55 protein-coding genes (2 of these 55 only partly in view) are annotated in these 56,423 nt (G+C 67.1%); 14 read left to right on the plus strand and 41 right to left on the minus strand.

The genetic code is table 11. The features are described from left to right. From AC6JAM_RS01290 to AC6JAM_RS01310, 5 genes are all read right to left on the minus strand, one after another. A protein-coding gene (locus AC6JAM_RS01290; RefSeq protein ID WP_497933826.1) for a molybdenum cofactor biosynthesis protein MoaE crosses the window boundary here: on the minus strand, positions 1-246 show its start. The gene continues 246 nt to the left of window position 1, outside the view; 246 of the gene's 492 nt are visible here — the first part of the coding sequence; the start codon lies at positions 244-246; its stop codon lies beyond the left edge, outside the window. Beyond that, positions 236-766 (minus strand): MogA/MoaB family molybdenum cofactor biosynthesis protein, encoded by a 531-nt coding sequence (locus AC6JAM_RS01295; RefSeq protein ID WP_018771608.1) that lies wholly within the window; start codon positions 764-766, stop codon positions 236-238. The genes AC6JAM_RS01290 and AC6JAM_RS01295 overlap by 11 nt, the downstream gene beginning before the upstream one ends. Next, positions 763-1,254, minus strand: a complete 492-nt coding sequence (gene moaC, locus AC6JAM_RS01300; RefSeq protein WP_026266123.1) for a cyclic pyranopterin monophosphate synthase MoaC — start codon at positions 1,252-1,254, stop codon at positions 763-765. Before moaC ends, AC6JAM_RS01295 begins: the two co-directional genes overlap by 4 nt. Continuing rightward, the gene (locus AC6JAM_RS01305; protein WP_018771610.1) at positions 1,242-2,549 is read right to left on the minus strand and encodes a molybdopterin molybdotransferase MoeA; all 1,308 of its coding nucleotides are present in this window, start codon (positions 2,547-2,549) and stop codon (positions 1,242-1,244) included. The genes moaC and AC6JAM_RS01305 overlap by 13 nt, the downstream gene beginning before the upstream one ends. Before the next feature lie 83 nt (positions 2,550-2,632). Further along, positions 2,633-4,231 carry a molybdopterin-dependent oxidoreductase gene (locus AC6JAM_RS01310; protein WP_497935859.1) on the minus strand — a complete coding sequence of 533 codons (1,599 nt, stop codon included), beginning with the start codon at positions 4,229-4,231 and terminating at the stop codon, positions 2,633-2,635. A gap of 265 nt (positions 4,232-4,496) precedes the next feature. Here AC6JAM_RS01310 and moaA point away from each other — a divergent pair, with 265 nt between their 5' ends. From moaA to AC6JAM_RS01325, 3 genes are all read left to right on the plus strand, one after another. Then, positions 4,497-5,624 (plus strand): GTP 3',8-cyclase MoaA, encoded by a 1,128-nt coding sequence (gene moaA / locus AC6JAM_RS01315; RefSeq protein ID WP_026266125.1) that lies wholly within the window; start codon positions 4,497-4,499, stop codon positions 5,622-5,624. A 5-nt stretch (positions 5,625-5,629) separates the two neighbouring features. Next, positions 5,630-5,896, plus strand: coding sequence for a MoaD/ThiS family protein (locus tag AC6JAM_RS01320; protein ID WP_497933827.1), 267 nt, complete (start codon positions 5,630-5,632; stop codon positions 5,894-5,896). A gap of 97 nt (positions 5,897-5,993) precedes the next feature. After that, entirely contained in the window at positions 5,994-7,736 is a 1,743-nt protein-coding gene (locus AC6JAM_RS01325; protein ID WP_497935861.1) for an HNH endonuclease signature motif containing protein, read from the plus strand. Between the two features lie 56 nt (positions 7,737-7,792). Here the strand turns inward: AC6JAM_RS01325 and AC6JAM_RS01330 are convergent, their stop codons facing one another. After that, the gene (locus AC6JAM_RS01330) at positions 7,793-8,710 is read right to left on the minus strand and encodes a helix-turn-helix transcriptional regulator (RefSeq protein WP_497933828.1); all 918 of its coding nucleotides are present in this window, start codon (positions 8,708-8,710) and stop codon (positions 7,793-7,795) included. 345 nt (positions 8,711-9,055) lie between these two features. On the opposite strand from AC6JAM_RS01330, the gene AC6JAM_RS01335 reads away from it, so the two are divergent. Next, the gene (locus AC6JAM_RS01335) at positions 9,056-9,337 is read left to right on the plus strand and encodes a hypothetical protein (protein ID WP_018772255.1); all 282 of its coding nucleotides are present in this window, start codon (positions 9,056-9,058) and stop codon (positions 9,335-9,337) included. Positions 9,338-9,345: 8 nt separating this feature from the next. On the opposite strand, the gene AC6JAM_RS01340 is transcribed toward AC6JAM_RS01335, so the two are convergent. From AC6JAM_RS01340 to truB, 10 genes are all read right to left on the minus strand, one after another. Further along, positions 9,346-9,888, minus strand: a complete 543-nt coding sequence (locus AC6JAM_RS01340; RefSeq protein ID WP_497933829.1) for a DUF1579 family protein — start codon at positions 9,886-9,888, stop codon at positions 9,346-9,348. Between the two features lie 63 nt (positions 9,889-9,951). Further along, a complete protein-coding gene (locus tag AC6JAM_RS01345; RefSeq protein ID WP_018772253.1) occupies positions 9,952-11,295 on the minus strand; it encodes a M16 family metallopeptidase in 1,344 nt (447 codons plus the stop codon). Between the two features lie 112 nt (positions 11,296-11,407). Beyond that, on the minus strand, positions 11,408-13,666 hold the full coding sequence (locus AC6JAM_RS01350; protein ID WP_018771972.1) for a polyribonucleotide nucleotidyltransferase: 2,259 nt from the start codon (positions 13,664-13,666) through the stop codon (positions 11,408-11,410). Positions 13,667-13,906: 240 nt separating this feature from the next. Beyond that, a complete protein-coding gene (rpsO, locus tag AC6JAM_RS01355) occupies positions 13,907-14,176 on the minus strand; it encodes a 30S ribosomal protein S15 (protein ID WP_013600532.1) in 270 nt (89 codons plus the stop codon). A gap of 184 nt (positions 14,177-14,360) precedes the next feature. Beyond that, complete coding sequence (locus tag AC6JAM_RS01360; protein ID WP_478222063.1) at positions 14,361-15,620, minus strand: kynureninase; 1,260 nt, start codon at positions 15,618-15,620, stop codon at positions 14,361-14,363. Next, positions 15,617-16,471 (minus strand): tryptophan 2,3-dioxygenase, encoded by an 855-nt coding sequence (gene kynA, locus AC6JAM_RS01365; RefSeq protein WP_018771970.1) that lies wholly within the window; start codon positions 16,469-16,471, stop codon positions 15,617-15,619. The genes AC6JAM_RS01360 and kynA overlap by 4 nt, the downstream gene beginning before the upstream one ends. Positions 16,472-16,536: 65 nt before the next feature. Beyond that, positions 16,537-17,520 (minus strand): bifunctional riboflavin kinase/FAD synthetase, encoded by a 984-nt coding sequence (locus AC6JAM_RS01370; RefSeq protein WP_018771969.1) that lies wholly within the window; start codon positions 17,518-17,520, stop codon positions 16,537-16,539. A gap of 96 nt (positions 17,521-17,616) precedes the next feature. Beyond that, complete coding sequence (locus AC6JAM_RS01375) at positions 17,617-18,084, minus strand: hypothetical protein (RefSeq protein WP_056389955.1); 468 nt, start codon at positions 18,082-18,084, stop codon at positions 17,617-17,619. A 19-nt stretch (positions 18,085-18,103) separates the two neighbouring features. After that, on the minus strand, positions 18,104-18,457 hold the full coding sequence (locus tag AC6JAM_RS01380) for a hypothetical protein (protein WP_018771967.1): 354 nt from the start codon (positions 18,455-18,457) through the stop codon (positions 18,104-18,106). Positions 18,458-18,460: 3 nt separating this feature from the next. Beyond that, entirely contained in the window at positions 18,461-19,396 is a 936-nt protein-coding gene (gene truB / locus AC6JAM_RS01385; protein ID WP_026266187.1) for a tRNA pseudouridine(55) synthase TruB, read from the minus strand. 101 nt (positions 19,397-19,497) lie between these two features. Between truB and AC6JAM_RS01390 the strand changes: the two genes are divergently transcribed. Further along, entirely contained in the window at positions 19,498-20,655 is a 1,158-nt protein-coding gene (locus AC6JAM_RS01390; RefSeq protein ID WP_497933834.1) for a pyridoxal phosphate-dependent aminotransferase, read from the plus strand. Positions 20,656-20,705: 50 nt separating this feature from the next. On the opposite strand, the gene trxA is transcribed toward AC6JAM_RS01390, so the two are convergent. Next, positions 20,706-21,143, minus strand: a complete 438-nt coding sequence (gene trxA, locus AC6JAM_RS01395; protein ID WP_018771964.1) for a thioredoxin — start codon at positions 21,141-21,143, stop codon at positions 20,706-20,708. Positions 21,144-21,145: 2 nt separating this feature from the next. Next, entirely contained in the window at positions 21,146-21,649 is a 504-nt protein-coding gene (locus tag AC6JAM_RS01400; protein ID WP_018771963.1) for a nucleoside deaminase, read from the minus strand. 174 nt (positions 21,650-21,823) lie between these two features. Between AC6JAM_RS01400 and AC6JAM_RS01405 the strand changes: the two genes are divergently transcribed. Further along, positions 21,824-22,951 (plus strand): ScyD/ScyE family protein, encoded by a 1,128-nt coding sequence (locus AC6JAM_RS01405; protein WP_026266186.1) that lies wholly within the window; start codon positions 21,824-21,826, stop codon positions 22,949-22,951. Positions 22,952-23,023: 72 nt separating this feature from the next. Here AC6JAM_RS01405 and rbfA read toward each other — a convergent pair whose 3' ends face one another. The 5 genes from rbfA to rimP all read right to left on the minus strand — a co-directional run bounded on the left by rbfA (position 23,024) and on the right by rimP (position 29,024). After that, complete coding sequence (gene rbfA / locus AC6JAM_RS01410) at positions 23,024-23,533, minus strand: 30S ribosome-binding factor RbfA (RefSeq protein WP_018771961.1); 510 nt, start codon at positions 23,531-23,533, stop codon at positions 23,024-23,026. Between the two features lie 304 nt (positions 23,534-23,837). Further along, complete coding sequence (gene infB, locus AC6JAM_RS01415; RefSeq protein WP_056389874.1) at positions 23,838-26,753, minus strand: translation initiation factor IF-2; 2,916 nt, start codon at positions 26,751-26,753, stop codon at positions 23,838-23,840. Positions 26,754-26,905: 152 nt separating this feature from the next. After that, positions 26,906-27,268, minus strand: a complete 363-nt coding sequence (locus AC6JAM_RS01420; RefSeq protein WP_166673076.1) for a YlxR family protein — start codon at positions 27,266-27,268, stop codon at positions 26,906-26,908. 164 nt (positions 27,269-27,432) lie between these two features. After that, positions 27,433-28,413 carry a transcription termination factor NusA gene (gene nusA, locus AC6JAM_RS01425; protein ID WP_018771959.1) on the minus strand — a complete coding sequence of 327 codons (981 nt, stop codon included), beginning with the start codon at positions 28,411-28,413 and terminating at the stop codon, positions 27,433-27,435. Next, the gene (rimP, locus tag AC6JAM_RS01430) at positions 28,413-29,024 is read right to left on the minus strand and encodes a ribosome maturation factor RimP (RefSeq protein WP_056389881.1); all 612 of its coding nucleotides are present in this window, start codon (positions 29,022-29,024) and stop codon (positions 28,413-28,415) included. Before rimP ends, nusA begins: the two co-directional genes overlap by 1 nt. A gap of 104 nt (positions 29,025-29,128) precedes the next feature. On the opposite strand from rimP, the gene AC6JAM_RS01435 reads away from it, so the two are divergent. The 3 genes from AC6JAM_RS01435 to AC6JAM_RS01445 all read left to right on the plus strand — a co-directional run bounded on the left by AC6JAM_RS01435 (position 29,129) and on the right by AC6JAM_RS01445 (position 32,291). Further along, positions 29,129-30,316 (plus strand): DUF4439 domain-containing protein, encoded by a 1,188-nt coding sequence (locus AC6JAM_RS01435; protein WP_497933837.1) that lies wholly within the window; start codon positions 29,129-29,131, stop codon positions 30,314-30,316. Between the two features lie 99 nt (positions 30,317-30,415). Further along, entirely contained in the window at positions 30,416-31,183 is a 768-nt protein-coding gene (locus AC6JAM_RS01440) for a VIT1/CCC1 transporter family protein (protein WP_018771956.1), read from the plus strand. A 67-nt stretch (positions 31,184-31,250) separates the two neighbouring features. Next, the gene (locus AC6JAM_RS01445) at positions 31,251-32,291 is read left to right on the plus strand and encodes an aminoglycoside phosphotransferase family protein (RefSeq protein WP_497935864.1); all 1,041 of its coding nucleotides are present in this window, start codon (positions 31,251-31,253) and stop codon (positions 32,289-32,291) included. Positions 32,292-32,348: 57 nt separating this feature from the next. On the opposite strand, the gene AC6JAM_RS01450 is transcribed toward AC6JAM_RS01445, so the two are convergent. From AC6JAM_RS01450 to AC6JAM_RS01460, 3 genes are read right to left on the minus strand one after another with little or no spacing between them, the layout of a single operon-like run. Next, positions 32,349-33,740 carry a pyridoxal phosphate-dependent decarboxylase family protein gene (locus AC6JAM_RS01450; protein WP_497933839.1) on the minus strand — a complete coding sequence of 464 codons (1,392 nt, stop codon included), beginning with the start codon at positions 33,738-33,740 and terminating at the stop codon, positions 32,349-32,351. 56 nt (positions 33,741-33,796) lie between these two features. Beyond that, positions 33,797-34,591, minus strand: a complete 795-nt coding sequence (locus tag AC6JAM_RS01455) for a sulfite exporter TauE/SafE family protein (protein WP_056389888.1) — start codon at positions 34,589-34,591, stop codon at positions 33,797-33,799. After that, on the minus strand, positions 34,588-36,399 hold the full coding sequence (locus AC6JAM_RS01460; RefSeq protein ID WP_497933841.1) for a proline--tRNA ligase: 1,812 nt from the start codon (positions 36,397-36,399) through the stop codon (positions 34,588-34,590). Before AC6JAM_RS01460 ends, AC6JAM_RS01455 begins: the two co-directional genes overlap by 4 nt. 399 nt (positions 36,400-36,798) lie before the next feature. Here AC6JAM_RS01460 and AC6JAM_RS01465 point away from each other — a divergent pair, with 399 nt between their 5' ends. The 3 genes from AC6JAM_RS01465 (at position 36,799) to AC6JAM_RS01475 (ending at position 39,022) form a co-directional block, all read left to right on the plus strand. Then, positions 36,799-37,632 carry an ABC transporter ATP-binding protein gene (locus AC6JAM_RS01465; protein ID WP_497933843.1) on the plus strand — a complete coding sequence of 278 codons (834 nt, stop codon included), beginning with the start codon at positions 36,799-36,801 and terminating at the stop codon, positions 37,630-37,632. Beyond that, positions 37,632-38,387: an ABC transporter permease gene (locus AC6JAM_RS01470; RefSeq protein WP_497935865.1), complete on the plus strand. Its 756-nt coding sequence runs from the start codon at positions 37,632-37,634 to the stop codon at positions 38,385-38,387. The genes AC6JAM_RS01465 and AC6JAM_RS01470 overlap by 1 nt, the downstream gene beginning before the upstream one ends. Before the next feature lie 92 nt (positions 38,388-38,479). Next, positions 38,480-39,022 carry a TetR/AcrR family transcriptional regulator gene (locus tag AC6JAM_RS01475; protein WP_497935867.1) on the plus strand — a complete coding sequence of 181 codons (543 nt, stop codon included), beginning with the start codon at positions 38,480-38,482 and terminating at the stop codon, positions 39,020-39,022. Between the two features lie 33 nt (positions 39,023-39,055). On the opposite strand, the gene AC6JAM_RS01480 is transcribed toward AC6JAM_RS01475, so the two are convergent. The 8 genes from AC6JAM_RS01480 to dxr all read right to left on the minus strand — a co-directional run bounded on the left by AC6JAM_RS01480 (position 39,056) and on the right by dxr (position 46,394). Next, positions 39,056-39,622 carry a hypothetical protein gene (locus tag AC6JAM_RS01480; protein WP_082581695.1) on the minus strand — a complete coding sequence of 189 codons (567 nt, stop codon included), beginning with the start codon at positions 39,620-39,622 and terminating at the stop codon, positions 39,056-39,058. A 248-nt stretch (positions 39,623-39,870) separates the two neighbouring features. Beyond that, complete coding sequence (locus AC6JAM_RS01485) at positions 39,871-40,761, minus strand: GNAT family N-acetyltransferase (protein ID WP_056389905.1); 891 nt, start codon at positions 40,759-40,761, stop codon at positions 39,871-39,873. Further along, on the minus strand, positions 40,724-41,890 hold the full coding sequence (gene ispG / locus AC6JAM_RS01490) for a flavodoxin-dependent (E)-4-hydroxy-3-methylbut-2-enyl-diphosphate synthase (RefSeq protein WP_018771945.1): 1,167 nt from the start codon (positions 41,888-41,890) through the stop codon (positions 40,724-40,726). Before ispG ends, AC6JAM_RS01485 begins: the two co-directional genes overlap by 38 nt. A gap of 34 nt (positions 41,891-41,924) precedes the next feature. After that, a complete protein-coding gene (locus tag AC6JAM_RS01495) occupies positions 41,925-42,218 on the minus strand; it encodes a YciI family protein (protein WP_018771944.1) in 294 nt (97 codons plus the stop codon). Positions 42,219-42,391: 173 nt separating this feature from the next. After that, entirely contained in the window at positions 42,392-43,015 is a 624-nt protein-coding gene (locus tag AC6JAM_RS01500; protein ID WP_018771943.1) for a hypothetical protein, read from the minus strand. Positions 43,016-43,078: 63 nt separating this feature from the next. Beyond that, positions 43,079-43,783, minus strand: a complete 705-nt coding sequence (locus AC6JAM_RS01505) for a MarR family transcriptional regulator (RefSeq protein ID WP_134164469.1) — start codon at positions 43,781-43,783, stop codon at positions 43,079-43,081. 77 nt (positions 43,784-43,860) lie between these two features. After that, positions 43,861-45,192, minus strand: coding sequence for a M50 family metallopeptidase (locus tag AC6JAM_RS01510; protein ID WP_134164470.1), 1,332 nt, complete (start codon positions 45,190-45,192; stop codon positions 43,861-43,863). Positions 45,193-45,209: 17 nt separating this feature from the next. Then, the gene (dxr, locus tag AC6JAM_RS01515) at positions 45,210-46,394 is read right to left on the minus strand and encodes a 1-deoxy-D-xylulose-5-phosphate reductoisomerase (RefSeq protein WP_268002871.1); all 1,185 of its coding nucleotides are present in this window, start codon (positions 46,392-46,394) and stop codon (positions 45,210-45,212) included. A 102-nt stretch (positions 46,395-46,496) separates the two neighbouring features. Between dxr and AC6JAM_RS01520 the strand changes: the two genes are divergently transcribed. Continuing rightward, the gene (locus tag AC6JAM_RS01520) at positions 46,497-47,966 is read left to right on the plus strand and encodes a lipase maturation factor family protein (RefSeq protein ID WP_018771678.1); all 1,470 of its coding nucleotides are present in this window, start codon (positions 46,497-46,499) and stop codon (positions 47,964-47,966) included. A gap of 18 nt (positions 47,967-47,984) precedes the next feature. On the opposite strand, the gene AC6JAM_RS01525 is transcribed toward AC6JAM_RS01520, so the two are convergent. Genes AC6JAM_RS01525 through AC6JAM_RS01555 form a run of 7 tightly spaced genes read right to left on the minus strand, consistent with a single transcriptional unit; the run spans position 47,985 to position 55,993 of the window. Beyond that, on the minus strand, positions 47,985-48,818 hold the full coding sequence (locus tag AC6JAM_RS01525) for an HpcH/HpaI aldolase/citrate lyase family protein (RefSeq protein WP_018771677.1): 834 nt from the start codon (positions 48,816-48,818) through the stop codon (positions 47,985-47,987). Beyond that, the gene (locus AC6JAM_RS01530; RefSeq protein ID WP_056389925.1) at positions 48,815-49,372 is read right to left on the minus strand and encodes a MaoC family dehydratase; all 558 of its coding nucleotides are present in this window, start codon (positions 49,370-49,372) and stop codon (positions 48,815-48,817) included. The genes AC6JAM_RS01525 and AC6JAM_RS01530 overlap by 4 nt, the downstream gene beginning before the upstream one ends. Further along, positions 49,369-50,151: a CoA transferase subunit B gene (locus AC6JAM_RS01535; protein WP_056389931.1), complete on the minus strand. Its 783-nt coding sequence runs from the start codon at positions 50,149-50,151 to the stop codon at positions 49,369-49,371. Before AC6JAM_RS01535 ends, AC6JAM_RS01530 begins: the two co-directional genes overlap by 4 nt. Beyond that, complete coding sequence (locus AC6JAM_RS01540) at positions 50,148-50,951, minus strand: CoA transferase subunit A (RefSeq protein WP_018771674.1); 804 nt, start codon at positions 50,949-50,951, stop codon at positions 50,148-50,150. Before AC6JAM_RS01540 ends, AC6JAM_RS01535 begins: the two co-directional genes overlap by 4 nt. A 35-nt stretch (positions 50,952-50,986) precedes the next feature. Further along, entirely contained in the window at positions 50,987-52,150 is a 1,164-nt protein-coding gene (locus AC6JAM_RS01545) for an acyl-CoA dehydrogenase family protein (RefSeq protein WP_134164475.1), read from the minus strand. 2 nt (positions 52,151-52,152) lie between these two features. Then, positions 52,153-54,378 (minus strand): acetyl/propionyl/methylcrotonyl-CoA carboxylase subunit alpha, encoded by a 2,226-nt coding sequence (locus AC6JAM_RS01550; RefSeq protein ID WP_497933847.1) that lies wholly within the window; start codon positions 54,376-54,378, stop codon positions 52,153-52,155. Positions 54,379-54,385: 7 nt separating this feature from the next. After that, positions 54,386-55,993: a carboxyl transferase domain-containing protein gene (locus tag AC6JAM_RS01555; protein WP_056389937.1), complete on the minus strand. Its 1,608-nt coding sequence runs from the start codon at positions 55,991-55,993 to the stop codon at positions 54,386-54,388. 144 nt (positions 55,994-56,137) lie between these two features. Between AC6JAM_RS01555 and AC6JAM_RS01560 the strand changes: the two genes are divergently transcribed. Beyond that, positions 56,138-56,423: the 5' end (the start) of an SACE_7040 family transcriptional regulator gene (locus tag AC6JAM_RS01560; RefSeq protein WP_018771671.1), read on the plus strand. 395 nt of this gene lie beyond the right edge of the window; 286 of the gene's 681 nt are visible here — the first part of the coding sequence; it begins with the start codon at positions 56,138-56,140; its stop codon lies beyond the right edge, outside the window.

The raw sequence follows: 56,423 nt of genomic DNA on the forward strand, positions 1-56,423 counted from the left end.
GGCCTCGGCGTCCTGCTCGGCAACCAGGCGCGCGACGACGTCGGCCATCACCTGGTGCGCCGTGGGGTGCGCACTGTAGCTGAGGCGCTCGACGGCCTTGCCGCCGTCGTGGTTGCGCACTACACCGCTGAAGCTGACCACCGCACCCGCAGTGTCGCTTTCCACCGCGGCAATAGCCTGGTCCACGGAGATGGGCTCCGCGCTCAGGACTGCCCGCACTACCTCGAATGCTGCTTCAGTGCCCATGTCCGCCTTCCAACTGGTCGCAAAGATGTCCGATCACCGGGTCCAGGACGCTCAGCCCATCCATGACACCCTTCGGTGACCCGGGCAGGTTCACAATGAACGTCTGCCCGGCAGCGCCCGCATAGCCCCTGCTCAGGGCCGCCAGCGGAGTCTTGGCAGCGCCGGCACGCCTGATCGCCTCCATGATGCCCGGGATTTCCCGGTCCAGCAGGGGCAGGGTGACGTCGGGTGTCCGGTCGTCCGGGCTGAGGCCGGTTCCGCCGCTGGTGATGACGACGGCGGGACGCTGGGTGAGGAGCGCCCGGATGGCAGCGCCCACGGGCTCGCCGTCGGGAACCACCATGGCCGGGAAGACGTCAAAGCCGTGTTCAGTGAGCCAGTCGGTGATCACGGGGCCGGTTTCGTCGTCGTAGATGCCCGCTGCGGCACGGGTGGACGCGATAACGACGCCGGCCTTCCGCCCCTGCACGTCGCCGTGGCGGTGGGGTTCGGAGACGTCCAGGATGTTGGGGTCGGTCACAGTGCCCAGTCTCCGCTCTTGCCGCCGCTCTTGGCCAGCACCTTGATGTCCGTCAGGACGGCATGCTTGTCCACGGCCTTGATCATGTCGTAAACGCTGAGGGCTGCCACGGAGGCAGCCGTCAGGGCCTCCATTTCAACTCCCGTGACGCCCCTGGTCTTCACGGTGGAGCTGATGGTGACGGCGGCCGCGCCGAGGTCGAAGTCAACGGTGACTTTCGAGAGGGGCAACGGATGGCACAGCGGAATCAGGTCCGGTGTCTTCTTGGCCGCCATGATGCCGGCCACCCGGGCAACGGCCAGGGCGTCGCCCTTGGGGAGCCCGCCGGAGCCCAGGAGCTGCATCACCTCGGGGGTGGTCCGGACGGTGGCGGTGGCGGTGGCCTCCCGCGTGGTCTCGGCCTTGGCGGAGACATCAACCATCTGGGCGCTGCCGTCCTGGCGCAGGTGCGTCAGTGCGGGGGTATGTTCTGCGTTCACAGCATCCATACTTCCACCTCGTCGCCGTCAGCGAGTTCCGTTACACCCACAGGGACATGAACCAGGACGTTCGACCCCGCGAGTGCGTGCATCAGGTGCGAACTCTCGCCGCCCTCCAGCTTCACGGTCCCGTCCGGCTGCAGGCTGCCGCGGCGGACCTGGTGCTTGTGCCCGGGAGAGGTGAGCGGACGGCCCGGGCCCCCAAGATCAAGGCGGGCGCGCAACGGCAGCCTCCGGCCCGGTGCCCCCAGCAAGGCTGACAAAGCGGGACGGAGGAACATCTCGAAGGACACCAGGCAGCTGACCGGATTGCCGGGAAACCCAAGGAATGGCACGCCGTCGAACGTTCCCAGTCCTTGGGGGCCGCCCGGCTGCATGGCCACGTGCACGAAGCGGACCGGCTGGTCCGCCATTGCCTGCCGCACTACCTCGTAGGCTCCCTTGCTGACCCCGCCGGTGGTGACGATCAGGTCAGCCCCCGGGCTTTCGGTCCGCAGCAGCGCCTGCAGTTCCGCCGGAGTGTCGGTGGAGATGCCGGTGCGGCGGACTGTGAGTCCCGCCTGCTTCATGGCGGCCTCAAGGAGCGTTCCGTTGGAGTCGTAGATTTTGCCGGGAGGAAGCGGCAGGCCGGGTTCCACCACTTCGTCGCCCGTGGTGACGAGCAGGACGGTCACCGCCTTGTACACCGCCACCTCTGGGAGGCCCAAGGCAGCGAGCAGCCCCAACTGGGCCGGCCCCAGGCAGGTCCCCGAGGCCAGCGCCCGCTCCCCCGCTGCGATGTCGCTGCCCGGGAAGCGCACGAACGTTCCCGGCGCGGTGCCGGGCAGCCGCACGGTGGCGCCGCTGCCGTCCCCCGCTGTGTTTCCGGGGTCCAGGAAGTGATCGGGCACCGCCTTTTCAATGGGTACGACGGCGTCGGCCCCCGCCGGGATCATGGCACCGGTCATGATGGGTGCCGCGGTTCCTGGTTCGAGTGGCTCCGGGCTTGACCCGGCCGGAACCGGGGGCATGATGCGGAGGTCCCCGCCGCCGTCGGGAAGGTCGCCGGAACGGACGGCGTATCCGTCCATTTGGGAATTGGCGAAAGGAGGAAGGCTGAGTGGCGCGGCCACATCGTCCACCAGGGCCCGGCCCAGCGCCTGGCTAAGCGGGAGGGTTTCCATCCGGTCCATTGACAGGAGCGGCCGCAGGAGTTCCACGACTGCGGCGGCATGGCCCGCGACCGACCGGGAACCCTCCGCTGCATGGTGGACGTGGCCTTCCGGGGTGTGGTCTGCCAGGGCGTGCGGGGTGTGGCTGGTCATGGATACGCCTTTGGTCTGGGCCGTCAGGGTTTGGGCCGTCAGGGTTTGGGCCGTCAGGGTTTGGGCCGTCAGGGTTTGGGCCGTCAGGACTTCACGTCAACTCTAACCGTGTGGAATCCCGAGGCGCCGTCCGGTGCGGGCGGCCGCGCGGTTTCGTCCTGGGGTTCGCCCGCCAGGTTGGTGGCCCGGACCTGGACCTCGTACTGCCCCGGGGCAAGGTCCATGGCCAGCTTCCACTGGTACCAGGTGTCGGCGGAGATTCCCGTGGCCAGTTCCGCTTCCCGCCACGGTCCCCGGTTGATCCGCAGTTCCACGTTCCGGATGCCGGTGTGCTGGGCCCAGGCAACGCCGGCGAAGACAACTGTTCCCGCGTTGACCGGGCGGCCGCTGCGGGGGACGTCGATGCGGGACGAGGTCTTGATGGGGCCGCGCGCGGACCAGCCGCGCGGGGTCCAATATCCGGCGTCATCGGCGAACCGGGTGACCTTGAGCTCGGTGACCCATTTGGTGGCCGAGACATAGCCGTAGAGGCCGGGAACCACCAACCGGACCGGGAAGCCGTGCTCCAGCGGGAGCGGTTCACCGTTCATGCCCACGGCAAGCAGGGCGTCCCGGTTGTCGGTGAGGACATCCAGGGGCGTCCCGGCGGTCCAGCCGTCGGCACTGCGGGAGAGGACCATGTCTGCGCCTGGCTGGGGAACGGCCAGGGCCAGCAGTTCCCGGACCGGCCAGCCGAGCCAGCGGGCGTTGCCGATCAGGTCGCCGCCCACTCCGTTGGAGACGCAGGCAATGGTGATGTGCCGCTCGGTGAGGGGCTTCGCCATTAGGTCGGCGAAGGAGAGCAGGACTTCCCGGGCCACCATGCCGGTTACCTTGAGGACCCAGGTATCCGGGCTGACCGCCGGGACGGACAGCGCGGTGTCGATCCGGTAGAAATCCCGGTTGGGGGTCACCAGCGGCGGCATTCCGGCAACACCGGCTTCCGCAGCAGGGGGCACAGGTATTGCCGGCGATGCCGCTGCGGGCAGGGTGATGCGTGCCCTGGCCTCATTGACAGCCATGGTGGCCCCGCGCCAGATTCCCGCCAGTACTCCCCCTGCCGCAGCGGCCGCTGCGGTGATGCCCATGGCCTGGAAGAAGCTGCGGCGCGATTGGGTGGCCGCGGAGTCCGGTGTGGCCTCGCCGGGGGCAGCGGGAAGGCTGTCCTCGGGATGATCTGCAACTGCTCGGTGGGAGGCTGCTTGGTGGGAGGCTGCTTGGTGGGAGGCTGCTTGGTGGGAGGCTGCTTGGCCGGCAATCGCGGCATCCCATGCCTGCAGCCTGCGCAGCAGGAACCGCAACAGCACGACGGCGGCCACCGCGGCCAGGAGCGGCGGCACGAGGGACAGGGGGGTCATCTGGGAACGCGTCAGGACGGCGGCCGCTCCGGCAAGTCCAAAGATTCCGATCACGGCAGCACCAGTGAACCGGCGGCGGCGCTCGAGCGCTCCGGCCAGTGCGGCCAGGGCGGCGATGACCAACGCCATTCCCACCAGGAGCGCTGCCTTGTCGGCCGTGCCGAAGACAGAGATCGCCCAGTCCTTGACGCCCGGAGGCACGGCATCGATCACGGCACCGCCAACGGCCGTCAACGGCGAAAGGGAGGGGCTGAGAACCCCCGCAGCCAACTCCCCTGCTGCAATACCGCCGCCTGCCGCGGCTATCCCGGCAGCCGCGGCCCAACCACCTCCGGCGCGCGGGACTGCCGGTAGTGGGAAGGGACTGTCCGCCCGCTCCCCAAGGCCGGCGCCGCCGTCGTACGCCGCATGCCCGCGCTGGGAACTCCTCACAACACCAGCATAGGTTTGCCGGTGGTCCCCGGCGCCGGTGCCGCCGGGATTCCTGCCCCGCGTCTCACAGCGGGGTCACGGGTGTGATGGGCGGCTCAACGTGGCGTAGCCTGATTTCATGACTGTCCAGCTAGGCATGCCGCAGCCGCGGGAGGAAGCAGCATCGGCGCTGCCAGGCGTTCCCGCGCGCCGGCCAGCGGATGCACCGGCCGGGCTGGCGGACCGCTACGGCCGCCGCGCCACCGACATGAGGCTGTCCCTGACGGACAAGTGCAACCTCCGCTGCACCTACTGCATGCCGGCGGAGGGCCTGGAATGGCTGGCAAAGCAGGCCGTCATGTCCGCCGAGGAGATCGTGCGGATCGTCAAGGTAGGCGTGGAGCAGCTGGGAGTGCGCGAACTGCGCCTCACGGGCGGTGAGCCGCTGGTGCGGCACGATCTGGTCCAGATCATCTCGGCACTGCGGGCCAACCACCCGGACCTGCCGATCTCCATGACCACCAACGGCGTTGGCCTGGCGAAGAAGGCAGCGGCCCTCAAGGACGCCGGGCTGACGCGCATCAATGTGTCGTTGGATTCCCTGCATGAGGAAACGTTCACCAAGCTGACCCGGCGTCCGTTCCTGGACCAGGTCCTGGCGGGTGTGGACGCCGCCTGGGCTGCCGGCCTGGGCCCTGTGAAACTGAACGCCGTCCTGATGCGCGGCATCAATGACCTCGAGTCGCCGCAGCTGCTCGCGTGGGCCTTGGAGCGCGGGTACGAACTGCGGTTCATCGAACAGATGCCGCTCGATGCGGACCACGGCTGGACGCGCCGCAACATGATCACGGCAGCCGAGATCCGCGGGCTGTTGTCCCGGGACTTTGCCCTCAGTCCGGATCCCCGCGCACGTGACGGCGCTCCTGCGGAGCGGTTTGAAGTACGACGGCGGGCGGCAGGCTCCGCGGACGCGGACGGACCGGTGCTGGGAACCGTGGGAATTATCGCCTCCGTCACCGAGCCGTTTTGCTCCGACTGCCGGCGCACCAGGATCACCGCCGAGGGCAAGATCATGAGCTGCCTGTTCTCCCGCGAGGAGTTCGACCTGCTGGGCCTGCTGCGGGCGGGCGCCACCGATGATGATCTGGCGCAGCGGTGGCAGGACGCCATGTGGATCAAACCGAAAGCCCACGGCATGGACCACGTTGGACTGGATGCTCCGGACTTCGTCCAGCCGGACCGCAGCATGAGTGCTATCGGGGGCTGACCGGGATGCTTGTACGTTATTTTGCTGCCGCACGCGCTGCCGCGGGTTTCGAGGAAGAAAAGTTCCACCTTCCCCAGGGCGCCACCGTGGCGGACCTGCTCGAGGCCATGCTGGCCGTGGACCGCCCTGAACCCCCTGCCGGGACCCCGCCCCTTTCCCGGCTTCTTTCCCGCAGCAGCTTCCTGCTCAATGAGGTGGCCGTACGGGACCGGGCGGCAGTCCTTGGTCCGGACGACGTGGTGGACGTACTGCCTCCGTTCGCCGGCGGGTAAGTATTCGCGCACGTCCAGGCGAATGGGCAGCAGCCGCCCTGGCCTTGCCAAAGCTGCCGTGGCTTTGAATGTCGGTGCCTCGCTGGATGATGTGGGTATGGGAATCGGCACGGATGTTGGGGTGGTTTTGGAGGGTGTTTCTGCCTCTGTTGCTGCCCTCGATGCTCTTACCCGTGAGGATCATTTCCTTGCCGCCGGGACCGGTGTTGGCGCTGATGTCGATGTGCTGCAGCGGCGGTATGAGCTCCGGCTGGAACGGCTGGAGGCAGTCTCCCGGGTCGAGGCTCAGCTCGCCGCGGTGAAAGCCCTGGACGCGGCAGAAGCGGTCGAAATCCAGCAGGCACTCCTTGCCCCCGACGCCCCTGCCCAGGACCGCACCTACGCGGAGATGTCCGCGGTGGAGGAGATCGCCGGTGTCCTGACTGTCAGTTCGGCGGCCGCGGGTGCTTTGGTGGAACAATCCCGCCGGGTGTGTTCCCTGCCGCCGCTCCTGGGCGCCCTGTCAGCCGGTGACCTGTCGTGGCAGCATGCCAGGATTGTCGCCGATGCAACCGAGGGGCTCACCCCCGACGGGGCTGCTGCCTTGGTGGCGCACTTCTTCGACCCCGACGCCCCCAACCCCGCCCGCGGCGCCGCGCCCGGTGAACTCGCCCCCGCCCGGTTCCGCGCCAAGATCCGCGCCTGGCGGGAACGCCACCACCCCGAAACCCTCGCCAAACGCCACGCCAAAGGCGTCGCGGACCGGCGAATGGAATACACCCCCGACCGCGGCGGCATGGCCTGGCTCTCGCTCTACCTCCCCGGCGACACCGCCTGCGCCATCTGGAACCGCACCACCGCCACCGCACGCGGCCTGCAGGGCCCTGACGAGCCCCGCACCCTCACCCAACTCCGCCCCGACATCGCAGCAGCACTCCTCCTCGGCGCAGGAAACACCACGGCCACGGGTGATCCTGCGGGAACAACTACCGGGAGTAGCGGTGGTGTTGGAAAGGTTCCCACCCCTCGGGCCGATGTCCTGGTCACCGTCCCGGTCTTCGCCCTGCTCGGCCTCACCGATGAGCCGGCCGTGCTGGACGGCCTGGGCCCCATCCCGGCGTCGATGGCACGGAGGCTTGTCGCGGACGGGGCGGAGTCGTTCTACCGCGTCCTGGTCGACCCCCGCGACGGGGCACCCCTGGAGATCGGACGCACCCGCTACCGGCTCCCCGAAACCATCAAACAATGGATCCGCATGCGGGACCGGAAATGCACCTTCCCCGGCTGCACCAACCACACCCCCGACAACCACACCGACCACCTCACCGCCTGGGACCACGGCGGCCGAACAGACGTCCGGAACCTGGCCCAGCTATGCCCCAAACATCACCGTTTGAAGCACGCCCGCGCCTGGACCCCCGACCCCGCCACCAACAACGGACCGCCCGGCTGGACCTCACCCACCGGCCGCCACTACAACCCCGAACACCACGACCCCCAACCAACCCACTGGCCGCCAGGGCTTCTGCGGAGGAACAGCACCGTGTCCGGGCAATCCGCAGCGGCAGTCTTGAACCCACCGGGAGGGTTGGGCACACCCCGGAAAGCGGACGAAGCGGGGCTACGGGAACCACCACCGCCTGAATTGCGGCGCGATCTGCCGTTTGGGCTGCCGCAATGGTGCCAGTTGCTGGCTGACATGCCGGAGTGGCTGGAGGTGCCAAGCGAGGAGCCGCCTGGCGGGAACTTGCTTGAGCCGGATCAACTCCCGCCAACAGATCCTTTGTGGGACGATTTCTACGCCATGCCGTTCTTCCTGCCGCCAGACCCGGCGGGGAATTGGGACGTGCTCTTGTCGTAGGACTTCCCCAGGGGCATGTGCGTCAACGCGTGGCTCCAGGAGACGATGGCCCACCGCTAGACCCGGGCCCCCGTTCCCAGGGCCATGGCCAGCAGTGACGCCCGGCTGTGGACTCCGCACGCCTGGAAGAGTTGCTTGAATTGGTCCTGGACCGTGTACGGTGTCACGCCCTGGGCATCCGCCATGGCTGCCGTATCGGCCCCTGTTGCAGTGAGCCACAGCAGTTCCCCCTGCCGCGGTGTCAGGCCAAACGCCCGGGCAAACATGTCAAGCCGCGCGGCAGGCGTGCTGGCCTGAATCGTCACGGCCACCGGTGGAGTGGGTCCGGACACTCCCGACTCCATGCGGTTGGCCCGCAGGGAGGCCCAGCGGCCCGCCCCGACGTACACCCTGCATTCCGCGGCGTGGGTGTCCAGCAGTGCTTCCCTTGCCGCCAGCTGGGCAGCAACGTTCAACACCTCAGCAGGCACATGATCGTGAGGGACCGGACCAGGCTGAAGCAGCTGCAGCCAGTCGTCCACGGACGCCGTTCGACCAGCTATCGCCAGATCGTCGTCCAGGGTGAGGACAGCCTGCTCCGGCAACCCGGGCTGCCCGGCTCCTGTCCCGGCGGCCGGGTCCGGGCCAGGTTCCGGTTCCAGTCGAGTCCGAAACTGCCTAGCCACGGACCTCCGCAGGCCGGCGGTCACTGCCGCTGCGGGCTCGCCCAGGTACGCAGTTTCCTCATCCGTGAAGGGGACCGAATCGCCCGTCCGCCACAAATCGAGCCAGGCCCAGCACCCATACTTGTCGGCAAACACGACGGACAGTACATCGCGGACCCCATAGCGTTGCAACACGCCACTCCACACCGGGCTGCGGGAGGGCTCTCCCTGCGTTGCCTTCAGGAGGGATGCCGCCGGCACCGGCGAATGCATCAGCTCGGTCCAGCGGCCGGCCCCGGAGAGGTACTTGAGGCGGATAAGTGTGGGCAATTCCTGAGGGCAGGGAATCCTGGCCCTCGGCGCCATCCCTACCGTCGTGACGGGATCACACAACGGCCAAACGAATGCATCGAAAGGCACCATGGTGGCCACTTCTGCCAGAATCGCTGTCCGGAGAGCTTGGTGATCCAGGTCCGAGCCTGCCAGGAGTCGGATGCGCTCCTGGCTCCGGTTTCCAGCCCAGCCCTTGGTCATGTTCCAAGTATGCTCCGGCCATCCCGGGCAACCCGGAGGCGCTGCCACCCAGAATTCTGGGATACCCGCCGCAGCCCGGACCGTCTAGCTTTAGCAGCGTGGAGCGTCCTCCAACCTGGCGGGACGAGTAAGGAGACTGGGATGTTCACCCTGCAGATCGAACACAGCATCACCGATTTCAGCACGTGGAAGGCGGCATTCGACCGGGATCCGGTGGGCCGGTCCGCGTCAGGGGTTCTCGCGCACCGGATAGGCCGGCCCGTGGGCGAACCGCAATACATTGTTGTGGAACTCGACTTCGCGGACCTGGCCCAGGCAGAGCAGCTGCTCACGAACCTTCGAACACAGGTATGGCGTTCGCCCGCCAACGCCCCTGCCCTCGCCGGTGCGCCGAAAACGCGCATTATCGAGGCGGCATCGTAGCCCCTGCCTCAGGCGCGGTGGAATTCCGAGCGCATGAATGGCCTGTAGGACAAAGCCTCGCCGTCCACACCGGCCTCCGGGGCGTCGCCGCCGTCGTCCCGCCCGGGCGAACGCAATTCGGTGACGTGTGTCAGGACACCGTTCGCCACCTCGATGGAGTGGCGCGTCCAGCCTCCGGCATTGCGGCGTTCAACACGGAGGACGCCGTCGCGCCAGGTGCAGCGGGCGGCGTTGCCGGGCGGCACGCCGGTGCTGTCAACGTAGTACCACAGCACGTCGTCGTGGACCGGATCGATCGTGAAGATGCCGTGGCCTTCGAAGTGGCTGCCGTCCGGTTCAATGTGCCGGTAGCTCTGCACCACGCCGAGGCCCCCGGCAACCTGCGTGTAGGACACCTGGGCGCTCACGCGGTGTTCCGGCCCCCAGGGACCGGCAGCCACGTGTGTGTAGCCCTGCCAGTGACCCAGCAGGTTCGTTAACGCCGGATGTCCGTGCTCCGCTCCTGGCCCGTTCACCGTTCCGCCTTCCCCTGCCGAAGAATCACTCCCCACTCAGGATGGACTCTGCAGAGCCGGGCCGCCAGCGTCTTCGCGGCATCTCCGCGGCGCGGGGTGTTACAGGCCGAAGGTTTCGGTCTCGTCGAACGGGCCAACCACGGTGACGGTCCGGGGCGCGGCGGCGAGTTCGGCGGCAAGTTCCTGGACCTGTTCCGTGGTGACGGCTTTGATCAGCCGCAGTGTTTCGTCAATGTCCTGGTACTCGCCGGACACCAGTTCGGCGCGGCCCAGCCGGGACATCCGGGAGCCGGTGTCCTCCAGTGCCAGGACGATTCCGCCGCCCAGTTGTCCCACGGCCTTGCGCAGTTCGTCGTCTGAAATCCCGTGTTCCGCGAGCTTGTCGAGCTCCACAGCCAGCAGGTCCAGCACCTGCCGGACCTTGGACGGCGTGCAGCCCGCGTACATCCCAAAGTAGCCGGCGTCGGCGTAGGACGAGGCAAAGGAGTAAGTGGAGTAAACCAGCCCGCGCTTCTCACGGACTTCCTGGAACAGCCGCGAGGACATGCCGCCGCCCAGGACCGCGTTCAGGACACTCATGACGTAGCGGCGTTCATCGGTGGCAACGATCGTGGGGCAGCCCATGATGATGTTCGCCTGCTCCACGGCCCGCTTGACCACATGCAGGCCCGCCGTTCCCGTGATCAGGGCACGTTCGGTGGAACGCCGCTGCACCGGCGCGGCGTCCGGCTTAAGCGACCAGCCCGCGGTCTGGAGGGCATCCACCACGAGTCCGCATACGACGTCGTGGTCCAGGCCGCCGGCGGCGGTAATGACCAGCTCTTCCGGCTTGTAGTACCTGCGGTAGTGCTCCCACACGGAATCGCGGGCTACGGCCTTGATGGCGGCGGGAGTGCCGCCGATGGGCCGTCCCAGCGGATGGCTGCCGAGGACCGCGGCGACGAAGTGCTCGTGCGCCACATCAGTGGGGTCATCACTGTCCATGGCAATTTCTTCCAGGATGACGTCCCGTTCCTGCTCCATCTCGTCAGGATCCAGCACGGCGCCGGTGATCATGTCAGCGATGACGTCGATGGCCATGGGAAGGTCCGAGTCCAACACCCGCGCAAAGTAGCAGGTGCTTTCCTTGGCCGTTGCCGCGTTCGATTCGCCGCCCACCTCGTCAAACGCGGAAGCAATCTCCAAGGCCGTGCGGCGCTTGGTGCCCTTGAACAGCAGGTGTTCAAGGAAGTGGGTGGACCCGTGCTGGCCGGGTGCCTCGTCACGGGATCCGACGCCCACCCAGAAGCCGATGGTGGCAGACCGCTGTCCCGGCATCGCCTCGGTCAGTACCCGCACTCCCCCTGGCAGCACTGAACGCCGCACCTCGGACCCGCCGTCGGAGCCGTGGACCAGGGTGTCGCCGGCGTGGTTCTGCTCAAGCGGCAGGGGTACAACAGTCATTGATGCCTTTCAGGACGGGCAGCCGGATCTGGCTGCCATCGTAACAGCGGCGGGACCGGTGGATCATCCACCGGTCCCGCCGATTCATGCTTATGCCGGGAAGCCCCTGCTGTTAGACCTCAGCGCCTTCAGCAGGCTCCGTGGCGTGAACGCGCTCGGTGTCGTCGGCGCCTTCCTCTTCAGCCACGACCGGAGACAGGGACAGCTTTCCGCGGTCATCGATCTTGGTGATTTCCACCTGGATCTTCTGGCCCACGGAAACAACGTCGTCAACGTTGTCTACCCGCTTGCCGCCGGCGATCTTGCGCAGCTCGGAGATGTGCAGCAGGCCGTCCTTGCCCGGGGTCAGCGACACGAAGGCACCGAAGGTGGTGGTCTTGACCACCGTGCCCAGGTAACGCTCGCCGATCTCCGGGACCTGCGGGTTGGCGATGGCGTTGATGGCGGAGCGCGCTGCATCTGCAGACGGACCGTTCGTGGCGCCAATGTAGACCGTGCCGTCGTCCTCGATGGAGATGTCGGCGCCGGTGTCTTCCTGGATCTGGTTGATCATCTTGCCCTTGGGGCCGATGACCTCGCCGATCTTGTCCACGGGGATCTTGACGGCGATGACGCGCGGTGCGAACTCGGAGAGCTCGTCCGGGGTGTCGATGGCCGAGTTGATGACCTCGAGGATGTGCAGGCGCGCCTCGCGGGCCTGCTTCAGGGCTGCCGCGAGCACGGAAGCGGGGATGCCGTCGAGCTTGGTGTCCAGCTGGATGGCCGTGACGAACTCGGCGGTACCGGCAACCTTGAAGTCCATGTCACCGAAGGCGTCTTCGGCGCCGAGGATGTCGGTCAGTGCCGCGTAGCGGGTCTGGCCGTCAACCTGGTCGGACACCAGGCCCATGGCGATGCCGGCGACGGCGGCCTTCAGGGGCACACCGGCGTTCAGCAGGGACAGGGTGGAGGCGCAGACGGAACCCATCGACGTGGAGCCGTTGGAGCCGAGGGCCTCGGATACCTGGCGGATGGCGTACGGGAATTCCTCGCGGGACGGCAGCACGGGCACGATGGCGCGCTCTGCCAGGGCACCGTGGCCGATTTCGCGGCGCTTGGGCGAGCCCACGCGGCCGGTCTCACCGGTGGAGTACGGCGGGAAGTTGTAGTTGTGCATGTAGCGCTTGCGGGTGACGGGAGACAGCGAGTCGATCTGCTGTTCCATCTTGAGCATGTTCAGCGTGGTGACACCCATGATCTGGGTCTCGCCGCGCTCGAAGATGGCCGAACCGTGAACGCGGGGCAGAACCTCGACCTCTGCGGTGAGCTGGCGGATGTCCGTCAGGCCGCGGCCATCAATGCGGATCTGGTCCTTGAGGATGCGCTGGCGCACAACGTGCTTGGTGACGGAGCGGAAAGCAGCGGACAGCTCCTTTTCGCGGCCTTCGAACTGGCCTGCCAGGCCGGCAAGGACCTCGTCCTTGAGCGCGTCGGAGGCGTTGTCGCGTTCCTGCTTGTCGGCGATCTGGAAGACAGCGGCGAGCTTTTCGGCGGCAGCGGATTCGACGGCGGCGTAAGCGTCGTCTTCGTAGTCCAGGAAGACCGGGAACTCGACCGTGGGCTTTGCAGCGCGTGCGGCGAGGTCGGCCTGGGCGTCGCAGAGTGCCTTGATGAACGGCTTGGCAGCCTCCAGGCCCTCGGCCACAACCTCTTCGGTGGGGGCGGTGGCGCCCTGTTCCTTGATGAGGTTCCAGGAGTTGTCGGTTGCTTCGGCCTCGACCATCATGATGGCGACGTCGTCACCGGCAACGCGGCCGGCAACCACCATGTTGAACACGGAGTTTTCCAGCTGCGAGTGCTTGGGGAAGGCAACCCACTGCGATCCGTTTTCGTCGTTGACCAGGGCAACGCGGACGCCGCCGATGGGGCCGGAGAACGGGAGGCCGGACAGCTGGGTGGACATCGAGGAAGCGTTGATGGCAACGACGTCGTACAGCTCATCGGGGTTGATGGCCAGGACGGTGACCACGATCTGGACCTCGTTGCGCAGGCCCTTGATGAAGGCGGGGCGCAGCGGGCGGTCCATCAGGCGGCAGGCCAGGATGGCTTCGGTGGACGGGCGGCCTTCGCGGCGGAAGAACGAGCCCGGGATACGGCCGGCAGCGTACATGCGCTCTTCGACGTCGACCGTGAGCGGGAAGAAGTCGAAGCCTTCACGCGGGTGCTTGCCGGCGGTGGTTGCGGACAGCAGGGCGGTGTCATCGTCGATGTACACCATTGCTGCGCCGGCTGCCTGCTTGGCGAGGCGGCCGGTTTCAAAGCGGATTACGCGCTTGCCGAAACGGCCATTGTCAATGACTGCTTCCGAGAACTGGATTTCGGGACCCTCCAAGAGAGTCACCTCCGTTTCTATTTACGGAAGTCCAGCCGCATCAACCCAGCCAGCATCTGTCTACTGGCCCTGCACCCGGTCATCGATCGAGACCCACGGGCCGCCGGCTTCAGTCAACGAAGCCGTTCCCGGGGATCACTACCGAGGACCGCGAATGCGTGATGCGGTTGATCCTCCTGTTTAGTTTTTATTTGAAGAAGGCGGCCCGTTCCGGAGGGAAAGGGCCGCCCCAAAGTGTGACTAGCGGCGCAGGCCGAGACGCTCGATGAGCGAACGGTAGCGGGCGATGTCAGTCTTCTTGAGGTAGCTCAGCATGCGCTTGCGACGACCAACCATGGCCAGCAGACCGCGCTGGGTGTGGTAGTCGTGCTTGTGCTCCTTCATGTGCTCAGTCAGATCCTTGATCCGCTGGGTCAGGACAGCAACCTGGACCTCGGGTGAACCGGTGTCACCTTCGCCAGTTGCGTATTCCTTGATGATGGACTGCTTTACAGCGGCGTCAAGTGCCACAATATCTCCTTGGGATGTGCCGTGAGGGCCCAGGTCAGTAATTCACTGCCGGGTCTGCCGTGTTGGTCCTGATCCGGATAACCGGAGAAGGCCGACTACAACAGGAACCAGCCGCCACGGACTGCAGCCGGATCCATCGTCCAGTTTACCGGGCGCGGCCTAACCTTGTCGAAACAGTGCGCCGTCAGCCCTGCAGCCGGGCCCGGATCGCTGCCATGCCCTGGAGCACTTCCGCAAAACTGGTGCTCAACGGCGACAACCCCACCCGGATGCCATGGGGAGAGCGGAAGTCAGGGATCACGTCCCCTTCCCAGAGCGCTTCCACGGTGGCCTTGGTGAAGTTGGGATGGTCCACCGTGATATGCCCGCCCCGCTCCCCCGGGTTCCGCGGCGACGCCAGTTCGGCTCCCAGCGGGGCCAGCCAGGCATCGAAGACCTCCACGGCGAATGCGGTCAGGGCCAGGGACTTCTCCCGGATGGCAGCCATGGTGGCTTCCTCGATGAGGTCCAGGGTTCCCCGCATGGCGATCATGCCGAAAATGGCGGGGGTGCCGCTGAGGAAGCCCCGGATGCCGGCGGCAGGTTCATAGCCGGCGGCCATCTCGAAGGCGTCCTTCCGCCCCATCCAGCCCCAGATGGGCTGGTTCAACGAGGGCAGGTGCCGGGCATTGACGTAGGCGAAAGCAGGCGAGCCCGGGCCCCCGTTGAGGTACTTGTAGGTGCAGCCGGCTGCGAAGTCCACGTCGGCACCGTCCAGGTCGATCTCCACCGACCCCGCGGAATGGCACAGGTCCCACACCACCAGCGCGCCGGCGTCGTGCACTGCCGCGGTGATCCCCGGCAGGTCCGCGAGGTGGCCTGAGCGGTAGGCGATCTGGCTGAGGAGGACGACGGCGGTCCTCGGCCCGGTGGCCTGGCGCACCTGGTCAAGGGTCACCCCGGCGGCCGGGTCGGGCTCGATCCAGCGCAGGGTGAGGCCTTCCTCGAGGGCGATGCCCTCCACCAGGTAGCGGTCCGTGGGGAAGTTTTCCGTGTCCAGCACCAGCTCGTTGCGGTCTGGATCCTGTACGGCGGCCAGGGCCGCGCGGATCAGCTTGTAGAGGACCACGGTGGTGGAATCGGCGATGATGGTCTGCCCCGGAGCAGCTCCGAGGACGGCGCGTCCGAGCTGGTCCCCGATGGCCTGCGGCATGCTGAGCCACTGTTCGTCCCAGCCACGGATGAGGCGTCCGCCCCACTCGTCCCGGATGAAGGCGGCGACGTCGTCGGCAGTGCGCGTCAGGGGCCGGCCCAGGGAGTTGCCGTCCAGGTAGGACAGCGGTGTGTCCGTGCCAATGAAAAGGTCCCGGTAGTGTGCCAGGGCGTCCCGGCGGTCCAGCTCTTCGGCGCGCCCGCGGAGCGCTTCGGCAGACACATCGAGGTGGTTTTCCTGATGGATGCTCATTGTCCGATCTCCGTCCTGACAGCGAATAATTCCGGGAAGAACGTCAGTTCAAGGGCCTTTTGCAGGAAGGTCACCCCGCTGGATCCCCCCGTGCCGGTCTTCATGCCGATGGTCCGCTGCACGGTGCGCAGGTGCCGGAACCGCCAGAGCTGGAAGTTATCCTCCAGGTCCACCAGTTCCTCGCATGCCTCGTAGGCAGCCCAGTTGTCCGCCGCGTTTTCATAGATGTGCTTGAAAAGCGGGACCAGTTCCGGGGTGAACTCATGGGCCTGGGTCACATCCCGGTCCAGGACCGATCCCGGCACATCGAAGCCCTGCCGCGCGAGGTAGGCCAGGAACTCGTCGTAGATGCTGGGGGCGGCAAGCAGTTCGGCCAGCATGGCGTGGGCTTGCGGATCGGATTCGAAGACGGGCAGCATCTTGCTGTTCTTGTTCCCCAGGACGAATTCCACCGCCCGGTACTGGGCCGACTGGAACCCTGACGAGTTGCCCAGGAAGCCCCGGAACTGCGAATACTCGGTGGGTGTCAGGGTGGCCAGGACAGACCATTGTTCGGTAAGGGTCTTCTGGATGTGCTTGACCCGGGCAATGCCCTTGAGCGCGGAACCGAGGTCGTCCCCGCGGAGCCACGCGGCCGCGCTGCGCAGCTCGTGCAGGACCAGCTTCAGCCACAGCTCCGTGGTCTGGTGCTGGATGATGAACAGCAGTTCATCGTGGTGCTCGGGCTGGCTGACCGGCTGCTGCGCGCTGAGCAGCGTGGGAAGCTGCAGGTAGGAGGCGTAGCTCATCCGCGAGCTGAAGTCGCGGACAATCCCCTCATCCAGCTTGCGGGTGTTCTTTTCCACGGACACGTGCTGCCTTTCGTTGTTGTCACCCCGTTGTTGCAGCCACGTTTTGCAACCGGTGGATGCTGCAGTCAGTGGTGGCTGAGGAGCTGGTGGGCCTGGGCCACATCCAGCCGCATTTGTTCCACCAGTGCCTCAGGGCCACGGTAGGCCACCATGCCGCGAAGCCGCGCCACGAATTCAACAATCACTGTCTGGCCGTACAGATCGAAGTCCTCCACGGCCTCCTTGGGCCTGTCGATGACGTGCGCCTCCACCTGGCGGCTCACGCCCTCGAACGTGGGATTGGACCCCACTGAGATCGCAGCAGGCCAGCGCGTGCCCGCCTGGTCCACCAGCCAGCCCGCATAGATGCCGTCCGCGGGGATCAGCCCCGTGGCGTTCGAGGAAAGGTTTGCCGTGGGGAAACCGAGGGCGCGGCCGCGGGCTGCCCCGTGAACCACTTCGCCGCGCATTCTGTGCGGGCGGCCCAGGACCGAGGCGGCGGTGGCAACATCGCCTTCCTGCAAGGCTTCGCGCACCCAGGTGGAGGAGCAGCGCCGGTCCGTGCCGTCGTCGTCATGCAGGGGGTAGCCCTCGGCGCCGAACTCGCTGATGACCTGGACATCGAAGCCGAACTTGTCGCCCAGCGCCTTCATGGTGTCCAGGTCTCCGGAGTTGCCCCGTCCAAAGCGGGCGTCGTGGCCGATCACCACGTGGCTGGCGTGGAGGCAGTCCACCAGGTACTGCTCCACGAATTCCTCAGCCGTGAGGCTGGCCAGATCCAGTGAGTACTTGATCACCAAAATGGCGTCCAGTCCGAGTCCGCCCAGCGCGTCCAGTTTGTCGTCCAGGCCCATGATGAGCTCGGGCGCGGCCTCGGGCCGGTGGATTACCGCCGGGTGGGGGTCGAAGGTCACGGCCACAGCCTTGGCGTGGGAAAGGCGGGCCGAGCGGATCAGCTGGGACAGCACCTGCTGGTGGCCGCGGTGAACACCGTCGAAGTTGCCGAAAGTGACAACAGATGGGCCGAAATCCGCCGGGACATCGGACGGATCGTTCCAGATGTAAACCATCACCCTCGCCTTAAGCTGCCTGCAAGCCACGTTCCGGAACCATGCCGGCCGCGGAACTCTTCAAGGTTACCCGGATTCACTGTGCTGCCTTTGACATCACTGCGCGGCTTTGGAACGCGCTTCAGCCGCCACCGAAGGCCGGCGCCGGTAGAGCCACACCAGTCCCAGGATGGGCAGCAGCAGCGGAATGAAGCCATAGCCGCGGCCAAACAGGGACCACACGGTCTCGTGCGGGAACTGCACGGAGTCCAGGATGCTCAGGGTACCCACCACCAGGACGCCCACGAGTTCAACCAGCACCGCGGCAACGGAGACCTTGAACCAGGTGGTTCCGGCTCTGGCCAGCGACACCGTGGCCACCACGTACACCAGCGCGGCGAAGGCGGAGAGCAGATAGGCCAGCGGAGCCTCGGAGAACTTGGTGAGGATCTGGTATCCGGCCCGGGCCGTGGCCGAGATCGCGAAAACGCCGTACACGGCAATCAGCAGGCGGCCTGGCCCGGTATTGCGGGTATTGCGGGTGGGTGCCTCGCCGGGAGCCGCCGGGGCTTGCTTGTCGTTCATTCCTGCTGCTTCTTCCACTTCAGTACCAGATCTGGTTCATTCGGGCGGCCATGACGAGTGCCGTGACGCCGACCGCGGCCAGGACAAAGTTGCTCCACCGGGTGCGCTCCAAAATGGACCAGTAGATTGCCGCCGGCGGCAGGAGCATGGCGGTGGCCATGTAGCCCCAGAACTCCCACGCCTCCCCGGCAATCGGTTCGCCGGCGATCACGCGGACGATGGACCCCACCAGGTACACCACCAGGGCCGCTTCCACGGCTGCGACGGAGAGGATGGTGACGTCGTTCGGCGCCTTCTTGAGGATGCCCGCACCCAGGCACACCAGCGTGGACACCAGGCCGACCACGAGGATGATCCAAAAATATGCGTCCACGTGTCAGGCCTCCGCGGCGGCGGTTGCGGCCGTCCCGGCGCCGGGGGCGAAGACGAGCACCGGCTTGGCGTAACTGCCTGCGTCGGCAAGAAGGGCCACGAGGCTGCCGTCGGGAGCGAAGGCGGCGGCCGGATGCTCCACAGTGGCGGCGCCGGGAGCGCCGGGGGCCGCGCCGGCAGCGATCCGCCGCCCGAAGGAGATCTCCGTGGTTTCCTCGGCGCTGAGTTCGCGGTTGGGCATCAGTGCCCGGGCAGCCTGCGACATTTCCAGGACGTTGAGCTCTTCGGCGAGCTGTTCGAGCGTGCGCGCCTGGTCCAGCGAATAGGGGCCCACATGGGTCCTGCGGAGGGCAGTGAGATGACCTCCAACACCCAGCGCATTGCCAAGGTCCCGGGCCAGGGCACGGATGTATGTGCCCGAGGAGCATTCAACGGTGACATCGAGGTCAATCACACCCGCCGCCGGATCCCGCCGGACGGCGTGCACCTCGAACCGGTGGATGGTGACAGGGCGTGCGGCCAGCTTCACATCCTCGCCGGACCGGACGCGCGCGTAGGCGCGTTCGCCGTTCACTTTGATGGCGCTGACGCTGCTGGGCACCTGCTCGATGTCGCCTGTGAGTGCCGCGACGCCGTCGTGAATTGCCTGCTCGGTGACACCGGAAGTGCCGGCCGTGGCCGTGACCTCCCCTTCCGCGTCGTCCGTGACGGTGGCCTGGCCCAGCCGGATGGTGGCGGTGTAGGTCTTTGACGTACCCACGATGTAGGTCAGCAGGCGCGTGGCCTTGTTGATGCCGACCACCAGGACGCCCGTGGCCATGGGATCCAGGGTTCCGGCGTGCCCTACTTTCCGGGTACCTGCGAGGCGCCGCATCCGGCCAACCACATCATGGCTGGTCCATCCCTGCGGCTTGTCCACTATCACCAGTCCAGAAAGCACGCCTCCCAGTATATCGGCGCTGGTTGGCCCGCCGGCCCACGCCCCCACCCCGGTCCCGGACGCACCGCGGCAGCCCGACGGGGACGGCTAGGATGGCTGCCATGCCTGAGCTTGCCGCCCATGTCCGCGACGTGCCCGTCAACCAGATCCGCGAGATCACCGAGGCCGCGTGGCGTACTCCCGGCGCCATTGTGTTGAGTATCGGGGAGCCGGGTTTCCCGCTCCCCCGCCATGTCCTGGACGCAGGCATCGCCTGCCTGGACCGCGATGAAACCAACTACACACCCAACGCCGGGATCCCCGCCCTTCGGGAAGCGTTCGCTGCCAGGTTCCGGGAAGAACAAGGGGTGGACGTCGGTGCTGACCGCGTCTACGTGGTGTCCGGGGCGCAGCAGGGCCTGCATTTCGCCATGAGCCTGCTGCTGTCCCCCGGCGACGAAATCCTGATCCCCAACCCGGGCTACCCCACCTTTGCGATGACCAGCCGGTTGCTCGGTGCCGTGCCGGTGGGCTATCCGCTGCGCCCCGAACACAGCTTCCAGCCACAGGTTGCCGACGTGGAGGCCCTCATCACCAGCCGCACCCGGGTGCTGGTGCTCAATTCCCCGTCCAACCCCCTCGGAGCAGTGCTGGGTGAAGAAGTGGTCCGGGAACTGATGGACCTGGCCCGTCGGCACGACATTTGGGTGGTTTCGGACGAGTGCTACGAGGCGTTCACTTACGATGTTCCCCACGTCAGCCCGGCAAGGTTCGACGGCGGCACCCCGGCGGATGCACGCGTGTTCACTTCGCTGACACTGTCCAAGACGTACGGCCTGACGGGTCTGCGAATCGGCGCGCTCATCTGCCCGCCCGGCCTCAAACAGCAGATGGACAACGTGATGGAATCCATCGTTTCGTGCGTGGCGTCAGCGCCGCAGTACGCGGCGCTGGCTGCCCTGACCGGGCCGCAGGACTACGTCCGGCACGCCCACCAGCACTACCGGGAGAACCGGGATGCCGCCTCGGCAGTCCTCACCGCAAAAGGGATCCGCTATCTGCCGGCGCAGGGGGCGTTCTACCTTTGGGCCGATATGTCCCATGTGACCGGCGGGGACGTGCGGGCCTGGGTTCGGCGTTTCCTGGCGGATTCCGGTGTGGCGCTGGCCCCAGGGACCGCCTTCGGCTCCATCGGCGAAGGGTGGGTCCGGATCGCGCTGTGCGGCCGGAAGCAGGATCTGCTGGACGGGCTGTCCCGGCTTCCGGACGGCCGGCTCTGACGTCCTGGGTTGATACCTGGCTTGGCCGGCCGGCGAAGCTGCCTGCTCTGTTAGCTGCGGGCGCCGGCGAGGGCCTTGTCCAGCCAGGAACGGAGGACGCCCGCCGGTGCGGCGCCGGCCTGGCGGGCTGCGACCTTTCCGTCGACCAGAACCATGAGGGTTGGAATGGCCTGGACGTCGAACCGCCGCGACAGGCCCGGAGACGCGTCCACATCCACCTTCACCAGCTTGATCTTCCCGGGCCGCTCCCGGGCCAGCTGGTCCAGGACGGGGCTTACCATGCGGCAGGGCCCGCACCAGGCGGCCCAGAAATCCACCAGCACCGGAACCGGCGACTGCTCCGCCACGGCGGCGAAGTCGCTGTCGCCCGCGGACACGATCCAGGGCAGGTCCGCCTTGCAGTTGCCGCAGCGGGGATGTCCGGAGGCCTGGGCCGGCACCCGGTTGGTCTTACCGCAGGCGGGGCAGCGGAGTAGGGCGGATTCCATGGCTAGTATTCCTTCCTGCTGTCAAAGGCGCGCCACGCCTGGAAGGGGACGTCCGACGTCGGGATGTCACTCCTGGTGACGGGCATCAGCTCCGGGGCCGCGCCGCTGAAGTAGTCGTAGAAGAGGGCGTCGTCGAAGCCTGCCGCAGCGGCGCCGTGGCGGTCCGCGGCGAAGTAGACGTGGCCGATCCTGGCCCACAAGGCAGACGCCAGGCACATGGGGCACGGCTCGCAGCTTGCGTAAAGGACAGAGCCGGTGAGGTCGAAGTCCGCCGCAGCCGCGGCCGCTGCCCGGATGGCCACCACTTCCGCGTGGGCAGTGGGATCGTTGTCCCGGGTCACCCTGTTGACGCCGGCATGCACGCGCCCGTCGGGTGTTACCACCACAGCTCCGAAGGGGCCGCCGCCTTCACCAACATTTTGTGTGGCCAACTCCACGGCCTGTTCAAGGTACTGGGCAAATGCAGGGTGCCGTAAGCCCCGGTTGCCGTGTTCTGCGGAGGTCATAGCACGATCCTAGCCATGTGCACCCCATAGGGGGACGGAAAGGGGGCCAGGAAGGGGGCAGGCCCCCAGCGCCTACCCGCTGGTAGGAGCCTACGCTGACGCCCGGGGGATATATTTCGCCTCTACGGAGGCGCCACATCCAGCCCGCAAGGGCCTCGCACCCCGGAGAATCCAATGAAGAAAAGACTCACACTTATAGCCTGTGTAGCGGCCTCGGCCGCTGCCATAGCGTCCGCAGGCCCCGCCGCTGCTTCCACCGGTACGGACGGGTACGACGTCCTCGCAGGGGGCCTCGTCTCACCGCTGCACGTCACCGCCGGAACGGGAAGAACGGTCCTGGTGTCGCAGGACTTTGCCGGGAAACTCACCCGGATCAGCCGGGACGGGTCCACCGAAGACCTGGCCACAAAGACTCCCAAGGGCTGGGAAGTGGCCGGGGCAGATACCCGCGGCAGCACAACCTATTTCCTTGAAAGTGTGGGCGCCGGCGAGGGAGACCCGGCCGCACTGGACGGACACCTGAAGTCAATCGATTCCAGGGGCGACGTGGACACCATCGCCAACTTTGCCGACTACGAGCGGCGCCACAACCCCGATGGCGACCAGCGCTATGGTTTCGGCAACGACGTGGGCGCCCAGTGCCTTGCGGGCTGGCCGGCTTTCCCGCCTACCAAGTACAAGGGCCTGGTGGATTCCCATCCGTACGCGCTGGCAGTGAAGGATGACACCGCATATGTGGCTGACGCCGGCATGAATGCTGTCCTCAAGGTCAACCTGAAGAATGGTGACATAGATACGGTCGCTGTCCTGCCTCCACGCCCGGCGGTCATCCCCAAGGGTTTGGTGGTTCCCACCGACATGCAGGGTGGCACTATGACGGTGCCGGACTGCGTGGCTGGTCATAAGTATGCCTTCGAACCGGTACCCACCGACGTGGCGATCGGTTCTGACGGCATGCTGTACGTGACGTCGCTGCCCGGCGGTCCCGAAGGACCGGAACTGGGTGCACGCGGTGCCATCTTCAAGATCAACCCATGGAACGGCGACACGGATCTCTGGGTCGATCACATCATGAGCCCCACGGGCCTCGCCGTGACAGACAACGGTGATGTGTACGTCGCTTCACTGTTTGGCGGTGAGATCATCAAGTTCAACTGCGAAGGCCACCGCTCACAGTTCCTGGCGGTGAACCTGCCGGCGGATGTCGACATCAGCGGGCACACCCTCTACGCCACGATCGACGCACTTGGCGACCCGTCCAAGCCACCTGCAGGCAGGGTCATCAAGGCGGATCTCAGGTAAGCAGGTTCATTAACGCAGCAGGACCCGGAGGTGCCTCCGGGTCCTGCTGCTGTGTTTGCGGAAGTCCGCTGCCTACTTGTTGGCGTCCTCGTCGAGGTCTTCGTCGTCGCTGAGGTCCAGGTCCTCTTCGTCGAAGTCGTCCTCGTCGATGTCAACGTCGGCGACCGCGTCGGACTTGTACGGATCCGCGTCGCCGGCGTGCCGGGCGTTGGCGGCAAGGGCGGCAACCTCGGCATCCCGCTTCTTGGCCTCCCGGAGCAGTTCCTCCAGGTTGGAGGCGTTGACCGGAATCTGGTCGGCCACGAACTCGAGGGTGGGAGTCAGCCGGACGGTGATGTTCCGGCCCACCTCCTGCCGGAGCACACCCTTGGCCTTCTCAAGGCCCTTGGCAGCGTCGGCCTGGACAGCCTGGTCCCCGAAGACGGTGTAGTAGACGGTGGCATGCTGCAGATCATTGGTCACGCGGGCATCGGTAACGGTAATGCCCTCAAGCCGGGGATCCTTGACCTTCCGGCCCAGGGCCTCAGCAACAACAACCTTAATCCGCTGCGCCAATTTGGCAGCACGTGCCGGATCAGCCATGAACAACTCCTAAAAGAAGAAAAATTTGGGACGTACGACGGCGGCGCAAACGTCAGCCAACGCGCCCAGGGTCTGGATGCCACGCACCCAAGCGAGCCGATGACGCACCCGTTGGATTTTTTCCGGCGGCCCGGGAGTGGCTTCTAAGGAAATAGCCGAGGGTCCCGACGCGAGCTTGCGAGTGTTGGGAAGGCCATTTCCGCTGCCGAAGCTGGGCGGCGCGGGATCGAAGATCCCAAGCCGCCCAGCGAAGGGGCGGGGCCGCCGGAAAAATCCAACGGCCCCGGCCACGGACTAACAAGAGTTAGACGCGCGGCTTCTCGCGCATCTCGAAGGTCTCGATGATGTCGCCTTCGGTGATGTCGTTGTACGACCCAAGGCCGATACCACATTCGAAGTCCGTGCGGACCTCGGTGGCGTCGTCCTTGAAGCGCTTGAGCGACTCAACGGTGAGGTTGTCACCGATGATCTTGCCGTCGCGGCTGACGCGTGCCTTGGCGTTGCGTCGGATGATGCCCGAGCGGACGATCGAGCCGGCGATGTTTCCGAACTTGGAGGAGCGGAAGACTTCGCGGACCTCGGCGGTGCCGAGCTGGACTTCTTCGTATTCCGGCTTGAGCATGCCCTTGAGCGCCGCCTCGATGTCATCGATTGCTGCGTAGATGACGGAGTAGAAGCGCATGTCCACGCCTTCGCGGTCTGCCAGTTCGGCAACCCGCTCGGCGGGCTTGACGTTGAAGCCGATGATGACGGCGGAGTCGACCGTTGCCAGGTTGACGTCGTTCTGGGTGATGGCACCCACACCGCGGTGGATGACGCGCAGCTGCACGCCTTCGCCGACGTCGATCTTGAGCAGCGCGTCTTCGAGGGCTTCCACGGCACCGGACACGTCACCCTTGAGGATGAGGTTGAGGGTGTCGATCTTGCCTTCGGCGACGGCCTGGTCGAAGTCTTCCAGGCTGATGCGCTTGCGGCGCTTGGCCAGGGCGGCGTTGCGGTCGGCTGCTTCACGCTTCTCGGCGATCTGGCGGGCAGTGCGCTCGTCAGCAGTCACGAAGAAGGTGTCGCCGGCGCGCGGCACGTTGGACAGACCCAGCACCTGGACGGGGCGGGACGGACCGGCCTCGGTCAGGGCGCTGCCGTCGTCGTCGAACATCGCACGGACGCGGCCGTGGGCCGTGCCTGCCACGATGGTGTCGCCGACGCGCAAGGTACCGGACTGGACCAGGACGGTTGCAACAGCACCGCGGCCCTTATCCAGGTTGGCTTCGATCGCGATGCCGCGGGCGTCCTTGTTCGGGTTGGCGCGCATGTCCAGGGCAGCGTCCGCGGTGAGCAGGACGGCCTCGAGCAGCTCGTCGATGTTGAGGTTCTGGCGGGCAGAGACCTCCACGAACATGGTGTCGCCACCGTATTCCTCGGGAACCAGGCCGTACTCGGTCAGCTGGCCGCGGACCTTCTCCGGGTTGGCGCCTTCCTTGTCGATCTTGTTCACTGCCACGACGATCGGCACGTTGGCCGCCTGGGCGTGGTTGAGGGCTTCAACGGTCTGCGGCATCACGCCGTCGTCCGCTGCGACCACCAGGATGGCGATGTCGGTGACCTTCGCACCACGGGCACGCATGGCGGTGAACGCCTCGTGGCCCGGGGTATCGATGAACGTGATCTTGCGGTCGTTGCCGTCGTGGTTGTGCGTGACCTGGTAGGCACCGATGTGCTGGGTGATGCCACCGTGCTCGCCCGCCATGACGTCGGACTTGCGGATGGCGTCGAGCAGCCGGGTCTTACCGTGGTCGACGTGGCCCATGACGGTGACAACCGGGGGACGTGCTTCCAGTTCCTCGTCGCCTTCGGCTTCGAGTTCGGCATCAAAGTCGATGTCGAAGCTGGAGAGCAGCTCGCGCTCCTCGTCCTCAGGGGAAACGACCTGGAGCTTGTAGCCCAGTTCCTCGCCGAGCAGGGCGAAGGTGTCCTCGTCCAGCGACTGGGTGGCGGTGGCCATTTCACCAAGGTGGAACAGCACCGTCACCAGTGCGGCGGGGTTTGCCTCGATCTTGTCGGCAAAGTCCGTGATGGACGAGCCACGGCGGAGCCGGATGACGGTGTTGCCGTCGCCGCGGGGTACGCTCACGCCACCCAGCGACGGGGCACTCATCTGCTCAAGTTCCTGGCGCTTTGCACGCTTCGACTTGCGCTGCTTGCCACGGCCTGCGCCGCCCTTGCCGAAGGCACCCTGGGTGCCGCCGCGGCCGCGGCCGCCCTTGCCGAAGCCACCGCCGGCGGGAGCACCGCCGCCGGCACCGGGACCACCGGTACCGGGAGCGCCACCAGGGCGTCCGGGACCGCGGCCGCCGCCGCCCGGACGGCCGGCACCTGCGGGTGCGGGACGCTCAGTGCGGTTGGGCATCATGCCGGGGGTAGGACGGGGACCGCCGGGACGGGGAGCGCCCGGACGGGGTCCGCCTGCGCCTGCTGCAGGACGGGGGCCACCGGCACCCGCTGCGGGACGCGGCCCACCCGGACGAGGTCCGCCTGCACCTGCTGCGGGACGGGGACCACCGGGGCGGTCGCCGTCGGTACGGCTGCCACCGGGGCGGGGCATACCCTGCGAAGTGGCGAAGGGGTTGTTGCCCGGACGGGGGGCGCGTTCACCGTCTCCGCCGCGGCCGCGGGGCATGCCCTGCGAGGTGGCGAAGGGGTTGTTGCCCGGACGGGGACCGCCGGGACGCGGGCCGGACCCGCCCGGCGTGGATCCACCCGGACGGGTGGAGGGAGCCGGGGTTTCGGCCTTGGGTGCCGGGCGTGCACCGGGCTTGGCGCCGGTGGAGGGAGCACTCGAGGACGGAGCCGCGGGGGCGGCAGGCGTGGCGGCCGGCGCAGCCGGTGCTTCTGCCTGTGCAGGTGCGGTGGGGGCAGCGGGAGCCGGTGCCTGTGCCTTGGGGGCCGGAGCCTTGGGCGCAGCGGGGCCGGGAGCCGGTGCTGAAGGGCGTGATTCTGCCACGGGGGCAGGTGCCTTGGGTGCAGCGGCGGGCGCTGCGGCCGGGGCCGCTGACTTGGCAGCGGCGTCGGGGAAGGCGTTGCGCAGTTTCCGCACAACGGGGGCCTCAATGGTTGACGAGGCGGAGCGAACGAATTCGCCCAGTTCCTGCAGTTTTGTCACTGCATCTTTGGAAGTTATACCGAGCTCTTTGGCGAGCTCATGTACGCGGACCTTGGCCACATTTCTCCTGTCTCGGTCCGCACCGAGCCAGGCACGAACCGTCTACTTCTTACTGCGGACCCCAGCCGCTGTTGATGCGAAGGGGCCCATTGCAGAGCGCAACAAAGTTGTCATCGTTACGCACTCATCGCTGGGAACTCATCGGGTTTCCATCAGATTTCTGACCCGCTTTCAGGTTGGACGGTTGGTGTTGCAGCCACCGGGGCGGCGTCAACGTTCGGACCTGACATGATCCAGTGTTCGACGGCGGCTGTTCCGGTTGCGCCCGGAAGGGCACGTCCGAATGCTCGCCGCTTGATCGCCAGAGCCAGGCACGATTGGCTGGGGTGCAGCCATGCACCCCGGCCAGACATCCGGCGTCGTTCATCCACCAGGACAGCGGTTGACCCGCTGCCTTCGGCGACGAGCCGGAGCAACTGCGACCGCGGGCCTTTCTTCCGGCACCCGATGCAGGTACGTTCAGGTTGACTTCCGGTGGAAAGCACTTCTGCCACGGTCATCGTCCTGACGTTCATTCTGCTGGCCGAAGGTTTACCGGTTCCGCAGTTACGGAAACGAGCACGCCCAAGGCACACGGCTACCGGCCGTTAGGCGCGGTCCTATCTATTCTAGCCCCTTCGGGCCGTTCTGCCAGAAACCGGGTGGCTGCCGCGTCGCGCCAGCCACCGGTGCCTGGACGTTACTTGTCGCGGGAAACCGCGGCGTCGGAGACGATGTCGATGCGCCAGCCGGTCAGCTTCGCCGCCAGCCGGGCGTTCTGGCCTTCCTTGCCGATGGCCAGCGACAGCTGGTAGTCGGGAACGACAACCCGGGCGGAGCGCGTGGCTTCGTCCGTGATGGTGACGGAATTCACGCGCGACGGCGAGAGTGCGCTGGCGATGAAGGTGGCCGGGTTCTCGCTGAAGTCAACGATGTCGATCTTTTCATCGTTCAACTCGGTCATGACCGCGCGGACGCGTGAGCCCATCTCGCCGATGCAGGCACCCTTGGCGTTGATCCCCGGGGTGTTCGCCTTGACGGCGATCTTGGTGCGGTGGCCGGCTTCGCGGGCCAGGGCAACGATTTCCACGGAGTGGTCGGCGATCTCGGGTACTTCGAGTTCGAAGAGCTTGCGGACCAGGCCCGGGTGGGACCGGGACAGCGTGACGGACGGACCCTTGGTCCCGCGGTGCACGTCGATGACCAACGCGCGGAGGCGGTTGCCGTGGATGTACTTCTCACCGGGAACCTGCTCGGGCGGCGGCAGCAGGGCTTCGATGGAGCCGAGGTTTACCTGGATCATGTGCGGGTTGTTGCCCTGCTGGATGGTACCGGACACCAGTTCGCCTTCGCGGCCCTTGAATTCGCCCAGGACGTTATCGTCCTCGACATCGCGGAGGCGCTGCAGGATGATCTGGCGCGCAGTGCTGGCGGCGATCCGGCCGAACCCTTCCGGGGTGTGCTCGAATTCACCGATGGGGGCGCCGTCGTCGTCAATCTCCACGGCCCAAATTGTGACGTGGCCGCTCTTGCGGTCCAGCTCGGCGCGCGCTTTCTCGAAGGCGCCGGGAGACTTGTGGTAGGCCACCAGGAGCGCCTGCTCGATGGTGGGGATCAGGAGGTCCAGCGGGATTTCACGCTCACGCTCCAAAAGTCTCAGTGCGCTCATGTCAATATCCATCAGGCCTCCTCAGAAGGTCCATTGTGTTCAGGTTCCAGACCGTCCTCGGGGAGGTGGCTGAATTCGATCTCGACTTTTCCGTTGCGGATCCTGTCGAAAGGAAGTTTTACGGGTTCGCCCTGCCGGGGCTTCATGCCCTTCTTGACGGCGACCTCGGGGACCAGGGTGACTCCCCCATCGTCCACGGACTGGATGCGGCCGGTGATGTTGTCGCCCTGGATCACGTTCACCTTGACCATCCGGCCACGGGCCCGGTGCCAGTGGCGGGGTTCCGTCAGGGGGCGCCCCACGCCGGGCGAGGACACTTCGAGGTCGTACGGACGGCCGTCGTCGTTGGGATCGTTGTCCAGTACATCCGAGAGCACTTTGGAGATGTCCGCAATGACGTCAAGGCTGACGCCACCGCTTTCCTCCTGCGGCAGGTCCACCACGACGTGGACCACCCGGTGCGAGCCGGGGATGATGGCCACATCCTCCAGGTACAGGCGGTTGGCCTGTACTGCGGGTTCCAGGAGGGCCCGGAGCCGGGCAGCTTCGGGGTTGTGGGCCGGCGCGGATCCGCTTCCCGTACCGGTGTGGTCTGGTGAAGCCGTGGCTTCTGCATTGCTCACGATGCCGGCCGCCTCCCTATAGATGATGTGGTTTTACTAGCGTAGCTATTTTACCGGCCATTGGTGCACCCGGGTTCCCCTTCAGCGTGACACCATGGTCTGTTGTGAAAGACCGCCCCCAGGACCCCAGCCCCCGCATGCGCCCGCTCCGTTTTGCCGTCTTCGCCCTTGCCGCGCTGGTTGTCCTGAGCCTTGGTTTTGCCCTGGTTCCCGCGGAAAAGCCCGCACCTGCCCAGCCTTCCTTCTCGGAGCGGGCCCGGGCGGCGGCGTTCAGCAAGGCAGTGGACCTGCGTACTGCGGGAATGCAGCTCGCCTCCGCCGGTGCCGCGGATGCCACCGTGCTGGAGCCGGTTGTGACCTTGCTGACCATCCAGGCAAGGGCACTGCTGGGCCCTGCCCCGGAGTCCGCGCCGGCGTCGCCCCCGCCACCTTCCACTTCCGGCCTCCCCAGTGCCGATCATCCCAGCGCAAATCTTCCCAGTGCCGGCCTCCCAACTGCCGCCGAACTTGTCCAGGCCCTGGCTGACAGCGGCGCCTCGCGCGTCAAGGACGCGGAAACGGCCGACGGCGGCATGGCGCGGCTTCTGGCGGGCACCGGCACGGCACAGCTCCTCGCGGCCGGGCGTCTTGCTGCCGCAACGGGGATGCCCGCGCCGCAGGGACACGCAGGAACGCAGGGACAGTCAGGAACAGAGGGTACGGGAGTAACTGAGGGACAGACTTCCGGGGCAGCGAGAACCCCAGCGCCCTGCACCTCGCCTTCGGCGCCGGCCACCGTCCCGGAGACCACCGGGCCCGGCACTGCTGCGGGGATACGCCAGGCACTGGCCGCTGCCATCACCGCGGAGCACCAGGCCACCTACGGCTACCAGGCGGCACTCCCCCGGCTGGCGCCCGCGGAGGAGGGACCGGCGTCGGAATTCCTGGTCCAACATAAGGAACAGGCCGCGGCCGCGGAGGAACGCCTGCTGTCTGCCTGCGGCGCGCCCGTGCCGCAACAGCCCGGGTACGTCCTTGATCCTGGCTTCCTGGCAGCACCGGCCGCCGGTTTGGGCAAGCTTGAGGCGGCCACGCTGGCGGCCTACGGCGACGTCGTGGCGGTATCCCAGGGCCAGGACCGGCAGTGGGCAATGTCGGCGCTGCAGTCTGCCGCCGCACGGGCCATGCGGTGGGGCGCAGACCCCGGACCTGTTCCCGGCCTGGCCCTGGACGCCGAGCAACTGCCCGCCCTCCCTGCCGGTGCCAGGCTTCCTGCCAACGCCGGCCCCACGACGTCGCCAACCGCATCCTGAACCCTTGCGGTCTCAGCGTGCCCGCTTCGTTCTGTCGCGTGCCCGAAGAAAGCCGCCTACAGGGTGGCGATGGGCGGGCATGGGTGGTTTGCTGATGGGATGAACGCGGACCAACCGGCCGACGACCCGGGAGGGACGGCAGCGAGCCCCGGGCTCAACAGCCACCTCGAGACCGAACCACACGGCAACGATATTGCGCACCGGCTGAACTGGCTCAGGGCCGGCGTCCTGGGCGCCAATGACGGCATTGTCTCCGTCGCTGCCATTGTGGTGGGCGTGGCCGGGGCCACCGCCGAGATAGGACCCATCCTCACGGCAGGCGTCGCCGGAGTGGTGGGCGGTGCAGTGTCGATGGCCTTGGGCGAATATGTGTCGGTCAGCAGCCAAAGCGACAGCCAGCGGGCCCTGATCGAGAAGGAACGCCGCGAGCTGGCGGAAGAACCGGAAGCGGAACTGGCCGAGCTGACCGCCATCTACCAGGCCAAGGGTCTCACGCCTGAAACAGCGGCCAAGGTTGCCCGGGAGCTTACCGCCCACGATGTGCTGGCCGCGCACCTGTCCGCCGAGCTCAACATTGATGAGGCGGACATCGTCAGCCCCTGGCATGCGGCTTTCGCTTCCGCCATCGCGTTCACCGTCGGGGCCATCCTGCCCATGCTGGCCATCCTGCTTCCACCGCCGGAGATCCGGGTCCTGCTGACTTTTATTTCGGTCCTGCTGGCTTTGGCCTTGACGGGGGCAGTTGGCGCCTGGATCGGCGGCGGTTCAAAAACACGCGCCGCCGTCCGCGTGGTGGTGGGCGGTGCCTTGGCGCTCGCTGCAACATTCCTGATCGGCAACCTGCTTGGGGCCTCCGGTGTTGTCTGACCCCGCGGTGCCTGACGCTGTGATTCCTGACGCCGTGATTCCCGATCCCATGGTTCCTGACAACGGGATGACCAACCCTGTGGTGAGCGGCTCCGCGGCGGCGGTCCCCATTCCGCCCGGCCTTTCGGCCCGCTACGCCCGCAGCAGCGAGGGAAGGGCATGGCTTGACAGCCTTCCGGTCCTGCTGCGGGACCGCTTGGAGCAGTGGCAACTGGCGGTTGACCTGCCGCCTGCAACCCTGCCGTGGAACGGCCACGGCGGCTTGGTGGTGCCGGTGCGCCGGCACGATGGCTCCCCGGCAGCGCTCAAGATCGCTTTTCCCCACGACGAGGCAACGGTGGAGCGGCATGCCCTTGCGCTTTGGGACGGCCGGGGCGCAGTTGCGCTGCTGGCCTCTGATGCAGGTTCTTGCGCCGTGCTCCTGGAACGCCTCGACGCCGGCAGGACGCTGGCGGACCTGGCGATGGAGGACGCCGCGCAGGTGTGGGGCGGGCTGGTGCGGCAGCTGGGGATTGTCCCTGACCACCGCCCTGAGTGGCGGGAATTCGGTCACATCGCGGCCAGGGCGGAACAGTGGAGTGACGACCTTCCAGCGGACTGGGAGCAGCTGGGCCGGCCGTTTCCCAGGTGGCTGTTGGAGGCAGCCCTGGAGGTGTGCCAGACGCGCGGCGCGGTGGGACGCCGGTCCGCGCACGATCTGCTGGTCCACACTGACCTCCATTTCCTGAACATCCTGGCGCGCCCGGGCACGGACGGGCCGCCGGCACCGGCAGGTTACGCGGCGATCGACCCCCAGCCGATGATCGGCGAGCCGGAGTTCGCGGTGGCGCCGCTGCTGTGGAACCGCCTTGGAGACCTGCCGGCAGTCCAGGCCGGGCCGGCGCTGCTCAGCCGCTGCAACGACTTCAGCACGGCCGCCGGACTTGACCCCGATGTAGCCCGGCAATGGGGTATCGCCAGGGAGGTGGACAATGCCCTTTGGTACGCGTCGCACCGCCATCCTGGCGAGCTGGCCCGGTCCCTCTGGGTTGCCAGCACCCTTGCCGGAAACACCTTGGAAGGCCTCCCGCATCCCCATGCGCTGCCGGAACCCGGCCAGGGCGGCTAAGGGCGCTCCGCACCCCGAGAGGGCCGCACCGTCCGGTGAAGAACGATCGAAAAACCGTCAGGAGTTCCGAACAGCAGCCAGGGCTGAGCGGACAGCATCCACGGCTATGGCCACCTCGTCGTCCGAGGTATGCCAGTTGCTCACCGAAACCCGAAGGATGTCGCGGTCCCGCCACCGTGAGCCGGACATCCACACCCTTCCCTCCTCGATGATGCGGGCTGTGACTGCGCGGGTGGTGTCGTCGTCGCCAAAAGCCAGGCACACCTGGGTGTAGCCGACGTCGTTGAGCACCTCCACGCCGTCCAAAGCCGCCATGCCTTGGGCGATTGCGGTGGCAGCAGAGGCCAGTCCGCCCACCTGGGCTGCCACGCCGTCCCGGCCCAGGCTTTTCAGGGCCGCCCATACCGGCACTCCGCGGGCCCGCCGGGACAGTTCCGGGACCTTCTCGAACGGGTCGCCCGGGCCTTCCGCATCGTGGACGAGATAGCTGGCGTGCAGGCCCATGGCGGCCCGCAGGGCTGACGGGTCCCTGACGATGGCAATGCCGCAGTCGTACGGCACATTCAGGGTTTTGTGGGCATCCGTCCCCCACGAGTCCGCTTCCTCACAGCCGCGCATGAGGTGCCGCAGTTCCGGCGCGGCCGCGGCCCACAGCCCGAAGGCGCCATCAACGTGCACCCAGGCGCCATGTTTGCGGGCAACGGCGATGGCCTCGGTGAAGGGGTCGAAGGCGCCGGAGTGCAGGTTGCCTGCCTGGAGGCACACCAGGGCGGGGCCGGTGCCGGCGGCAAGGGCGGCGTCCAGTGCTGCGGGGACCAGGCGGCCCTGCCCGTCGGCGGGGACCTGCGCTGGCTGTCCCAGGCCCAGGTAGCGCAGGCCAAGGTCCACGGTGTCGTGCCGTTCCCGTCCCACGAAGCAGCGGATCCGGGGTGCGCCGAAGAGTCCGTCCCGGTCCAGGTCCCAGCCCGCATCGGCGAGCAACCGCCAGCGGGCGGCCGCCATCCCGGTGAAATTTGCCATGGTGGCGCCCGTGACGAATCCGACGTCGGCAGTCGAAGGCAGGCCCAGCAACTCCAGGACCCACTGTCCGGCGGCTTCCTCAATCGCCGCGGTGGCCGGGGTTGCATAGCGGAGCCCGGCGTTCTGGTCCCAGGCGCTGACCAGCCAGTCCGACGCCAGGGCCGCGGGCAGTGTCCCGCCGATAACCCAGCCGAAGAACCGGCCCGAGGGCATGGCCATGAGCCCCGGCCCCGCTGCGTTGGCCAGGAAATTGACTACCTCATCGGCGGGCATGCCCGCCGGCGGCAGGGGCCCGCCAAACACTGCGGCGAGCTCGGAGGCGTGCAGGCTGGGTCCCACGGGGCGGTGGGAAAGGCTGTCCAGCCAGGCCTGCGCATGCCCCGCTGCCGCCGCCAGTGCCGGGGTGTACCCGTCATCGCCGTGTGCCATACCTGCATGCTACGCCGGGCCGGTCCACGCCACGAGGAGCAGTTTTTAGGGACCGGTCAGGCGAAGTTTTCCTGCCAGACGTCGTAGCCGAGCTTGATGATCAGGGCCGCAACAACCACCAGGAAGACAATGCGGACAAACTTGCTCCCCTGCTGCACTGCCGTGCGGGCGCCAAGGTAGCCGCCGGCCATGTTGGCTCCGCCGAGCAGCAGGCCGATGCCCCACAGGATGGATCCGTGCGGCAGGAAGAACAGCAGTGCGCCGGCGTTGGTGGCCATGTTCACGATCTTGGCCTTGGCGCTGGCCTCGAGGAACGCGTAACCCATGGCGGACACCAGGGCGATGACCAGGAAGGATCCCGTCCCCGGGCCAATGAGGCCGTCGTAAAAGCCGATCACTGCCCCGATGAGGCAGGCAACGACGTAATGCTTGTGGCCGTCGTGCCGCAGCGCCGTCAGCTCACCGACCCCGGGTTTCAGGGCGGTAAACAGCGCGACGGCGACCAGCGCCACCACGATGATGGGCTTGAATACCCCGGCCGGCAGGGTGGCGGCAAGGCTCGCCCCGCCGAAACTGCCCGCCAGGGCTATCACTGCCATGGGGATGGCGGTCCGGAGGTCCGGGCCCACTCGCCGGTAGTAGGTGGCGGCGCTGGTGGCGGTTCCGAAGATGGAGCCCATCTTGTTGGTGGCCAGCGCCTGGACGGGTGCGATCCCGGGCACCAGGAGCAGCGCGGGAAGCTGGATAAGCCCCCCGCCGCCCACCACCGCGTCAACCCACCCGGCTGCGAATCCAGCCACCACGATCAGGATGATGGTGGCGGGCTGGATCGATTCGAAGCCGGAAATCACTGGTTTCGAACGGCGTTAACCACGTAGTCCACGGCCTTGTCCACCTCGATGTTCTCGGCTTCCCCGCTGCGGCGGTCCTTGATTTCCACCACGCCGTCCACCAGGCCGCGGCCCACGGCCAGGATGGTGGGCACACCAACCAGCTCAGCGTCGCCAAACTTCACGCCCGGCGAAACCTTGGGGCGGTCGTCGTAGATGACGGACAGGCCGGCGTCCTCAAGCTCTGCCGAAAGCTTTTCGGCAGCCTGGAAGATCTCCTCGCCACGACCCACTGCCACCACATGCACGTCGGCCGGGGCTACGGTGCGGGGCCAGACGAGTCCGCGGTCATCGTGGTTGGCCTCGGCCAGCGCAGCAACGGCGCGGGTCACGCCAACGCCGTAGGAGCCCATGGTGACCACCACCTGCTTGCCGTTCTGGTCCAGCACCTTGAGGTCCAGGGCTTCGGCGTACTTGCGGCCGAGCTGGAAGATGTGGCCCATCTCAATGCCGCGGGCGGTCTCCAGGGGGCCCGAGCCATCGGGTGAGGGGTCGCCCGCGCGTACTTCGGTGCACTCAATGACGCCGTCCCAGCCGAAGTCGCGTCCGGCCACCAGGCCGAAGACGTGCTTGCCCGCCTCGTTGGCGCCGGTAATCCACGTTGTTCCGTTGACCACGCGCGGGTCCACCAGGTACAGCAGCTTGGTGGCACTGTCGGATCCGAGGAGCGGCTGGTCCAGCGAAAGCCCCGGGCCCAGGTAGCCCTTGACGATCAGCGGCTGCTTCTTGAGGTCGTCCTCGCCGGCCTGCTCGAGTCCGATCTCGCCCGCGATCGGCAGGAAGGCGCCAATGTTCGCCTCCACGCGCTTGAGGTCCACGGCGCGGTCGCCGGGGACGCCGATGACCACCAGCTGCCGCTTACCGGTGGGCAGCGTGACGGCGAGGACCACGTTCTTGAGCGTGTCCGCCGCAGTCCAGGCGCCGCCGTCGGCCTCTTCGCGCGGGGCAATCTGGTTCGCCGCGGCGACCAGCGTCTCGATGGTGGGGGTGTCCGGGGTGTCCAGGACCTCTGCGGCCGGGGCGTTGCTGAAGTCGATATCGTCGGGGACCACGGTGGTGACGGCTTCGACGTTGGCTGCATAACCGCCGGCCGAGCGGACGAAGGTATCCTCGCCGATCTCGGTGGGGAACAGGAATTCCTCGCTCTTGGACCCGCCCATGGCACCGGCGGTGGCTGCCACCGGAACCACCTCGAGGCCCAGGCGCTCGAAGATCTTCAAGTAGGCGCCCCGGTGGGCTGCGTAGCTGGCGTCCAGGCCGGCGTCGTCGACGTCGAAGGAGTAGGAGTCCTTCATGATGAACTCACGGCCGCGGAGGAGCCCTGCCCGCGGGCGTGCCTCGTCACGGTACTTGTTCTGGATCTGGTACAGGCTCAACGGGAGGTCCTTGTACGACGAGTACAGGTCCTTGACCAGGAGCGTGAACATCTCCTCATGGGTGGGGGCCAACAGGTAGTCCGCACCCTTGCGGTCCTGGAGCCGGAACAGGCCTTCACCGTATTCGGTCCAGCGGTTGGTGGCCTCGTACGGCTCGCGGGGCAGCAGGGCCGGGAAATGGACTTCCTGGGCGCCGATGGCAGCCATTTCCTCACGGATGATTTCCTCGACCTTGCGCAGCACGCTCAGCCCCAGCGGAAGCCAGGTGTAGATACCGGGGGCCGCGCGGCGGATGTAGCCGGCGCGGACCAGGAGTTTGTGGCTGGCAACCTCGGCATCGACGGGGTCTTCGCGCAGCGTGCGCAGGAAAAGCTGGGACAGTCGTATGACCACGGGTGGTATCCGTTTCTGGGGAAGTGCTGGGTCAGCAGGGCCGGACAATTCGTCTGGGTACTAATCTACCGGCACTCAACAAGCGGCACGGACTGCTGACCCCGGACACAGTAGGGCCACGCCCGGCAATACAAAGCCCCTGGCCCCCCAATGAGGCTGGTCATCGCATCCGGGCGTGGCCCAACGCCGTTATCGCCTAAGTACTGGTGAGGACTGGTGAGACCGCCCACCCCACTTCCAGCGCAGCTAGGTTGAACCTATGTGATCGCGCACACGTTTGACAAGTGTTTTTACTTTATGAACCTGTTGACGGCTGTCAGGGCCAGGCCTAGCTTTAATTCATCAGGTGATGAATTAGCCGTTGTGCGGCGCCACCTGCGGACGCGCCCGGAGGCAACAATGTCCCATGCAGCATCCACTACGTTGGACCACGGTGGCGCGGCCGGTGCGGTCGTGGCCGCGTCGCTCTCTGTCAAACTGCGGCGGCAAGCCGTGCTCCACAGTGTGGACTTCACCATCCCGGCGGGACGGATCACCGGCCTGCTGGGGCCCTCCGGGAGCGGCAAGACCACCCTGATGCGGACCATCGTGGGAGCCCAGCGCATTGCCGCCGGAACCCTCGAGGTGCTGGGGCTACCCGCCGGAAGCCCGTCCCTGCGGCGGCAGGTGGGCTACGTTACCCAGTCACCCAGCATCTACCCCGACCTCACGGTCGAAGCGAACGTGCGCTATTTCGGCGCCATGCACCGGAAAGGCAAAGCCGACGTGGCTGAGGCGATTGACGCCGTCGGACTTGGTGCCCAGGCCCGCCGCAAGACGGCCGACCTGTCCGGCGGCCAGGTCAACCGGGTATCCCTGGCCTGCGCCCTGGTGGCGAAGCCACGGCTGCTGGTACTGGATGAGCCCACGGTGGGCCTGGATCCCGTGCTGCGCGCGGACCTTTGGGACCGTTTCCGGGCCATGGCGGAGTCAGGAACAACACTCCTCATATCCAGCCACGTCATGGAGGAGGCAAGCCGCTGCGAAACGCTGCTGCTGTTGCGCGAGGGGCGGCTTTTGGCCCAGCTCACGCCGGAAGAGCTGGGCAGGCAGGGGCACAGCGCCAACCTGGAGCAGGCCTTCCTGGCCATCATCAGGGAGCAGGAAAATTACGACGCCGGGATCCCGCCGAAGCGCCATGCCGGCAGGAGCGGCGAAGGGGCAAGGATGCAACAGGGCAGGAGCGTGCGGTGATGGACGTCCGGATGATGCTCGCGACGGCACGCAGGGTGCTCAGCCAGCTCCGCCATGACCACCGCAGCATCGCCATGATCCTGGTGGTCCCGGCACTCCTGCTCACGGCGGTGTACTTCCTCTACGAAAATGAGTCAGTCCCGCCAGGCGCGCCACGCACGTTCGACCGCGTTGGCCTGATGATGCTGGCCATTTTTCCGTTCGTGGTGATGTTCCTGGTCACCTCGATCACCATGCTTCGGGAGCGCACCTCCGGAACCCTGGAGCGGCTGCTGACGACGCCCGTCCACAAGGCCGACCTGCTGTTCGGCTACGGTGTGGCCTTTTCCCTGATGGCCGCCCTGCAGTCCATGGTGGCCACGGCTGTGGCGTACTGGATTTTCGGGCTCGACATCGCGGGGGCCCCGGGTTACGTGGTGCTGATCGCTGTGATCAACGCCGTCCTGGGGGTGGCCCTTGGCCTGTTCTGTTCGGCGTTCGCCAGGACCGAGTTCCAGGCGGTCCAGTTCATGCCGGTGGTGGTGGTGCCGCAGATCCTGTTGTGTGGGCTGTTCGTGGCGCGGGACCGGATGAATGATGTGCTGGAAGCGATCTCCAATGTGCTGCCCCTGACTTTTTCCGTGGATGCCCTCCAGGAGGTGGCGTCCCACGCGGACGCGACCGGGCGGCTGTGGCAGGACGCGGGCACCATGGCGGCCATCTCCTTTGGTGTCCTGGTCCTCGCCGCCTTCACGCTGCGGCGGCGGACTCCGTGAAGCTGTCCCGTCCTGCAACCGGTCCGGAGGGCCCTGATGCGTTTCCGGTCCGCAGGGGCCGGCGGGGCGGCGCCACGGAGTCCCGGGAGCACATCCTCGACGCCGCCCGGAAGCTCTTCGCCGAGCACGGCTTCGAGGGAACCAGCCTGCGGCAGGTGGCCCGCGCCGCAGGGGTGGATCCGGGAATGGTCCACCACTACTTCAAGGGCAAGGATGAACTCTTTGCCCTCAGCGTGGAGCTGCCGGCCGAGCCGGAACAGGTGCTGGCGGGCATGGCGGACTCGGACCCCGCCCAGCGGGCGGAACTGATCGTCCGCACGGTGCTCCGCCTGTGGGAGAGCCCCGCGCAGGCCGGCCTGCTGGCCTTCCTTCGCGGGACGATCGGGTCCAAGGCCAAAACGGCACTCCTGCGGGAAACGGTGACCCGCAGGGTGATCACCAGGATCATGGCAGCTGTTCCCGGGACGCCTGAAGAGGTGGCGCTGCGCGGAAGCCTGGTGGCCACCCAGGTGGTGGGCCTGATGATGGTGCGCTACGTGGTCCGGCTGGAGCCGCTCGCGTCCGCAGCCCCCGAGGACGTGGTGCGGCTGGTCGCGCCTGCTGTCCAGCGGTACCTCACCGGGCCCCTGTCCTGAGGAGGTCGACGGACGTGTCCCGGAAGCCGGGTTCTACTTGACCAGGGCGGCAGCCGAGTCCAGGAGCGCACCTGCCCGACGGACCGCGTCTGCCTCGGTCTCGCCGCCGGACGCCACCGAGGCGATCAGTACGCCGCGGTGGACCACCTGCGCCCTGACCATGGACTGCGTGCGGCCATCAGGCAACGCACTGTCCGTGCGGTAGGCGACCGCGCCCGGCAGCCCGGTGACACCCGTTACCGGAGTAATGGTGACGGCAACGTCCATGCCTGACACCGTCATGGTCATGGAGGAGCACTTCGCCAGCTGCTCGGACGGGTCCGTAACCTGGGCCAGGACGCCTTTATCCAGGCCGGCCACCAGCGACAGGGCCGTGACCGCGCCGGTGGCGGTGTCAGTACTCATGCCTATCGCCATGGTTGCATCCTCCACGGACGGCACCGTGCCCGCCGCAGCGAGTTCCTTGCACTCCGCCGGCTGGACGTCGACGGAGGAGATCATGGCCTTGGTTTGCTCGATCGCCGCAGCGATGTCGGCCTTCGGCAGGACGGAAAGCCTGCGGTCGGCAGCATCCCGGACCTGCCCCACGATGGCAGCCAACTGGTCACTTGTGTAACCCGTGGCTGTTGGCGTTGGTGTCGGGGTGGGCGTCGGCGTCGGGGTTGGCGACGCGGTCGGTGTTTGAGGGGCTGCAACCGTGGCCGGTGAAGAGTCCGCTGACTGCGGGGCGGCCGGACCGCCACATGCCGAAACCGCTATGGCCAGAAGGGCCGATGCCCCGAAAGTTCCCAGCACGGACGTCTTCAATTTTTCCCCCAATATTCAAATGAACGCGGACCGCTGCCCGGCTAGAAAAGAACTGTAGCGAACGTCCCCACCTGGCGGAACCCCACACGTTCGTAGGTGGACCGCGCCCGGGTGTTGAAGCCGTTCACGTAGAGGCTGGTCACGGGGGCGATCTGCCGGGCCTTTTCCACCACTGCCGACATGTAGCCCGCGCTCAGCCCCCGGCCGCGGAAGATCGGATTCATCCAGACGCCCTGGACCTGGGTGACGTCGTCGGTGACTGCCCCGAGCTCGGCTTTGAACACCACCTCACGGGCGTTGTTGAGGTGGACCAGGGAATGTCCCTGCCTGATGAGGCCCTCCACGCGGCGGCTGTAGAATTCCCTGCCGCCGAGGTAGGGCGAGTACCCCACCTCTTCCTCGAACATGGCGGCGCAGGCGGGAAGGATGCGGTCGAAGTCGGCGAGGTTCCCTTGGTCCAGGCCGCGGTTGGGCTGGACAAGGGGCGGTCCGTCGATGATCATCAGCGGCTGGTCAGCCCTGACCTCGTGTGCACGGTGGCCCAGCACAGCGAGCTCGGCGTTGAGTGCCAGCACTGCGGGGGCCGGCCCAAAGGCAGACGCATACCGGCGGCCGGAACTGTTTGCGGCGTCCGCTACAAGGGGCGCCAGGGCGGGATCAAGCTGGACCGGAACCAGGTTGGCTCCGGCCCAGCAGGCACCCGTCAGGATGCCGTCGTCGAAAACCCCGATCACACCGGCGCCCCCGCTGGTGGGCGCCGCAGTCCCCGTGGCCCGCAGGTGGGCCAGGATGAACACGTTGGCCACAGGGTCCTGCTGGGCCAGCAGTTTCAGCGCGGGAGTGTCCTGGCCATCAAGCGTGCGGACAGAAAGCCCCGCAGGGTCTGGAGTCTCCCTACGAGACGCTAACCACGGGGCTACCCTTGACAGCATCTTCGCCATCGGCCTCCCCCATCTCTTCCGCGATACGCATAGCCTCTTCGATCAGTGTCTCAACAATTGCGCTCTCGGGAACAGTCTTGATGACCTCGCCCTTAACGAAGATCTGGCCCTTGCCGTTGCCCGAAGCCACGCCAAGGTCAGCCTCGCGCGCTTCGCCGGGGCCGTTCACGACGCAGCCCATGACCGCCACGCGGAGGGGAATTTCCATCCCTTCGAGCCCGGCGGTGACCTGTTCAGCCAGAGTGTACACGTCAACCTGGGCACGGCCGCAGGAAGGACAGGACACGATTTCCAGCTTGCGGGGCCGCAGGTTCAGCGATTGGAGGATCTGGTTGCCCACCTTGATTTCCTCCACCGGGGGCGCGGAGAGGGACACGCGGATGGTGTCACCGATCCCCCGGGAAAGGAGCGCGCCGAAGGCCGTGGCGGACTTGATGGTGCCCTGGAACGCCGGCCCGGCCTCCGTGACGCCAAGGTGCAGGGGCCAGTCACCCTTTTCGGCGAGCATTTCGTAGGCTGCCACCATGATCACGGGGTCGTTGTGCTTCACGGAAATCTTGAAGTCGTGGAAGCCGTGCTCCTCGAAAAGGGAGGCTTCCCAGACGGCTGATTCAACCAGCGCTTCGGGGGTGGCCTTGCCGTACTTCTTGAGGATGCCCGGCTCCAGGGACCCGGCATTGACGCCGATGCGGATGGAGGTGCCGTGGTCCTTGGCGGCGGCGGCAATCTCCTTGACCTGGTCATCGAACTTGCGGATGTTTCCAGGATTCACGCGCACGGCTGCGCAGCCTGCTTCGATGGCCGCAAAGACGTACTTGGGCTGGAAGTGGATGTCCGCGATGACCGGGATCTGGGACTTCCGGGCGATGATGGGCAGCGCCTCGGCATCGTCGGCGGACGGGCAGGCGACGCGGACAATGTCGCAGCCGGACGCCGTGAGTTCGGCGATCTGCTGCAGCGTGGCGTTGATGTCCGTGGTGGGCGTGGTGGTCATCGACTGCACGCTGATGGGGAAATCAGATCCCACGCCTACCGAGCCGACTTTGATCTGGCGCGTCTTGCGGCGGGGGGCAAGGACGGGCGGTGGTGCTGACGGCATTCCCAGGCTGACCGAGGTCACGTGGACTCCTTGAGTTGAAAGGGTGAAAAGGCGGCTACGCGGCGATCCCGGCCAGCATGCCGGTTACCGGAGACCATTCGGTGATGCGGGTTCCGGCGACCACTCCGGCCGCGGCGAAAGGATCCTGCTTGAGGATCGAGTTGAGGGCGCCTTCATCGGTTGCCTTGAAGATCAGCAGGGCGCCCGCGCCGTCACCGTAGGGTCCGCTGGCCACGATGACGCCGTCCTGCGCCAGGCCGCCGGTCCATTCCCGGTGTGCGGGCCGGACTTCGTTGCGGGTGTCGGTGGAGTTGGCGGCATAAACGTACTCAACGGCAAAAACTGTCATACCGCTACCCTATCGCCATGGCCGGCTTGGTACCGTACCGTTCCCCCTGGAGCAAAGTGCCCCGCACCGGAGCAGGCCCGCCGGAGCAGGAGTTTCACTGCCATGGCAGGAGTTTCACTGCCAGTGCAGGAGTTTCACTGCCAGGCGGGAGTCTCACTGCCGGTGCGGGAGTTTCACTGCAGGAAGAGGACCTTCACCGCGGCCGCGGTCCCGGCCGCCCAGAGCATGGAGGTGAGGGTCCCGATGATGAAGCGCTCGGCGGCCACCGGCGTCTCCTTCAGTTCGGCGAACCTGCCCAGGCCCTTGATGGCGACAATGTAGGCGATGGCCACGGGTTGGCCGGTGAGGATGGCGAGGCACACCCCCAGCCGCTCCAGCACGCCGATGATGGCGCCGCCGCGCAGGATGCGTTGGCTGGGCGGCGCGGGTCCGGCAGCCGGCCCGCCCGACGCCGGCCCGGTGGCAGGGGCGGTCAGCTCACCGTCCACTGCCTGGCCGGCCGGCCTGCCGGCAGCATCAACCGGCCCATCAGGGGCCGTGACCGCGTCCGGAGCAGTGACCGCGTCCGGGTCCGGGGATGTGGCCCTGCCCGGTTCCCCGCGGCTGGCGATGGGGGAAGGATCGTCCACGGTGACGTCGGCAGAGGGGTCCTGTTCCGTCCTGCGGGCTTCCTCCGCGGCCTTGGCAGCATCGGCTTTGTCGTCGATGGTCCGGGCCAGCTTGAACACCAGCGCAGTGACCGGCCAGCCGGCAAAGCCAGCCACCACCAGCGCCACTGCCACCCAAAGTGCGGTCACCTGTCTCCTTCATTGGGGTTGTCTTCGATCCGGCCGTCCGGCTCCTTCAGATGCTGGACACTCCTATGCCTGGCCGTCGTTGAGTGCCTGGGTAATCTGCGAGTCGGCGTAACCAAGAAGCATGGAGGCTGCCGGCCTGGCTGCCCATTCTTCCTGCCAGCCGGACCGAAGCACGGTTCGGCTCACCGATTGCTCCGAGATTCCAAGTTCACGGGCCACCTGCTTCTGGCTTCCATGCCGGCCCGGGCCCTGGCCACCAGCACCCAGGCGGCGCAGGGCATCCACCACCCGCCACTGGGCTTCCGTGCGGTCCTGGACAAGCCGGCCGAGCAACCGGAGCACTGCTTCCGCGTTGGCACACGCCTGGACCCCCTCCTCCGCAGGAACGCCCCTGCCGGCCTCCCCCGCCATGATGCCGGGCACCACCGACAACGGCACCTGGGAACCGGCGCTTTTGGCGTGTTCAACCGCCCTGCGGGCGGCAACAAAAGCAGTCCCGGTCCCTTCCCGCGGACTGGCATCCGGCGGCAGCGAAACGCTGCCGACGCCGATGCCCACGTACCAGCGCCCTTCGCGGAGCGCGTGCAGTGCTATCTCCACCACGGCGGAAGCCTCCCGCACCACCCCCTGCACCTCGTCCCCGACGGAACGTTCGAACACCGGGTGCGCCGGCCCCGGGAGTTCGAGGCGGGCAACCTGTGCAAGGAAGGACGGAACCCGGTCCTGGTCGCCGGTGCTTCCGCGTTGGTCAATGGTCATGACGAACATTCATCAACCATAGGCGGTTGATCCCGTATGATCAATCGCATTTGGCTGATTTTTCGGAGTCAGCCGAAACTGAATGACTATCCGAAGAGATTGACGGGCTTGACGATGTCTGCGTAGATCAGCAGCGCGCTCATCCCCATCAGCAGCGCTGCAACCACGTACGTGACGGGAAGCAGCTTGGCGATGTCGAACGCTCCGGGATCCGGCCGTCCGCGGAGCTTTGCCACCCGGCGCCGAATGCCCTCATACAGGGCCCCGGCAACATGGCCGCCGTCGAGCGGCAGGAGCGGAATCAGGTTGAACACGGCAAGCGCAAAGTTCAGTCCGGCCAGCAGGCCAACAAGCGTAGCCACCCGGGACTGCAGCGGTACGGCCTCCATGGCCGCCACCTCGCCCGCCACCCTGCCGACGCCCACCACGCTGATGGGGCCGTTGGGGTCGCGGGGCTCTTCGCTGAAGGCTGCCTTCGCCACTCCCACCACACGGGCCGGCAGATTGAAGACAACGCCGGCCACCTGGCGGATGTTCTCCCCCGCCATGGGCAGGACGGACGACGCCGGCTGGGCCACCAACGCCGTTTGCGCACCGATGCCGAGGAATCCGACGTCCTGGTACTGGAGGTTGCCGGCAGCATCGGTGGCCTGCCGTCCGTCGCTTCCCATCACGGGCCGCGCCGACAGGACGGGGGTCACTGTGGTGGACACGGGATTGCCGTCCCGCTGCACGGTGATGGCTACTTCCCTGCCGGCAGAGGCGCGGATCCACTCCGTCAACTGCTCCCAGCTGGTGACGGGTTTGCCGTCGAAGGAAGTAATCGTGTCGTTTGGCTTCAACCCGGCCGCCGCGGCGGGCGTCAGCCGGCAGTCCGCAGAGTCGGGATCGACGGTTTGGCCCGCGGCCACCTGGCATTTGGAGACGTCCGAAATGGTCGTGGTGGCGGTGGCAATGCCGAAGCCCATCAGCAGCACGGCGGTGAGCAGCACGCCAAGGATCATGTTCATGGCCGGGCCGCCCAGCATCACAATCACTTTTTTCCAGACCGGCAGGCGGTAGAAGACCCGGTGTTCGTCGCCCGGCCCCACTTCCTCGTGGGCCATGGAGCGGGCCTCGGTGGCAAGTGTCTGGAACATGCCCGTGCTGGAGGGGCGGACCGAGCCGTCGTCCTTGTTCGGCGGGTACATGCCGATCATGGAGACGTAGCCGCCCAGCGGAACGGCCTTCACGCCGTACTCGGTTTCGCCCCTCCGGCGGGACCACAGCGTTGGCCCGAAGCCGATCATGTACTTGGTCACGCGGACTTTGAAGAGCTTGGCCGGCACCAGGTGCCCCACCTCGTGGAGCGCGATGGACACGGCAATACCCAAGGCGACGAAGACGACGCCGAGGATGAAAAGTAGGACAGGGGTCATGGAGGTGGTGCTGCTTCCTAGAGACTTCTGACTGCTAAACGTTCGTGGGCCCGGGCACGTGCCCAGCTTTCAGCATCCAGCACTGAATCCACCGTCAGCCCGGAGGAACCTGAGTGTTCGCTGAGCACACTGTCCACGGTATCGACGATGTCGGTAAACCGGATCCGGCCGTCGTGGAACGCCGTCACTGCCTCTTCATTGGCCGCATTGAACACGGCAGGGAAGGTGCTTCCCTGCCGGGCGGCGTCCTTGGCAAGGCCGACGGCGGGGAAGGCCTCGGCGTCCAGCGGCTCGAAGGTCCACGTAGCGGCCTGGGTCCAGTCGCACGGGCTGGCGGCCTTGGGCACGCGCGCAGGCCAGCCAAGCCCCAGGGCGATGGGCAGCCGCATGTCAGGCGGCGAGGCCTGGGCGATGGTGGAGCCGTCGACGAACTGGACCATTGAGTGGACGATGGACTGGGGGTGGACTACCACGTCGATCCGGTCCAACGGGATATCGAACAACAGGTGGGCCTCGATGACCTCCAGGCCCTTGTTGACCAGCGTGGCGGAGTTGGTGGTGACCATCATGCCCATGTCCCAGGTGGGGTGGGCCAGTGCCTGCTGCGGGGTGACGTCGTGGAGCTCGTCCCGGCTCCTGCCCCGGAACGGTCCGCCGGAGGCGGTGAGGATGAGCTTGTCCACTTCGCCGGCGGTGCCTGAACGCAGGCATTGGGCAATCGCGGAATGTTCGGAGTCCACCGGCACGATCTGGCCGTCCGTTGCCGCGGCCTTGACCAGGCTGCCGCCCACGATCAGCGACTCCTTGTTGGCAAGGGCCAGGGTGGCTCCGGACTTAAGGGCCGCCAGGGTGGGTGCCAGGCCGATGGAACCGGTGATTCCGTTGAGCACCACGTCAGCCTCGACGGCGGCGATCCGGGCGGAGGCGTCGGGGCCGGCCACGATCTCCGGGCGGTATTCCGGACGGCCTGCCGCTGCGGCGGCGTCGCGGATCAGGCCTTCCAGCCGTCCGGGGTCTCCGGAGGCGATCCCCACGGCCGCGGCCCCGGTGTGGACAGCCTGCCGGGCCAGGAGTTCCAGGTTGCCGCCCCCGGCACTGAGTGCCACCACCTCGAACAGGTGCGGGGCGCCGTCGACGACGTCAATCGCCTGGGTGCCGATGGAACCGGTGGATCCTAGGAGGACGACTCTGCGTGGCTGCATTGCTTAAGTATCCCGCACCCTTCCCGGCCTGCCTGCGCCCCTGGCCTTCAGACGGGCCTTAATCGCCTTGACCCGCGGACGGCCGGGCGTAACGTGGATTGCGTGGACTGGCTCACGTGGTTTGATGCGCCGGAGTACGAATTTGCCCGGCAGGTGCTGCAGCGGGGTGTCGCCGCATTGTATTTCGTTGCCTTCCTCTCCACGCTGAACCAGTTTCCCGCCCTGCTCGGCGAGCGCGGCCTCCTCCCGGTGCCGGAGTTCCTGGCGGCATTCACCCGCCTGCGCCGGCCAACGCTGTTCCGCTGGCGGTACTCGGACAGGCTGCTTCGCGGTGTCTGTGCCGGCGGGCTGGTGGTGTCGGCGCTGCTCGTGGCGGGGATACCGCAGGCCGGGCCGCCGTGGGTCCCGATGGTCGCCTTCCTGGCCCTGTGGCTGCTGTACATGTCGATCGTGAACGTGGGCCAGACGTTCTATGGGTTCGGCTGGGAAATGCTGCTCCTGGAAGCGGGCTTCACCGTGGCGTTCCTGGGCTCCAACCAGACGGAGCCGCCCCGGACCATCCTGATCCTGATTGTGTGGCTGGTGTTCCGGCTGGAGTTCGGGGCGGGAATGATCAAGATCCGCGGTGGCCGGGAATGGCGGGACCTGACGGCCCTGTACTACCACCACGAGACCCAGCCCATGCCCGGGCCATTGAGCCGGCAGGCCCATCTCCTGCCCAAGCCGCTGCACCGTATCGAAGTGGTGGGCAACCACATCGCCCAGCTGGTGGTGCCGTTCCTGCTGTTCGCCCCGCAGCCGGTGGCCGGCGTGGCGGCGGGGGTCGTCGTCGTGACCCAGCTGTGGCTGGTGGCCAGCGGCAACTTCGCCTGGCTGAACTGGATGGCAATCGTGCTGGCGTTTGCAGCCGTCAGCGATCCCGTGGCGCACGCCGTCATACCGGCAATCCCGGCAGACTGGGACGCCGCCACGGGAGGCCGGCAGGAGACCCCGCTGTGGTGGCTGGCCATCACCCTGGCAGCATCCGCCCTGCTGCTGGCCCTGAGCTACTGGCCGCTGCGGAACCTCTTCTCCCGCCGGCAGCTGATGAATGCCAGCTTCAACCGGTGGCAGCTGGTCAACGCCTACGGCGCGTTCGGCACCGTGACCAGGCAGCGCATCGAGATTGTGGTGGAAGGCACGCTGGACGACGATCCCGACGACAACCCGGAATGGCGCGAGTACGGTTTCAAGGGCAAGCCCGGGGATGTCCGCCGGATTCCGCGGCAGTGGGCCCCGTACCACCTGCGGCTGGACTGGCTGATGTGGTTCCTGCCGCTGCGCAGCGTGCACGAGGAATGGTTCTACGCGTTCCTGGCCAAGCTGCTGGCGGCGGACCGGCAGATGCTGCGGCTGCTGCGGCATGACCCGTTCGACGGCGCCGCGCCGCACTGGGTGCGCGTGCGCAGTTACCATTACCGCTTCGCCACGCGGAAGGAGTTCCGGGAGACGGGGAACCGGTGGGTGCGGACGCTGCTCTACGAGCCCATCCCGCCAACGTCCCTGCGCAGATCCCCGGGACGCCAACGCTAGCCGAACGTCCCGCTACGCCTACACAGCGGCGCGGCGCACAATCTCCTGGGCGTGCTTGAGGATTGGCCCGTCGATCATTTTCCCCTGGTACTGGAACACTCCCGATCCGGCCGATGCTGCGGCATCCAGGAGGGCAACCGCGGCGGCCACCTCGTCTTCCGAAGGTGCGTAGGCCTTGCGGACCACGGCGGCCTGGCTGGGGTGGATGCAGGCCTTCGAACTGAAGCCCGAGGCCACGGCGTCGGCAGCCTCGGCTGCCAGTCCGTCAAGGTCGGGGATGTTGGTGTAGACCGCATCCACCGCTTCCTTGCCGTAGGCGCGGGCTGCCAGCAGGACGGCGGAGCGGGCGTGCAGCGCAACCGCCCGGTAGGCGCCGTCGTCCTTCCGGCTGGACGTTCCACCCAGGGTGGCCAGCAGGTCCTCGGCGCCCCACATCAGGCCCACCACGTTAGGGGCGGCGGCGATGGCAGGCGCATTGAGCACGCCAAGCGCCGTTTCGCACAGGGCAATCACCTGGTAGCCCTCCAGCGCTTTGAGCTGTTCGGCGGATTCGGCCTTGGCCAGCATCACCGTGCGGTAGGGGGTGTGGGCCAGGCAGTGCAGGTCCTTTTCGAAGTCCTCAGTCCCCACGGGATTCACCCTGACAATGGTGCAGCTGGGTTCGAGCTCAGGTTCCACACCGGTGGTTCCCAGCTGGGCCAGGATGGCGCCTCGGGCGCGCTGCTTGTCAGCCGGCGCCACCGCGTCTTCAAGGTCCAGGATCACGGCGTCTGCCCGGGCGGCGGCTTTCTGGTAGCGCTCCGGCCTGTCGGCGGGGCAGAAAAGCAGTGCGGGGCCCATTACGAAAGTCATACCGGCATTGTCCCCTGTCCGGCGTCCTGCGTCTTGGCGTGGGCGTCGCGCGTCCACATGAGGCAGCTGCGGGTGGCCCGGGCCACGACTGTTCCGTTCTGGTTGCGCCCGGTGTGCTCCATGGTCACGATGCCCTGGCCGGGCCGTGAGGAGGAAAGCCGCTTTCCGGTGACGGCTGTCTCCGTGTAGAGCGTGTCTCCGTGGTAGAGCGGGTGCGGGAAGGAGACGTCGGTCAGGCCCAGCTGGGCGATGATGGTTCCCTGGGTGAGCTGGGTGACGGACTGGCCCACCATGGTGGCCAGGGTGAACATCGAGTTCATGAGCCGCTGGCCGAAGGGCTGCCCGGCGCTCCAGGCAGCGTCCAGGTGCAGGGCCTGGGTGTTCATGGTCAGCGTGGTGAAGAGGACGTTGTCGGCTTCGGTCACGGTGCGTCCGGGCCGGTGGGCGTACAGCACGCCCTCCTCCAGCTCGTCGAAGTACAGCCCGCGCTGCTCGACGACCCGCCGGCCGCGGTCGTCCTTTTGCCTGGAAACCGGACCGTTGCCATCCGTCATACGGTCAGTTCCTGGTCTTCCTCGAACAGGTCGGCGCCGGTGGCGGCCACCACGTCCTCGAGCGATACGTTGGGGGCCAGTTCGCGCAGCACCAGGCGTGAGGGGCCGCCGTCCTTCACGATGTCAATGACGGCGAGGTCCGTGATGATCCGGTCCACACAGCCCTTGCCGGTGAGGGGCAGGGTGCATTGTTTGACGATCTTCGGATTCCCGTTCCGGTCCACATGCTCCATCATCACGATCACCCTCTTGGCCCCGAACACCAGGTCCATGGCACCGCCCATGCCCTTGACCATCTTGCCGGGGATCATCCAGTTGGCGAGGTCGCCGTTCTCCGCCACTTCCATGGCGCCGAGGACGGCGAGGTCCACGTGGCCGCCGCGGATCATGCCAAAGGATGTCGCGGAGTCGAAGAACGCCGCTCCCCTGTTGACCGTCACGGTTTCCTTGCCGGCGTTGATCAGGTCCGGATCCACCGCGTCGTCCGCAGGGTAGGGGCCGACGCCGAGGATGCCGTTCTCCGAGTGCAGCACCACCTCCACCCCGGCGGGGATGTAGTTGGGGATCAGGGTGGGCATCCCGATGCCCAGGTTCACGTACTGGCCGTTGCGAAGCTCCCTGGCCACCCGCGCGGCGAGTTCGTTGCGCGTCCAGCCCTTCGTTTTGGCGGGGGACGTGGAGTCGCCGGGCCCGGCATGCTGCTGGGAACCGGCCCGCCGGTATTCCGCGCGGACGGCTTCGGGGCGCGGCGCTTCAGGGCTGTTCGGATCCATGGTCATGCTCCTGCCTGCTGGTGGCTGCCTGGTGTTCTTCCTCCTGGGCCCGGCGCCGTCAGGGCAACGGTCCGCTTTTCGATCCGCTTCTCCCCGTCCCGGGCCAGGACCACGCGCTGGACGAAGATGCCAGGAGTGTGGATGTGTTCGGGGTCCAGTTCGCCGGGCTCCACGAGTTCCTCCACCTCGGCGATGGTGATCCGGCCGGCCATGGCGCACAGGGGGTTGAAGTTCATGGCGGTGGCATGGAACACCAGGTTGCCGTGGCGGTCGCCCTTCCAGGCGTGCACCAGCCCGAAGTCCGGCGTGAGGGACTCTTCCAGGACGTAGTCCACGCCGCCGAATGACCGCACTTCCTTGGGCGCGGAGGCAACCGCGATGCCGCCGTTGGCGTCGTACTTCTGCGGCAGGCCGCCGTCGGACACCTGCGTGCCCACCCCCGCCTTGGTGTAGAAGGCCGGAATGCCCGCACCACCGGCCCGCAGCTTTTCAGCAAGCGTGCCCTGGGGTGTGAGCACCACCTCGAGCTCACCGGCCAGGTATTGGCGCGCAAATTCCTTGTTCTCGCCCACATAGGAGCTGATGGTGCGGCGGATACGCCCGTCCCGGAGCAGGATGCCCAGGCCCCAGTCGTCCACCCCACAGTTGTTGCTGACGGTCTCCAGACCGGAGGTGCCCGCCCGGTGCAGGGCGTCGATCAGGGCAACCGGAATTCCGCAAAGGCCGAACCCGCCCACCGCCAGCGAGGCGCCGTCCGGGATATCCGCAACCGCCGCGTCGGCGCTGGCAACAACCTTGTCAATCATCAGTGATCCTCTCAGGCCGGCTACGGTCCCAGGTCCTACAGACCCAGTTCGCGGGCGATCAGCATCAACTGGACCTCCGTGGTGCCCTCCCCGACTTCAAGGATCTTGGAATCGCGGTAGTGGCGCGCCACGGTGAACTCGTTGATGAAGCCATAGCCGCCGAATACCTGGGTGGCATCCCGCGCGTTGTCCATGGCCGCCTCGCCTGCGACCATCTTAGCGATGGCCGCCTGGGTCTTGAACGGCTTGCCGGCAAGCATCCGGAAGGCCGCGTCGTAGTACGCCAGGCGGGCGGTGTGGGCCCGGGCTTCCATGCGGGCGATCTTGAACGAAATGGCCTGGTACTTGCCGATGTTCTGCCCGAAGGCGCTGCGTTCCCTCGCGTATTTGACCGAGAGGTCCACACAACCCTGGGCTGCGCCGGTGGCCAGCGCCGCAATGGCGATCCGGCCCTCGTCCAGGATGGACAGGAAGTTGGCGTAGCCGCGGCCTTCCACGCCCAGCAGGTTCGCTTCCGGGACGCGGACATCCTTCAGCGTCAGGGGGTGCGTGTCCGATGCGTTCCAGCCCACCTTGTTGTACGGCTTTTCCGCCTTGAAGCCGGGAGTCTCGGTGGGCACCAGGATGGTGGAGATGTCTTTTTTGACGGTCCCGTCCCCGCGTTCCTGCTGCCCGGTTACGGCAGTGACGGTGACCAGCCGGGTGATGTCCGTTCCGGAGTTGGTGATGAATTCCTTGGTGCCGTTGATGACCCAGTTGCCGTCTTCGCGCCGGGCGTGGGTCTTGGTCCCGCCCGCGTCCGAACCGGCCTCGGGCTCGGTAAGTCCAAAGCCTGCGAGCGCCTGGCCGGACGCCAGCATGGGCAGCCACTGCTGTTTCTGCGCGTCCGTGCCGAAGCGGTAGACGGGCATGGCCCCGAGGGACACCCCGGCCTCCAGCGTGATGGCGACGGACTGGTCCACCCGGCCGAGCTGTTCCAGGGCGAGGGCCAGTGCGAAGTAGTCCCCGCCCATGCCGCCGTATTCCTCGGGGAACGGCAGCCCGAAAAGGCCCATCTCGGCCATCTGCTTCACCACTTCGTACGGGAAGCTGTGCTCTTCGTCGTGCTTGGCGGAGACCGGGGCCACCACGTTGTCCGCGAAATCGCGCACGGTGTCGCTGAGGTCCCGGTATTCCTCGGTCAGTTCAAAACCGGTCATGGTCAGGCTCCTTCGCCTTGGATTGCAGCTGCGTCTGTTGCTGTTTCTGTGCTGTCTGTTTTTACGCCGGTGGCAGCGGGATGGATGGTGGCCAGCACCTGGTCGGCCTTCACCAGGTCACCGGTACGGGTGGCCAGGTGGACCGTCCCGGCCAGCGGGGCCACCAGGTGGTGCTCCATCTTCATGGCCTCCACGGAAACCAGGACTTCCCCGGCCTGGACGGCGTCCCCGTCGGCCACCGGGACGGCCACGACGGTCCCGGGCATCGGCGAGCGCACCTCCGGGTCGGCCGCCCCTTCCTGCCGCTGGATGGCGGCCAGCACGCGTTCCAGCCGCGCCTCCCGGGTCAGTACGTCCAGGCGGCAGGACCAGCCGTCGTTGCCGAGGTAGAGCTGTGTGGGGCCGTCGGGCACCGCGTTATCCCACGGTTGGACGGCAGCCCCTGTGGAGTCCGCAGCCAGCCGGTAGCCGTGGCGCTGGCCATCGAGGTCAAGTTCGAGGCCTTGCCGGCTGGACCACTGCAGGGCGGCCGGATGCTGCGGACCGCCGTTGACGGCGACCACGGCTCCGGCTCCCCCATTGGGACTGCCGCCGACCTGCACGGTGGCCACGCCGCCGTCGGGCGTTCCCAGGCTGATCCGGCGTGGTGCCGCTGCGCCGAGCCGCCAGCCGTTCCTGCCCTGCCACGGCCCGCGCCCGGGGCCGGGGCCGGGGGTGTTCTGTGCTTCCAGCGACAGGACGAACAGCGCGGCGGCCACCAGTTCGGGGTTCCCGATGCGCCGGAATTCCAGTCCGGGCAGCTTCCGTTCGATCAGCCCGGTGTCCAGGTGCCCTGCCTTGACGTCGGAGTCGTTGACCAGGAGCCGCAGGTACTCGACGTTGGTCTCGATGCCCAGTGCCGTGTAGCCGGCCAGGGCACCATCCAGGGCGGCCAGGGCGGCGGCACGGTCCCCGGCCCAGGCGATCACCTTGGACACCATGGGGTCGTAGTGCGCCGACAGTTCCAGGCCTTCCACCAGCGAGGAGTCCACCCGTACCCGCCCCTGGGTGCCGGCGGGCAGTTCGTCGAGCATCAGCACGGTCCCGGTGGACGGGAGGAAGTTCTTTTCGGGCACCTCAGCGTAAACCCTTGCCTCCACGGCGTGGCCGGAAAGCTCCACGTCCGCCTGGCGGACGGTCAGCTCCCCGCCCGCTGCGATCCGCACCTGCCATTCCACCAAGTCGATGCCCGTGACCATTTCGGTGACGGGGTGTTCCACCTGCAGCCTGGTGTTCATTTCCATGAAGAAGAACTCGTCCGGCGCGTCATCGGAGACCAGGAACTCCACGGTCCCGGCGCCCACGTAGTTCACGCTGCGGGCCGCGTTGCAGGCGGCCTCGCCAATCCGGTCGCGCACTTCGGGGCCATTGGGCAGGCCCTCGAGCAGGGGCGACGGGGCTTCCTCGATGACTTTCTGGTGCCGCCGCTGGAGGGAGCATTCGCGCTCGCCGAGGTGGATGACGTTGCCGTGGCTGTCCGCCAGCACCTGCACCTCGATGTGCCTCGGGGTGGTCACCAGGCGCTCCAGGAACAGGGTGTCGTCGCCGAATGCGGCGGCGGCGACGCGCCGGGCCGTGGCAAGGGCGGCGGGCAGGTCCGCCTGGTTTTCGACGGCGTGCATCCCCTTGCCGCCGCCGCCCGCGGACGGCTTGATGAGGAGCGGAAAGCCGACGGCGGCAGCAGCCTCCATCAGTTCGCTGTCCGTCATGCCGGGCTTGGCAATGCCGGGGACGACGGGCACGCCGTACCCCGCCACGTGGTTCTTGGCGCGGATCTTGTCACCCATGACGTTCAGCGCTTCAACGCCCGGGCCAATGAACGTGATGCCGGCCTTTTCCAGGGCCCTGGCGAAGTCCACGTTCTCGCTCAGGAAGCCGTAGCCGGGGTGTACCGCTTCCGCCCCGGACTGCCGGCACGCGTCCACGATGGCGTCCGCGTTCAGGTAGCTTTCGGTTGCAACGGCGGGGCCGATCCGCACGGAGGCATCGGCTTCGCGCACGTGCCGGGCGCCGGCGTCGGCATCGCTGTAGACGGCGACCGAACGGATGCCCAGCTGCCGCAGCGTCCGAATGACGCGGCAGGCGATTTCGCCGCGGTTGGCCACCAGCACGGTGCCGAAGAGGGGCTTGCCGTCGGCCGTTGCGGTGGGGACTTCCCCGGTTGTAGCTGTGTTGGTTTGCATGGTCATTGCTGGCTCACATCCGGAAGAGGCCGAAGGAGGTCTCCGGCAGGGGGGTGCGGGAGACGACGTCGAGCGCCAGGCCCAGGACGGTTCGGGTATCGGCGGGATCGATGACGGCGTCGTCCCACAACCGTGCAGTGGAGTAGTAGGGGCTGCCCTGGTCCTCGTACTGCTGCCGGATGGGCGCTTTGAACGCTTCCTCGTCATCGGCCGGCCAGTCCTCCCCCGCCGCTTCATACTGGTCCCGCTTAACGGTGGCCAGCACGCTGGCGGCCTGGTTGCCGCCCATCACCGAGATCCGGGCAGCAGGCCACATCCACAGGAACCTCGGCGAGTAGGCACGGCCGCACATGGAGTAGTTGCCGGCACCAAAGGAGCCGCCGATCACCACGGTCAGCTTGGGGACCCGCGCGGTGGCAACGGCCGTCACCATCTTGGCGCCGTTCTTGGCGATGCCGCCCTGCTCGGCGTCCCTGCCCACCATGAAGCCGGAGATGTTCTGCAGGAACAGCAGGGGGATACCGCGCTGGTCGCACAGTTCAATGAAGTGCGCGCCCTTGAGCGACGACTCGCTGAACAGGACGCCGTTGTTGGCCACGATTCCCACCGGGTGCCCGTGGATCCGGGCGAAACCTGTGACCAGCGTGGTGCCGTAGTCCTTCTTGAACTCATGGAACCTGCTGCCGTCCACCAGCCGGGCAATCACCTCGTGGACGTCGTAGGGAGCATTGACGTCCGTGGGCACCGCACCATAGAGCCCGTCCGGGTCCACGGCGGGTTCGACGGCGGCCTCCACCTGCCAGGCGGGCGCGGCGGGAGGCGGCAGGGTGGAGACGATGTCCCTGACGATCTGCAGGGCGTGCTCGTCATTTTCGGCCAGGTGGTCCGTCACACCCGAGACCCGGGAGTGCACCTCGCCCCCACCGAGTTCCTCGGCCGTCACGATTTCCCCGATGGCCGCCTTCACCAGCGGCGGTCCGCCCAGGAAGATGGTGCCCTGGTTCCGGACGATGACGGTTTCGTCGCTCATGGCGGGGACATAGGCGCCGCCGGCCGTGCAGGACCCCATCACGGCAGCGATCTGTGGAATTTTGGCGGCTGAGAGACGCGCCTGGTTGTAGAAGATCCGGCCAAAGTGGTCCCTGTCCGGGAAGACCTCGTCCTGCTTGGGCAGGAAGGCCCCGCCCGAATCCACCAGGTAGATGCAGGGCAGGCCGTTCTCCAGCGCGACCTCCTGGGCGCGGAGGTGCTTCTTCACGGTCATGGGGTAGTACGTGCCGCCCTTGACGGTGGCGTCGTTGGAGATGACCAGGACCTGCCGGCCGTGCACCAGGCCGATGCCGGCGATGACTCCGGCACCGGGTGCGTCATCGCCGTACATGCCGTTGGCGGCCAGCGGTGCGATCTCCAGGAACGGGCTGCCCTCGTCCAGCAACTGGTCGATGCGGTCCCGCGGCAGGAGCTTGCCGCGGGCCACGTGCCGCTCGCGCGACTTCCGGGGCCCGCCCAACGCTGCATCCGCCAGCCTCTTCCGCAGTTCGCCGGCGAGCGACAACTGCGCTTCCCGGTTGGCGCGGAAGGACTCGCTTGCGGGATCAAGCCGGGTGGCCAGGGTCTCCATCGACGGTCCGTCCTAAGGGTGGGCCAAGCCGGCCCAAGCCAACTCGGTTAGTGACTAATAACTGAAATTCAGGTTAGTCTCGATTAACTGTGATGTCCAACACACTGCTGCCTTGCTAGAATCTGCGGGGTCCAAGGAGGAAAAGTGCGCAGCAATACAGTGCAGCCGGCCCCTGCCACCCAGCCCGTTCCCACAACCCAGTCCGCTCCCACAACCCAGCGCGGCAAGGCCAAGGAGAACCGGCGGCAGGCTTTGCTGTCCGCCGCGGCCTCGTTGTTCGCGCTGAATGGCTTCAACCGCGTTTCGCTGGAGGACCTCGGCGCGGCGGCAGGCGTCAGCGGCCCTGCGGTCTACCGCCACTTTCCCGGCAAGCAGGCCGTCCTGGCCGACCTCCTGGTCACCGTGAGCCAGGAATTGCTGGACGGCGGGC

The sequence above is a fragment of the Arthrobacter sp. GmRoot5-12 genome (assembly GCF_059739365.1).

What these genes read in the sequence shown, in the direction of transcription:
- AC6JAM_RS01335 (WP_018772255.1), top strand. Translation starts at nt 9,056, where the DNA reads ATGTTCACCCTGCAGATCGAACACAGCATCACCGATTTCAGCACGTGG.
- AC6JAM_RS01550 (WP_497933847.1), bottom strand. Translation starts at nt 54,378, where the DNA reads ATGACCATGCAAACCAACACAGCTACAACCGGGGAAGTCCCCACCGCA.
- AC6JAM_RS01445 (WP_497935864.1), top strand. Translation starts at nt 31,251, where the DNA reads ATGACCAACCCTGTGGTGAGCGGCTCCGCGGCGGCGGTCCCCATTCCG.
- AC6JAM_RS01555 (WP_056389937.1), bottom strand. Translation starts at nt 55,993, where the DNA reads ATGGAGACCCTGGCCACCCGGCTTGATCCCGCAAGCGAGTCCTTCCGC.
- AC6JAM_RS01535 (WP_056389931.1), bottom strand. Translation starts at nt 50,151, where the DNA reads ATGACCATGGATCCGAACAGCCCTGAAGCGCCGCGCCCCGAAGCCGTC.
- dxr (WP_268002871.1), bottom strand. Translation starts at nt 46,394, where the DNA reads ATGCAGCCACGCAGAGTCGTCCTCCTAGGATCCACCGGTTCCATCGGC.
- AC6JAM_RS01360 (WP_478222063.1), bottom strand. Translation starts at nt 15,620, where the DNA reads ATGAGCATCCATCAGGAAAACCACCTCGATGTGTCTGCCGAAGCGCTC.
- AC6JAM_RS01510 (WP_134164470.1), bottom strand. Translation starts at nt 45,192, where the DNA reads ATGACCCCTGTCCTACTTTTCATCCTCGGCGTCGTCTTCGTCGCCTTG.
- AC6JAM_RS01505 (WP_134164469.1), bottom strand. Translation starts at nt 43,783, where the DNA reads ATGTTCGTCATGACCATTGACCAACGCGGAAGCACCGGCGACCAGGAC.
- trxA (WP_018771964.1), bottom strand. Translation starts at nt 21,143, where the DNA reads ATGGAATCCGCCCTACTCCGCTGCCCCGCCTGCGGTAAGACCAACCGG.
- moaC (WP_026266123.1), bottom strand. Translation starts at nt 1,254, where the DNA reads ATGGATGCTGTGAACGCAGAACATACCCCCGCACTGACGCACCTGCGC.
- AC6JAM_RS01345 (WP_018772253.1), bottom strand. Translation starts at nt 11,295, where the DNA reads ATGACTGTTGTACCCCTGCCGCTTGAGCAGAACCACGCCGGCGACACC.
- AC6JAM_RS01545 (WP_134164475.1), bottom strand. Translation starts at nt 52,150, where the DNA reads ATGACCGGTTTTGAACTGACCGAGGAATACCGGGACCTCAGCGACACC.
- AC6JAM_RS01440 (WP_018771956.1), top strand. Translation starts at nt 30,416, where the DNA reads ATGAACGCGGACCAACCGGCCGACGACCCGGGAGGGACGGCAGCGAGC.
- AC6JAM_RS01450 (WP_497933839.1), bottom strand. Translation starts at nt 33,740, where the DNA reads ATGGCACACGGCGATGACGGGTACACCCCGGCACTGGCGGCGGCAGCG.
- AC6JAM_RS01320 (WP_497933827.1), top strand. Translation starts at nt 5,630, where the DNA reads ATGCTTGTACGTTATTTTGCTGCCGCACGCGCTGCCGCGGGTTTCGAG.
- AC6JAM_RS01470 (WP_497935865.1), top strand. Translation starts at nt 37,632, where the DNA reads ATGGACGTCCGGATGATGCTCGCGACGGCACGCAGGGTGCTCAGCCAG.
- AC6JAM_RS01305 (WP_018771610.1), bottom strand. Translation starts at nt 2,549, where the DNA reads ATGACCAGCCACACCCCGCACGCCCTGGCAGACCACACCCCGGAAGGC.
- moaA (WP_026266125.1), top strand. Translation starts at nt 4,497, where the DNA reads ATGACTGTCCAGCTAGGCATGCCGCAGCCGCGGGAGGAAGCAGCATCG.
- AC6JAM_RS01540 (WP_018771674.1), bottom strand. Translation starts at nt 50,951, where the DNA reads ATGATTGACAAGGTTGTTGCCAGCGCCGACGCGGCGGTTGCGGATATC.
- AC6JAM_RS01390 (WP_497933834.1), top strand. Translation starts at nt 19,498, where the DNA reads ATGCCTGAGCTTGCCGCCCATGTCCGCGACGTGCCCGTCAACCAGATC.
- AC6JAM_RS01420 (WP_166673076.1), bottom strand. Translation starts at nt 27,268, where the DNA reads ATGAACGTCAGGACGATGACCGTGGCAGAAGTGCTTTCCACCGGAAGT.
- AC6JAM_RS01485 (WP_056389905.1), bottom strand. Translation starts at nt 40,761, where the DNA reads ATGCTGTCAAGGGTAGCCCCGTGGTTAGCGTCTCGTAGGGAGACTCCA.
- nusA (WP_018771959.1), bottom strand. Translation starts at nt 28,413, where the DNA reads ATGGATATTGACATGAGCGCACTGAGACTTTTGGAGCGTGAGCGTGAA.
- AC6JAM_RS01400 (WP_018771963.1), bottom strand. Translation starts at nt 21,649, where the DNA reads ATGACCTCCGCAGAACACGGCAACCGGGGCTTACGGCACCCTGCATTT.
- AC6JAM_RS01405 (WP_026266186.1), top strand. Translation starts at nt 21,824, where the DNA reads ATGAAGAAAAGACTCACACTTATAGCCTGTGTAGCGGCCTCGGCCGCT.
- rbfA (WP_018771961.1), bottom strand. Translation starts at nt 23,533, where the DNA reads ATGGCTGATCCGGCACGTGCTGCCAAATTGGCGCAGCGGATTAAGGTT.
- AC6JAM_RS01375 (WP_056389955.1), bottom strand. Translation starts at nt 18,084, where the DNA reads ATGAACGACAAGCAAGCCCCGGCGGCTCCCGGCGAGGCACCCACCCGC.
- AC6JAM_RS01525 (WP_018771677.1), bottom strand. Translation starts at nt 48,818, where the DNA reads ATGACTTTCGTAATGGGCCCCGCACTGCTTTTCTGCCCCGCCGACAGG.
- AC6JAM_RS01370 (WP_018771969.1), bottom strand. Translation starts at nt 17,520, where the DNA reads ATGGTTTACATCTGGAACGATCCGTCCGATGTCCCGGCGGATTTCGGC.
- AC6JAM_RS01530 (WP_056389925.1), bottom strand. Translation starts at nt 49,372, where the DNA reads ATGACGGATGGCAACGGTCCGGTTTCCAGGCAAAAGGACGACCGCGGC.
- AC6JAM_RS01495 (WP_018771944.1), bottom strand. Translation starts at nt 42,218, where the DNA reads ATGACAGTTTTTGCCGTTGAGTACGTTTATGCCGCCAACTCCACCGAC.
- AC6JAM_RS01465 (WP_497933843.1), top strand. Translation starts at nt 36,799, where the DNA reads ATGTCCCATGCAGCATCCACTACGTTGGACCACGGTGGCGCGGCCGGT.
- AC6JAM_RS01325 (WP_497935861.1), top strand. Translation starts at nt 5,994, where the DNA reads ATGGGAATCGGCACGGATGTTGGGGTGGTTTTGGAGGGTGTTTCTGCC.